Below are 57,671 nucleotides of genomic sequence, written 5' to 3'. Positions count from 1 at the left end.
CATCGTAAACAGCGTGAATACTAGTTAAAGCTAAATGAGCCTCTCCGGATTGATATTTAGCTACATGAAAATCAATGACTCTATTTATTTCCTCTTTACTCCACAACATATTTTCATAATCCAACACTTGTGGCTTTTCTTTTATACCGATATCACGGCATACATTTGTAATAAACGAACGGTCTACTAAATCGATTGAAATTTTATGTGGTTGAATACCTTGATGATATATGACAGAAAGAAGTGAAGATGCAACCGTTGTCTCATCTTGCTGTAAGTACGTACTTGGAATTCGTAATTGTTCTCTTATTTCTTTTGCCATATAATAAGGTAAGGCACCTGAGAAAAAGATAACATCACAAGGCTTTAAACGCTTTAATAGTTCAGAAGATTCTGCCGGATGAAGGTAAACATATGGATCAATTTCTATTTCTTCTAATTTATGAGCAATAGGGAAAAGATTCTCCATAAACTCCTTTGAACCGACAACTGCAATTTTTATTATCATTTTCTCTAACTCCTTATTATTAATTAACGACTATTTAACGTCAACTATATCAAATGTATAAAACTATTGTAAACAGGAAGGGGTTTCTATTCAATGAAAATTACAGCTATTCATCTTTACGCAATTCGTTTACCGCTTCGCGATCCGTTTGTTATTAGTTATGGTTCTTATTCTGATATGCCTTCTGTTATCGTCAAAATGGAAACAGATGAAGGCATTATCGGTTACGGTGAGGGCGTTGCTGATGATCACGTTACAGGCGAATCATGGGAAAGTACTTTCCATACTTTAAAACATACACTTGCTCCTGCGCTCATCGGGCAAAATCCAATGAATATTGAGAAAATACACGATATGATGGACAATACAATTTACGGTGTGCCTACTGCGAAGGCCGCGATTGATATTGCTTGTTTTGATATAATGGGCAAAAAACTAAATCAACCTGTATATCAATTAATTGGCGGACGCTACCATGAAGACTTCCCTGTCACTCACGTCTTAAGTATCGCCGATCCAGAAGACATGGCTGCTGAAGCTGCTTCCATGATTCAAAAAGGTTACCAATCTTTCAAAATGAAAGTCGGTACGAATGTAAAAGAAGATGTAAAACGTATTGAAGCGGTACGTGAACGTGTAGGAAGTGATATTGCGATTCGCGTTGATGTAAACCAAGGATGGAAAAATAGCGCCAACACATTAACGGCACTTCGTTCATTAGGTCATTTAAACATCGACTGGATTGAACAGCCTGTTGTCGCAGACGATATTGACGCAATGGCTCACATTCGTTCTAAAACAGACCTTCCGCTTATGATTGATGAAGGATTAAAAGGTTCTCGTGAAATGCGCCAAATCATTAAATTAGACGCGGCTGATAAAGTAAATATAAAACTAATGAAATGCGGCGGCATATATCCCGCTGTAAAACTCGCTCATCAAGCAGAAATGGCCGGCATTGAATGCCAAGTTGGATCCATGGTCGAATCATCCGTTGCCTCTTCCGCAGGATTCCATGTCGCTTTCTCGAAAAAAATCATTACGAGCGTTGAACTTACAGGTCCATTAAAGTTCACGAAAGACATCGGAAACTTACATTACGACGTACCATTTATTCGCTTAAACGAAAAGCCAGGACTCGGCATTGAAATAAATAAAGATACATTACAAGAACTAACCGTCTTTCAAGACGTTGTACGCTAAAGGAGGACTAACGCATGACTGTTCTATATGAAGGAACATTAAAACAAAACGAACAACCATTTCACGTTACATTACTATCAAGAAAGCACATCGAACAAATTTTATCATTACAAAACATTATAGTTGAAGCGTTGGAAGATAAAAGTCGTTTACAACCACTCTCACAAGAAGAATTTCAATATATTCTAGAAGGAAACGGCATGATGATTGGCGCTTTTATCGAAAATGAACTCATCGCATTTCGTGCTCTACTCGTCCCTCCTATCGACGATGAACATTTAGGACTCGATATCGGATTACACGAAAGCGAATTACAAAGCGTTATCTATCAAGAAATCTCAAACGTTCATCCGAACTGCCGAGGAAATGGGATGCAAAAAATATTAGCAAAAGTCATTATGGAAGAATTGCAAAAAGAAGATAGCAAATATGATTATGTATGTTGCACCGTTGCTCCTTTTAACATTCCAAGTTTGAAGGATAAGTTTGCGCAAGGGATGGAGATTGCTGCGCTGAAGGAGAAGTATGGTGGTAGTATGCGGTATGTTTTTGTGAAACAATTGCGCAGAGATAAAGAAAGAGATTGGACAGATGTTCAAAGTATTCTAATGAGTGATGCTAATGGACAGCTGGCTTTGCTTTCGGAGGGGTATCGTGGGTATGAGATAGAGAAAACAGCAGATACTTTCATTGTGAAGTTTGGGCGATAATCTATATGCTCGAAAAAAGGGGATGTCTGCTGTGACATCTCCTTTTACTTTCTCTTTATTGAACATATCGATTGCAACTCCAAATATATCAGCGATTTTCAAAATATATCGGCGCAACTCCAAATATATCAGCGATTTTCGAAATATATCGACTTACCGACAAAGATTGACAATAATCGCAACCTATACAAAGCGCAACATTAAACCGTCATCTTCCAACTAGATAACGCTAACCAGTTCTCCATTTCCTTATAATCAGGCATTATCTTCCCGACAAGGCGCCAAAAAGAACGATCATGATTTAAATGAACCATATGGCACATTTCATGAACAACTACATAGTCAATCACTCGCTGTGGTGCCATCGCTAGCTTCCAATTAAATGTTAATTGTAAATTCGAATCACAAGTTCCCCACGTACGACTACTATCTGTAATACGAATAGATCGCGGTTTTGTTTTAAAATTACTTTGATACGCTTTAATACTCTTCTCTACTAACGCTTTACACTGCTTATAATAAAATCGTTTTAAAGCTTGTTGTATTTTCTCATCCTTAAGCTCTTTCACATAAATATGTAGCTTATCCCCTTCAAACACTGCATTGTCTTGCTCCATACTTGTATCTTGAGAAATCTGTATCGGATACGTACTTCCTAAATACAGAAATTCCTCTCCTTGATTATAATCTTTTTCCTGTGGTCCAAGCACTCGCTCCTGCATTTCCTTACTTGTTCTCTGAATCCAATCCCACTTCTCCTCTAGCAACTGGACTAAGTATTCAACAGGTGTCCCTTTTGGAGCTTGCACTTCCACATTTCCGTACGAATCTACAAAAAGACGCACGGACTTTTTCTTCTTATAAGTTATATGAAAATTAATTGTCTCACCTAAATATGTATGTATCATTTCATCACCTAGCGTATTATTTTACAAATAAAAAAGAGTAGGATACGAACGTCCTACTCTACCTATTATATCATTTACTGCTTTAACAAACTCATTATCCTCTATACTTTACAGCTAATCCTTTAATGAAATTCCTTGCGTATCTATCGCCGCACTCTTTGTAATTCTTATGGCCTTTCTTTCTTAATAAGGCGCCTAATTCTCCTTTTGTCACCGTAACTCCTACGCTATCTAATATATCAAGCACATCCTCAGTCGTTAACGATAGTGCAATTTTCATTTTCTTTAGAAGAAGGTTATTGGCACTCTCCTTGCTCTGTACAGGTGCCGGTTGTCCTGGTTTCGGGTCTTGCTTTCCTCTTTTTAAAGTAATAAATCCATTTAAAAATGACTCTAACATCATCATGTCGCATGTTTTTACGTACTCATCTTCGATTACCTCAGCATCTTCAGGTTCATGCTGAGGTGCTCTCTTTATTTTTGTAAGCATATCAACTACGTCTTCTTTCGTTACATCCATACCACCAAGTTTAAAGATTTCTACCATATCTATATCTCTTATATCTAAAGCGTACCTTACTCTTTTTAATATATCGTTGTTGCTCATTGCCATTGTTTTGCCTCCTGAAATGTTGATTATAGTAATGCTTTTAGCATGTATAAATGAATGTCGTCAAGTTACTACTTTAACATTTTAGGGGGAGGTTTTGTAGTCTTAGGTGGATTAATGCTTTTGGGGATGATTTTAAAACAGCAACATATGTTGTTTAGGTACTTGACATTATCCATTTATACCCAATTAAATTATTTAATTGGGTATAAAAATGCTGAACGAAATTTCGGACATGAGGATCCAATGCTAACAGAATATACATATGGAGAGTCAGGAGCTAATACCGAAAAGCTCCTAAAAGTACAGAAGGGAGATTCACTATTAATTAACACACTTGAAAATGGACTAACCTAATATCGGTTAGTCCATTTCTTTTTATGCAACTCTAATTTAGTGGGCAACTCAAACATGAATGTTACGCAAAATTCAGGTGAAATATATTGATTATGTTTACTTAGGTTTTACTTTTTATTTGCGGTACGGTTCACCGTAACTAATCTACACGAGGTTATTGTTTATTATTTGCATAATTAAATTTAACAAAAAAAGTCGTGCCTTCCGATCCTGTTTGAATTTCTATTTTTGCATTATGACGGGCAGCAATGGCATAACATATACCTAGCCCCAATCCAGTTCCATTATCTTTGGTCGTGTAAAATGGAGTACCCAGTTTCTCTAATACTTCAGGTCTGATACCTTTTCCTTGATCACGCACTGCAAGCACCACACAATTTTGACCTTCCTTGTAGGTACTGATGGTTAGAACTTGCCCTGTGCTCATCGCTTCTAAGCCATTACGGTATAGGTTTATTAATAATTGCCGTATCTCATTACGATTTAAAAGTAATTCCGGAATGTCATTTGTATCGACTTGAATATATTTATTTTGATTATGCGTATCAATCTTTATTAAAGGAATCGTATCATGAATAATTAAATTTAAATCTAACATCTGCAAATCCGATTTCTTTGTATTACCCATTGAGAGAAATTCAGTAATAATAGAATTGGAGCGGTCAAGTTCTTCTATCATTAAATTAAAGTACTTATTATGTTTCTCATAAATGTTCTCTTCTTTTAATAACTGCAAAAACCCTCGTACTGTTGTCATTGGATTTCTAATCTCATGGCTAATACCTGCTGCCATTTGCCCTATTAAATCTATGTTTGATAACCTTTTCAATTCCTGCTCATATTGCTTTTTTTCCGTTATGTTTTTAAAAATACAACAAATACCATCATCATACGGGTATGCACTAACTTCGTACCAATATTCATCAGATATAGAAAGAAATTCGAAATGAACTGTAGTTCGCTCTGACATTGCACGATGAAATTCCTTATACATAACTGTGTCGACGCTACTCGGGAAAACCTCCCGTATATTCTTGCCTAATACATCTTTTGCTGTTTTTCTTTGTGGAAAATATTGATGCTTATTTACGTACGTAAATTCCCATTTATTATTCAAAGTAAAGAATCCATCCGTAATACTTTCGATCACACTTGTAACTTTTTCATTAGCAGCAGCTAGTTCTCTCGTTCGCTCTTCCACCATGCTTTCAAGTTGATCCATATATAACAAGTTTGAAAACGTAGGAGCTGTGGCATCAACGATAGATTTTGCCAATTGAATTTGGGAATTATCGTAATTATAAGATTTTCCCTCTTTACCAACGACAATTACCCCTAATACTTCTCCCATTGAAACCAATGGGATCATCAAAAGACCCTTACTATCTATATTTTTTGTTTGAATAACCTCTTGGATCTTGGCGTCATAGCTTTTTTCCATCCAATCCACTTCTGTCCAATTACAGTCCTTACTTAACTTCGTTGTTTTAATCGTTTTTTTGTCTAACGGGTCTAAAAGGTGGGCAGCCACGTTTTTACTCTCTAAAATCTGTCCTAAGTAAAAAAAACATTTATCAAAACTCTCCTGTATCGAGGAACACATTGATAAATCACGGGTAACATTTAGTAACAACTGCTTCTCGGCAATAAGGTTTTCCTTTTGTGTTAAATTATTTGCGTTTTGAATTGCGACCGCAGCCATATTTACATAAGCTTCAACACTTTGAATTTCTGAATCTGTTAAGTTCATTGGAGTTCCATAATCAAATAAAAAAACCAGACCAAATAACTCTTGCCCAAATGAGATAGGCAAGGCTAATAAGGACTTAATTTTGAACGCATCAACTGGTCTCGGATCCGGCCGATGATCCTTTGAGGTATCAGGGATATAGATCGTTTTTTTGGTTTCAATAACTTCTTTTGCCAGTAAGTCTATTTCAGGATCAATTACTTGCGTATCGAGCGTTACACCATTTATGGTCTCTGGTTTTCCTGCAAACCCTCTAAATGTTCCATCTTCCTGGGGTAAATAAATTCCAACAGCATTGCACCTAACAATCTCCTCTGATATCGCCATTGTTACACGCTGCAATACTTCACGTAGTTCTAATTTTGTATTTATTATTTTTGTTATATTCGCGAGCCTAGAATATCTCGCCTGATCACTTAACATTCATATGGCCTCCAATTATAGGCATAATAAAATAAACATGATAATATCAGTGAAAATCAAGATCAACCGGCCATTTCCGATTTTCTCCTGCATTCTTTTCTTCCCCCTGTTTTACATAGAATACCTCACTTACTTATGATACAGCTCACCTTAATTAAACTGAAACAAACGCTCATAAAATCGATACACCCCATCAGCTCTAACTTTCAAAAGTTACACTGTTTCACTATCTCCAGCCGTGTTAACACTTGCCTCAAACTTATCAAGCAACGCACGCACCTCATCAGTCGATTTCGTGCTCATCAATTGATTTCTTAGTTCAGCAGCTCCAGGGAATCCTTTTACATAAATTTTGAAAAAGCGATGAAGCCCTGTGATTGAACGTGGTAGTACTTCCGCATATTGATCTTGAAGATCAAGCTGTAGTCTTAGAAGATCAAGGTGTTCTTTACTGCTATGTTCTCTCGGCTCTTTTTCAAAAGCAAATGGATTTTTAAAGATTCCTCGTCCAATCATAACGCCATCAATACCGTATTTTTCAGCAAGTTCCATTCCAGTTTGACGATCAGGAATGTCTCCATTGATTGTTATTAACGTATTTGGTGCAATGCGGTCACGTAATTTTTTAATTTCCGGAATTAGTTCCCAGTGCGCATCTACTTGGCTCATTTCTTCTCTTGTACGTAAATGAATAGAAAGGTTTGCAATATCTTGTTTAAAAATATGCGTTAACCAATCTTCCCACTCACTTAACTCTTTAAAGCCAAGTCGCGTTTTTACGCTGACAGGTAATCCGCCCGCTTTTGCTGCTTGAATTAATTCTGCTGCAACGTCTGGACGTAGAATAAGGCCGCTACCTTTTCCTCTCGATGCTACATTCGGTACTGGGCATCCCATATTAATATCGATACCTTTAAATCCTAACTCTGCCATACCTATACTCATTTGACGAAAATATTCAGGATTATCTCCCCAAATATGTGCTACCATTGGTTGTTCATCTTCTGTAAAAATTAAACGGCCACGTACACTTTTCATACCTTCTGGATGGCAATAGCTATCCGAGTTTGTAAACTCTGTGAAGAATACATCCGGTCGGCCAGCTTCACTTACTACGTGACGAAAAACGACGTCTGTCACATCTTCCATTGGTGCAAGTACGAAAAATGGTCGTGGTAATTCACGCCAAAAATTATCTATCATTTCAAATTCAAATCCTCTCATTATGAATGCAATTTCAAACTCTCAATTTATAATTTGTGAAAATCAGCAATATTTATTTTAACTAAAATCGCTTATGAATGGTATTTTTGTAAACCAAAAAGCAGATGGTATAGATTTTTCCTATATCAACTGCTTTTCTATTATACCAACTTAAGCCAAGCCACACACTCCACATGAGTCGTATGCGGGAACATATCAACAGGCTGTACTTCCTGTGTTTTATATCCGCCTTCTTCTAGTACTTTTAAGTCGCGTGCTAATGTTGCTGGGTTACATGATACGTATACGACGCGCTTTGGTTTCATGTCGATGATTGTGTTTAATAGCGCTTCGTCACAACCTTTACGCGGTGGGTCTACGACCATTGTGTCGGCGATTACGCCTTCTTTGTACCATTTTGGAATGACTACTTCTGCTTCTCCTACGCCAAATTCAGCGTTTGTCATGTTGTTTAGTGCTGCGTTACGGTTTGCGTCTTCGATTGCTTCTGGGACGATTTCAACGCCGTACACTTTTTTCGCTTTTTGCGCTAGGAATAAAGAGATTGATCCGATTCCGCAATATGCATCAATTACTGTTTCGTTACCATCTAACTTTGCGTATTCTAGCGTTTTATCGTATAGCACTTTCGTTTGTTCTGGGTTTACTTGATAGAATGAACGTGCTGAAATCGCGAATTTAATGTCACCGATAAAGTCATAAATATATTCTGATCCGTACAGTACTGTCGTTGTATCACCGAAAATAACGTTTGTTCGTTTCGTATTTACGTTTTGAACGATTGATTTTACTTCTGGGAATTTCGCTGCAATTTCTTCAATGATTGCTTTTTTGTTTGGTAATTCTGCTGTACGTGTAATGAAGACAAGCATAATTTCCCCTGTTACTTGTCCGTAGCGAGCCATTACGTGGCGTAGTGTTCCTTTGTTACGCTCTTCATTGTATGCCGAGATACCATGTTTCTCACAAATACGTTTCACTTCTTGAATTAATGCATCGTTTTCTTCTGCCTGAATTAAGCATGATTCCATATTAATGATGTCATGCGTTCCTTGACGATAGAAGCCAGCTACAAGTCCGCCTTCACGTTCCCCAATCGGTACTTGTGCTTTATTACGGTATACCCATGGGTTTTTCATGCCAAGTACAGGATGAACAGGGACATCGCTTAACCCACCGATACGCTGCATAACGTCACGTACTTGTTTTTCTTTCGCTTGTAATTGTCCTTCATATGTTAAGTGCTGAAGCTGACAACCGCCGCACTGGTTGTATACTGGGCATTCTGCATCTTTACGATACGGGCTCTCTGTATGAAGTTTTATCAAACGACCAAACGCGAAGTTTTTCTTCACTTTAATAATTTTAATTTGTGCTTCTTCACCTGGTAGTCCGTTTTTAACGAAAATAGGATAACCCTTTACTTTCGCAACACCGGCACCATCGTGTGTTAAATCTTCAAATACTACATCTATAAACTCGTTTTTTTCAACTGGTGGCGTCATTTTTGTACTCATTTTCCGACCTCTCTTTTTCATAACACTGCGTTACATTTTATCATACTTATATGGTCTATTTCTATTGGAAGAAAAAAAGCTATTGACGATAGTTCTCTAGTAATGTTACGCTACTACTAATTTAATACGGACGATGTTACCTCATATATACTCGATAATATGGATCGAGAGTTTCTACCCGGCAACCTTAAATTGCTGGACTATGGGGAAAACTAATGAATATTAGCCTATGCGCAAAAAAGGACTCATATTGATTAGCTTTCTCTCATAGATGAAAGTGAATCCATATGGGTCTTTTTTTATTTTTACTTTTCTAAAAGGTCAGACATCTTACGTATGACATAAAACCTCTTTGTTTTATTTTTAGTAATATAACGAGCGTTTTATGTACAAACTTTATACGAACTTCTGAAAGGGGCAACTACATGCAATATGTAATGAGCATTATCGGTATTCTTGTCGTTTTAGGTTTATGTTTTGCTTTGTCAAACAACAAAAGTAAAATCAACTTCCGCGCAATTGCAATTATGATTGGTTTCCAAATTTTAATCGGTTGGTTTATGTTTGCTACAAAGGTTGGTCAACAAATCATTATTTTCATTAGTAAAGTTTTCAACAAACTAATTAAACTTGGTACGACAGGTGTCGATTTTCTCTTTAATGGGATTCAAAGAGATTTTGTCTTTTTCTTAAATGTATTATTAATTATCGTATTTTTCTCAGCACTACTTTCAATCTTTAGTTATTTAGGTGTTTTACCATTTATCGTTCGCGTTGTCGGCGGTGCAATTTCAAAAATTACTGGTTTACCACGCGTTGAATCATTCCACGCAGTAAATTCTGTATTCTTCGGTTCAAGTGAAGCGTTAATCGTTATTAAAAATGATTTACAGCATTTTAACAAAAACCGTATGTTTATCATTTGTTGTTCTGCGATGAGCTCCGTTTCTGCTTCTGTTACAGCATCATACGTAATGATGTTAGATGCGAAATATGTACTAGCTGCTCTTCCGCTAAACTTATTCTCAAGCTTAATCGTTTGTTCGTTATTAACACCAGTTGATACGAAAAAAGAAGACGAAGTGATTCAAAAATTTGATAGAACTCTATTCGGAGACAGTTTTATTGGCGCAATGATTAACGGTGCGCTTGACGGTTTAAAAGTAGCTGGGATCGTTGCTGCATTAATGATTGCTTTCATCGGTGTTATGGAAGTTGTGAACTACGTAATTAGCGCAGCTTCAGGTGCAATGGGACATGCTATTACGTTACAACAAATCTTCGGTTATATACTTGCTCCATTCGCATTCTTAATGGGTATTCCAACTCAAGATATTATCCCAGCTGGTGGTATTATGGGTACGAAGATTGTATTAAACGAGTTTGTAGCAATCCTTGATTTAAAAGAAACAGTTACAACATTAGCTCCACGTACAGTTGGGATCGTTACAGTATTCTTAATTAGCTTCGCAAGTATTAGCCAAATTGGTGCGATTGTTGGTACAATCCGTGCCCTTTCTGAAAAACAAGGAAGCGTCGTATCTAAATTTGGTTGGAAAATGCTATTCGCGTCAACACTTGCTTCTATTTTATCTGCGACAATCGCTGGATTGTTTATCTAATAAAAAACTCCACCTTACTTCTATTTTTCTAAATGAAGTTTGAGTGGAGTTTTTTACTATCTTCTATATGTAAACTACTCCCAAAAAAACGCAAGACTCCTTTCCGAATTATTCCAAAAATGTATTCCCCTATATATTCTATGATGATATGATGGACAAGGGTATAAGTGACTATAATTAAAACACAATAGAAGGATGATAGAATGAAAAAATATACATATATCGCTTTACTTTCCTCTGCTATTCTCGTAGGTTGTAACACTAGTAATGCTAGTGATAAACAAATAAACGAAACAACAGCGGAACAAGCAGTTGAACCAAAAAAAGCACAAGCAAAAACAGTAGAAATCCCTTTAACGCAAGGGGCTATCACATGGGATTCGTATGAATATAACGCACAAAACACCACGCTTTATACAAAAAACTTAAAAGATTCATTTAAACAAGTACGTTACAATATTTGGCGTACTGCCGATGGACCTGAAAGCAAACAAACTTTTACTTCACAAGAAAAAGATCGTGATTTTGCCCTCCCACTTCATTTAAAAACATTTCATTTAAAACGTGGAGAATTTCAAATTGAAACAGTAGGGATTAAAGAAGATAATACGGAAACAAATCTAGTAACATCTAAAATTACATTCCAGCAACATGTACCATTTTTGATGTATCATGCGATTGAAAAATACCCTGGACCAAGTGATGGTGATTACGGCTTATACGTACCGCCTGAACAATTCGAAAAACATATGCAGTATTTAAAAGATAACGGTTATACGATGCTCACATTTGAACGTTGGAATGATATAAACCGTGTTAATAAACCTATTTTTATAACAATGGATGATGGTCGAAAAAATAATATGAATGCTCTTCATGTTTTACAAAAATTAAAAGATGATACATTCCAACCTGCAGCAACTGAATTTCTTACTTCAAATGAGATAGACAAACCGAACCGTCTATCAACAGATGATATAAAACAAATGATAGATTCAGGTATTTTTTCTATTCAATCTCATACTGCAAATCATACAATGATGGCTCATTCAGGTAATTATGATGAGGAATTACGCGGTTCTAAAGAAAAAATCGAAACTCTTACCGGTAAAAAGATCATCGCTCTCGCCTACCCAGTAGGCTCTTATAATGACGCCGCTGTCGAAGAAACAAAAAAACATTATGAGTTCGCAGTAACTACTGATCACGGCAATCACATTACAAAAGGTACCCCAAACGAGCAACTCTTAATTAAACGCCATTTTGTAGGACCTGATATGTCCATGGAAAAATTCGCATCTCTTATAAAGTAAACCTTAAGATATTTTAAATCTTACTAAAAAACGAAAGAAGAGATCTGTTTACAGTCACTAACCTATCCCCCATCTAAAAATGATACGATAAACAAGGGTAATTCCCCACCGCTCTTACAGCGGTGGGGATTTTAAATATAAGTAATGCAACATACTACACAATAGAAGGTGATTTTATGAGAAAATACGCAGCAATTGCTTTATGTACGTCTGCTATTCTAGCAGGATGTAATACTAGCACTGTAAGTCCAGAACCTAAAAAAGAGAAAAAGGTTCAAGAAGTTAAAAAACAAGAGGAGACTGTGCAAGAACAAGGTAAAATTTCTTATAATCCGATTACACACGATTCTACAAACACAAGTATCCATATTACAGAAATAAAAGATTCTCTAACCGAAGTACAATATAAAATTTGGCGCACTGCGGATGGAAAGGAACATGCTAAATCTTTTTCTTCTAAAGAAAAGGAGAAACAATTTACACTTCCATTTGACATAAAAGAATTTGAAGGAAAACGCGGTGAGTTCCAAATTGAAGCAGCAGGAGTCAAGGAAGATGGAAAAATCATCTCACTCACAAAATCTGCTATTACTTTCGAGCAAAAGGTTCCCGTTCTTATGTACCATGCAATCGATGATTATCATGGACAAGGCATTAAAGATTTATTCGTATCACCCGCTAACTTTGAAGGCCAAATGAAATATTTAAAAGATAACGGTTATACATTATTAACGTTTGAACGCTGGGGCGATATTAATAAAGTCAACAAGCCAATTTTTGTTACATTTGACGATGGTATGAAAAATAATATGAATGCATTTCATATTTTGCAAAAACTAAAAGACGATACTTTCAAGCCGACAGCAACAGAATATATGATTGTTGATAATGTCGATGTTGAAGGCTCTCTCTCTACAAATGAAATAAAGGAAATGGTTGATTCCGGTATTTTCTCAGTGCAGTCTCATACAGCAACACATGCTGATTTACCGAAGATTACAAACTACGAAGAAGAATTAAAAGGATCGAAAGAAAAACTAGAAAAAATAACAGGTAAGCCCGTTATCGCAATTGCTTATCCATTCGGCCATGTAGATGATAAAGTCATTACAGAAACGAAGAAATATTATCAATTTGCGACGACAACAAAGCCTGGAAAGTTCATTACGAAAGGTGAACCGGATGAGTTGCTAAAAATGAAACGTGTTCGTATACACCATACAACTACAGTTGAACAGTTCGCTTCTTCCATTAAATAAATGTGAGAGCTCAATACATTTTGAGCTCTCTTTTTACTTTATATTTATATATATTTTTAGAATTTTCTTGTATTATATATAGTAAGAAATCTTTCAAACTAAAGGAGATTATACATATGTCATTTGAACAAACGTTAGAGAAGTATGCTGCCCTTGCAGTTAATGTTGGTGTTAATATTCAACCCGGACAAACTTTATCAATTAGCGCACCTCTTGAAGCTGTACAATTCGTACGCCTCGTTACAGAAAAAGCATATAAATCTGGTGCAAAACACGTATATGTTGATTGGAATGATGAGACGTTAACACGCTTAAAGTTCGATTTAGCTCCTGAAGAAGCATTCGCTGAATTCCCTTCTTGGAAAGCACATGCTCGTGAAGAATTAGCAAAAGAAGGCGCTGCATTTATGTCTATTTATGCAGAAAATCCTGATTTATTAAAAGGGGTAGAAGCAACACGTATCGCAACAGCCCATAAAGTAGCTGGAGAAGCGATGAAAGTATACCGTGATTATGTACAAGCCGATAAAGTAAGCTGGTGTGTAATTTCTGTTCCTACGAAAGAATGGGCTGCGAAAGTATTCCCTAACGTAGCACCAGAAGAACAAGAAGCAAAGCTATGGGATGCTATTTTCAAAGCTACTCGCGCTGATTTAGAAAATCCTGTAGAAGCATGGAAAGAACACGATGAAACATTACATACAAAAGTGGCTTACTTAAACGAAAAGCATTATAAAGCTCTTCACTATACAGGTCCTGGAACAGATTTAACAATTGAACTTCCAGAGAAGCATGTATGGGCTGGTGCTGGTAGCTTAAATGAAAAGAACGTACCATTTATGGCTAATATTCCAACTGAAGAAGTATTTACAATGCCACTTAAAACGGGGGTAAACGGCCAAGTTTCTAGCACAAAACCGTTAGTATTTGCAGGTAACATTATCGATAATTTCACGTTAACATTTGAAAACGGGCGTATCGTAGACTATAAAGCTGAATCTGGTGAGGAAGCTTTAAAACATTTAGTAGAAACAGATGAAGGTTCTCACTTCTTAGGAGAAGTCGCTTTAGTGCCTCATGACTCACCAATTTCAAACACAAATATTTTATTCTACAATACACTATTTGACGAAAATGCATCTTGCCACCTTGCGATTGGAAATGCTTACGCATTTAACTTAGTTGGTGGAAAAACAATGTCTAAAGAAGAACTTGCTGAAAACGGCGCAAACGCTAGTATCACACACAACGACTTCATGATCGGATCAGCTGAGCTTGATATCGACGGTATTACAGCTGATGGAAGACATGAGCCGATTTTCCGTAAAGGTAACTGGGCATTTTAAATTAACCAAAATAAAAACACATTGGATGATCCAATGTGTTTTTATTTGTTCGGCTTCAATTCAAATTTTATCGTTCTATTCTCACGTTTAAACTCCGGCCTGTATGTGGCGATATATGTATTTTCTTTATCTACATCAAATCGCATGATGTCTTGGATTTTTTCATCTGGTGCTACCTTTTTACTAATGAAGCTATCATATTTATATTCTTTAAACTTTGTACCTTTCTTATTTGTAATCTCAAATTCGTAAAATGCAAAAGGTATTTCTTTTTTACTATTATTTTTCACCCTGAAAACAATCCCTAAAATATCATCTTTCTTTTTATCTATGGTGTAATCTGGATACCCTAATTGGACTGAATCGAGAGTTACTTGCAAACCATCTACATCTACTGTCTCACCTTTTTTAACATACTTTTTCCTCCACATAAGACAACATTTCATATGTATCATAACAAAACCCTTTACACTTTCTTGTCATATTTTGTCGTATTAATTGCTAACTACACAAATAGAAAAAAGCTATCTTCTACACAAGATAGCTCTCATGATGCCGATGATACTTTAAGTCCAATTACACCTAAAACGATAAATAAAATACAACACGCTTGGAATAAGTTAATATGCTCTTTAAAGAAGTATATACTAATAATCGTAATAAGTAGTGTCCCTAGGCCAGACCAGATCGCATAAGCAATACTTAAGTGAATCTTTTTTACAACGATAGCAAAGATACTGAAACAAATACCATAACAAACGAAAATAAGTACACTTGGAACAAGCTTTGTTAAGCCATTCGATAATTTCATCGCAATCGTTCCAGCTACTTCAAAAATAATTGTAACAAGTAATAATAGCCAATATATCATACTGGAATCTCCTTCTCTGTTACCTTATAGAGATTCTAGTGTATTACTTATAATCCTAATGAAATGTATTTGATTTCTAAATATTCCTCGATGCCGAAATGACCGCCTTCACGCCCGATACCACTTTCTTTAAATCCACCGAACGGTGCTTGTGCAACTGACGGAAGACCATCATTTAAACCGATAATACCGTACTCTAGCGCTTCACTAATTTGGAACGCTTGGCTAATATCCTTCGTAAAAATATACGCAGCTAAACCGTATGGTGTATTGTTTGCACGTTCAATTACTTCTTTAACTGTTTTAAATTTCGCAACTGGTGCAACGGGTCCAAATGTTTCTTCAGTCATACAAAGCATTGTATCATTTGCCAATCCAATTACAGTCGGCTGAATGAAATGTCCATCTAGCTCTGTAACCTGTTGGCCTCCATATAAGAGTTCTCCACCTTTTTGAACTGCATCTTCAATATGTTCTTGTACTTTTAAAACTGCATTCTCATCAATAAGTGGTCCTACAGTAGTTTCCGCACCGAATCCGTCTCCGACTTTAAGTTGCCCTACTGCCTTTTGGAACTTCTCTACAAATACTTCGTATACTTCTTCTTGAACGAATACTCGGTTTGTACATATACACGTTTGTCCTGCATTACGGAATTTCGAACCAATAACGGCTTCTACCGCTTTATCTAAATCTGCATCATTCATTACGATAAATGGAGCGTGACCACCTAATTCTAATGAAACTTTTTTCATCGTTTGCGCAGCGCTAGTCATTAACTCTTTCCCAATTTCCGTTGATCCTGTAAAGGACACTTTTCGAACGCGCTCATCTTCCATCCACGTATCAGCAATTGCTTTTGCACTACCTGTTACAATGTTTATTACACCTTTTGGAATGTCCGCTTCGTGTGCTAATTCAGCTAACTTCAATGCAGTTAACGGTGTTTGACTTGCAGGCTTTACAACTGCTGTACAACCTGCTGCAAGCGCTGGAGCTACCTTTCTCGTAATCATAGCCGCTGGGAAGTTCCACGGTGTAATAGCTGCCATAACCCCAACTGGTTGCTTCATAACTAAAATACGTTTGTTCGGATGAGAAGCAGGAATCATTTCACCGTATACGCGCTTCCCTTCTTCTGCATACCATTCAACAAAGCTATTTGCATAATTCACTTCACCAAGCGCTTCTGCAAACGGCTTTCCTTGCTCCTTCGTCATAATCGCTGCGATTTCTTCTTTATTTTCATCAATAAGTGTGAACCACTTTTTTAATTTCGTTGCACGATCCGCGGCTGTTAATTTTGACCATGTTTTAAAAGCCTCATGCGCCGCATCAACAGCTTGCTTTGCCTCTGTTATCCCGCCCTTTGGTACAGTTGCAAATATTTCTTTCGTTGCTGGATTGTTTACTTCAATTTGCTCTTGCAGTGTAATCCACTCACCATTTATATACATCGCTTTTTTATCCAATGTTTTCTTCCTCCTCTATGAACTTCTTAATCTTCCTAGTGGCAGCAGATTGACTTATTTTTAGAAACTCTGCTACTTTATAGCTTGATCCACATGTTTTATACGCTTTTAAAATAATATTTCGTTCCACTTCTTCCAACATTTTATAGAGACTTTGACCTGACTGTTCAACTGTTGATTCCTGCATTGCTATTGGTAAATCCTCTATCGTAACGATATCGTCAGCAGTAATAACAATTCTTTCAATTACATTCTCTATTTCTCTATTGTTTCCTTCCCACGGGTATCCAACAAACATTTGTAACGTACTAGGTGCTAACTTTACATCACGTCCGTACTTTTTATTAAAGTGCTGTAAATAATGATAAACGAGTGGTAAAATGTCTTCTGTTCTTTCCCGAAGTGGCGGAATTGAAATCGGAATGACATTCAGACGATAATATAAATCTTTCCGAAATGTTCCTCGTTTCACCATCTCACTTAAATCTCTATTTGTTGCCGCTACAATTCGAACGTCCACCTTTTTTAATTCTCTTCCGCCTATAGGACGAAATGTTTTTTCTTGCAATACTTGCAGAAGCTTCGCTTGAATTTCAAGCGGCATTTCACCAATTTCATCTAAAAAAAGAGTCCCTTTATGTGCTGACTCTAATAATCCCTTTTTCCCTTCACGATTTGCACCTGTAAAAGACCCACCTGAATATCCAAAAAGCTCCGATTCAATTAAATTTGTTGGCAAAGCCGCACAATTAATTTCATAGAAACTTTCATTCTTCCGGTGACTTACTTCATGTAGATGACGTACTAAGCGGCTTTTTCCCACGCCTGTCTCACCTAAAACGAGAACAGTACTATCTACCACAGATACTTTTTTAATCGTTTCTATTATTTTTTGCATAGCAATGCTTTTAAAAATAAGTCCTTCATGTTCATATGTTTCTCTTAATTCTTTTTTGTATGTTTTTAACTGATTATCCATTTCCTCTACCTTTTGTCGTAATTGATAGAGTTCAGTAAGATCTCGAGAATAACTAATCACTCTTCTTAAATTTCCCTCATCATCAAAAACTGGCCTCGTCCGAACATGTAAATACTCTCCCGATTTCGTCGTTTGAACGAGTTCAATCGGTCTCTTTTTTTCAATTACTTCTAATGTTGCGGATGGATAAAAGATCCCATCCTTTTGTAGTTCCTTTACATGTTTACCTACTAACTCTTCAGCAGCTAGTTGATAGTGCCTTTCGCATGTACTATTTACACGTACAACGATTCCCTGCTCATCTGTAACAAAAATTTCGTCAAACGCATATTCAAATACATCTTTTAAATCCATTAACACTCGTTCCTTTTCTGCAACCATCCTAGCCACCCCTAACTTCAAATCCATCGATTCACTTCACTACCTTTATTATAAAGTGAATTTTCTGCATTTTATATAGAGTCAGCTAGAATGTTTGCGATTTATCATTCAGTTTTTATACACGGGCGATATTTGCTTGCTCATAACAAGCTTGTAATGATTCTTCAATAATCGTTAAACCTTCCTCAAGTTGCTCATCTGTAATAACCAATGGCATTAATACACGGACAACATTTCCATATGTCCCCGCAGATAATAAAAGTAATCCTCGTTTATTTGCTTCCGCACACAAATTAGCTGTTAATATTTTGTCAGGCACTTTCGTCTTACGATCTTGAACGATCTCAAATGCACACATTGCCCCTAATCCGCGCACATCACCGATGCAATTATATTTATTTTTCATCTCTTGGAATCGGTCCATTACGACTTTTCCTAATTCTATCGCTCTATCATTTAATTTTTCTTTTTCTATTACATCCAGAACCGCTAATGCAGCCGCACATCCTAATGGACTTCCTGCATACGTTCCACCAAGCTCTCCAGGTGCAGACTCATTCATAATTTCTTTACGTCCAATAACACCGCTTATCGGTACACCAGCTCCTAATGACTTAGACACTGTAATTAAATCTGGAACGACATCATAATGATCAATTGCAAAGTATTTTCCTGTACGGCTAAATCCAGTTTGAATTTCATCCGCTACAAATAAGATGCCATGTTCTGAACAAATATTGCGTACTTCTTGAACAAATTTCTTACTTGGGACGATAAATCCGCCTTCCCCTTGAACCGGCTCCATAACAACAGCTGCAATTGTTTCTGGTGCTACTTCTGATATAAAGAAGTTCTTAAACTCTTCAATGATAAAATCATCGTACTGCTCTTCCGTTAACCCCTCTGGACGACGGTATTCATATGGGAATGGCGCTTTATATACTTCTGGAGCAAATGGACCGAATCCAAATTTATATGGCTTTACTTTACTTGTCATCGTCATTGTCATCAATGTACGCCCGTGGAAACCTTTAGAAAACGCAATAATACCTGATCTTTTCGTATATTTACGGGCGATTTTCACTGCATTCTCTACGGCTTCAGCACCACTGTTTAAAAATAGTACTTGTTTATCAAAACTTCCTGGTGCTAATGCAGCAAGCTTTTCCGCTAATTCAATATATGGCTCATACATCATGACATTAAATCCCGTATGAATGTATTGATCTACTTGTTTATGAAGTGCTTCTTTAACAGCCGGATGACAATGCCCTACATTAATTGTCCCTATTGCCCCAGCAAAATCAATATACTGATTACCATCAACATCTGTTACAAGAGCTCCATTTGCAGATTGTACAAACGTTGATATGCCGTTACTTACTCCTTTTGGTACTATATTTTGGCGGCGCTCTAATAAAGTTGCTGCTTTTGGTCCTGGAATTTGTTCATTTACTTTAGCAAATTTTTTTGTGTTCATTGCGTACCCCATCCTTTTCTTTACATTGTTTTCTCTTTTTATTGCAAAATACATGCCAACTTTCCGTTCTAGTATTCATCCTATACTCTTTGTATCCAGGCATAAAAAATAAGTCTATAAAGACTCATCAAGAGTCTTTATAGACTTATTTCCCTTGCATACTAGACTTTCCTTGTTCCCAAATAAACTCACCTGAATGAGAAATAAACTCACCAACAGATTCTACGACTAAGTCCGCAAGTGGTTCTAAAGTTTTACGGTCTCCCGTACCAGATAGTACTCCAATAGCATAACAATCACCACCGTTTTTAGCTAAATATAGATCGGTTGGCGTATCTCCAACGACTGCCACCTCACATGCCTCTAAATGAAACCTTTCACAAAAGGATTCTATAATTCTTTTATCAGGTTTCTGTGCCGGAAACGTATCAGAAGCTACAATATAACCAAAAAAGGATTCTAATTGATATTGTTTTAAAAATAATTCTGTCGGCGCAAAATCATCAGCTGTAACAACACCTAAAATAAATCCTTTATCTTTTAAACTTTGTAAAATTCTTGGTAGATCTGCCGTCATTTTCATATAGGAACGATGCTCGTACATAAGCGAAAATAATTTTTCACTTACCCATTCATGCATCTCCTCTTCCTTAGATGATTTAATATACTTACAAAGCCCCTTTGCTACATCGAGGCTTGTTCCAGCCGCTAGTGCGCTACTTGGATGAACAAATACCCCATCCACACCAATCTCTTTTAATAAAGCTTGCTGCATTGACTCTGGTAATTGATATAAATTTATACATTCCGCTACAAGCTCTTCCGCTACTTTTATCCAAATTGAGTGAAAATCCATTAATGTCCCATCTTTATCAAATAGTATTGCTTTTACCTTCTCCATAGCATCCTACCTCTCATTTCTTATCCTCTTAAGTGTATCAATAAAATATGGATATAAAATAAACGAATTGTAAAAATACCATAAAAATCAAACTAACTTCCAATTTACAATTCTAATAAAAAAAGATGCCCTTACAGGGCATCCTCTTGATGTTCAGGAACAAATAATTCCAGACAATGATATATGTTTTCGAATTCCATCGGTGCATCCCCACCGTACTCACCATCTAAATTAATCATTAGTTTATCTGGTGAATGCACTTTAATTCGATTCGCTTGTGTGTATAGTACTTTCGGATTGTTAATATGTTCCCCACGTTGCGCTTGTGTTGCTGCTTTAATTAAATCAGCGATAGAACCTTTTTTCAGCACTAATAAGTCAAATAATCCATCGTTAATCGATGCATACGGTGCTACTTTTTCAAATCCACCAACTGAACGAGTATTTGTAATTAAAAACATCGTAATTTCTTCTTGTAATAACTTCCCATCATACTCGATTTCAACATATGTTGGATGTAATGATGGTAACATTTCTATTCCTTTTAAATAGTAAGCAAGTTGGCCTAATACTGTCTTTAGCTTGCTTGGTACTTCATATGTTAATTCTGTAATACGGCCGCCACCAGCAATATTAATGAAATATGTATCATTCGCTCTACCAAGATCTAAAGGAACTGTTTTCCCTTCACAAATAATATCGGCTGCCTCTTCTATAGCGCGAGGTACACCGATCGCACGTGCGAAGTCATTTGTCGTTCCAACTGGAATAATTCCAAACTTCGGACGATGCTCATGTCCTACTAAACCATTTACCACTTCGTTTAACGTACCGTCACCACCAGCGGCGATAACAACATCAAACTTACGATCCGCAGCTTGTCTCGCCGCTACAGTTGCATCTCCAGGACCAGTTGTCGCATGACAAGACGCTTCATATCCAGCTTGTTCTAATTTTTGTAATACTTCTGGTAAGCTCTTCTTAAATAGCTCACGCCCAGAAGTAGGGTTATAAATAATCCTTGCTCGTTTCATCATTTATTAGCACAGGAAATTCCTTATTCATTGAAAAAAAGAATACACCGAATTCTTATTCAGTATCCCTATGCCTACCTCCTCTCATCTTCCTATCCTTCTTTTATCCCGCTCAAACAGGCAGTAAGAACCCGATTGGTGAAGGCTAATAATCAACGGGGGATGAACACCCCCACTACTGATTAAAGTTTCACTTTATGTCTATCCATTCTTCCATAAAAATTTAAATATAACGAATAATAATTATCTATTATTTCATGAGATGAAAAAAAACCTCTATGTCTAGATTTATCATTATTCCCACCTTTTTGCAACTATCATACCATAGTTGCTATACAAACATTTTTTCACTTTTGACAGTTAATCAAACGTTTATTTAAATTATTTTTCACCATTTAAACAAACGTTTGATTAACTCAGAAAAAACACCCAAATAAGGGTGTTTTTTCTGTTTAATCTTTAAGAATCTATACTATTTTAGCGTTCAAAAATAAGAATCTCTCTCTTATTTTATCGCTTATTAATCTCTTCAAGTAAGATTTTGTTAACAAGCGGTGGGTTTGCTTGTCCTTTTGTCGCTTTCATAATTTGACCAACTAAGAAGCCAATTGCACGGTCTTTACCGTTTTTGAAGTCTTCAATAGATTGTTCATTATTATCAAGGATTTCTGTTACGACTTTACGAAGTGTACCTTCGTCAGAAATTTGAACAAGACCTTTCGCTTTAACGATTTCTTCTGGATCTCCACCTTTTTCAATTAACTCGTTAAATACTTTCTTCGCGATTTTAGAAGAAATTGTACCTTTTTCAATTAATTGAACCATTTTAGATAAACCAGCAGGCGTTAATGCAACATCTTTTAATTCTTTTTGTTGTTTGTTTAAGTATGCAAGTACTTCACCCATTAACCAGTTTGATGTTAATTTCGCATCTGCTCCATCTGCAATTGTTGCTTCAAAGAAATCAGACATCTCTTTCGTTAATGTTAATACGTGTGCATCATAAGCTGGTAATCCAATTTCAGCAACGTAGCGAGCTTTACGTGCATCTGGAAGTTCTGGAATAGAAGCACGCACTTCTTCTTTCCACGCATCATCGATATAAAGTTCAACTAAATCTGGCTCTGGGAAGTAACGGTAATCGTCAGATCCTTCTTTTATACGCATTAAGATTGTTTTCTTCGTTGCTTCATCATAACGACGTGTTTCTTGTTGGATGATACCACCAGATAACAATTCTTTTTCTTGACGCACTTGTTCGTGCTCAAGACCTTTTTGTACGTAAGTGAATGAGTTTAAGTTTTTCAGTTCTGCTTTTGTACCGAATTTCTCTTGTCCCACTGGACGAAGGGAAATATTCGCATCACAACGTAGAGAACCTTCTTCCATCTTACAATCAGATACGCCAGTGTATTGAATGATTGATTTCAACTTCTCTAAGTATGCGTATGCTTCTTCTGGCGTACGCATATCTGGCTCAGACACGATTTCGATTAAAGGCATACCTTGACGGTTATAGTCTACTAATGACCCGTCAGCTGTATGCGTTGATTTACCAGCATCTTCTTCTAAATGAAGACGTGTAATACCGATACGTTTCTTTTTGCCATCTACTTCGATTTCAATCCAACCATTTTCTCCAATTGGCTTATCAAACTGAGAGATTTGGTAAGCTTTCGGATTATCTGGATAGAAATAGTTTTTACGGTCGAACTTCGTTTCCGTTGCGATTTCGCAGTTTAATGCCATTGCAGCTTTCATTGCAAAGTTAACTGCTTCTTTATTTAAAGTTGGAAGTACCCCTGGGTATCCTAAGTCAATTACACTCGTTTGTGTATTTGGCTCTGCTCCGAATTCTGTTGGACTCGCAGAGAAAATTTTCGAATTTGTTTTTAACTCAACGTGAACCTCTAAACCAATAATTGTTTCTAAATTCATCTATGCTCGCCTCCTTACAGACTTGCTTTTTTTGTATGATAGTCTGTTGCTTGCTCAAACGCATGTGCAACGCGGTAAATTGTCGCTTCATCGAAGTGTTTACCAATGATTTGTAATCCAAGTGGCATACTATTAGCACCGAATCCACATGGAACAGAAATCGCTGGAACACCTGCTAAGTTTACTGGGATTGTTAAAATGTCGTTTGCATACATTGTCATTGGATCATCCACTTTTTCGCCCACTTTAAATGCTGGAGTTGGCGTTGTTGGTCCAATAATAACATCGTAGTTAGCAAATACATTTTCAAAGTCGTTTTTAATTAATGTACGTACTTGTTGTGCTTTTTTGTAATATGCATCATAGTAACCAGAGCTAAGTGCAAATGTACCAAGCATAATACGGCGTTTTACTTCGTCACCGAAACCTTCGCTACGTGTGTTTTTGTAAAGATCTAATAAGTTATTTACATTATCAGAACGAACACCGTAACGTACGCCATCAAAGCGTGAAAGGTTAGCAGATGCTTCAGAAGAAGATAATAAGTAATACGTTGCTAGAGCGTATTTAGAGTGTGGAAGAGATACTTCCTCCCAAGTTGCGCCCATACCTTCTAATACTTTTAAAGCAGCTAGTACTGACTCACGAGCTTCTTCGCCAACACCTTCGCCTAAGTATTCTTTCGGTACAGCAATGCGTAAACCTTTAACATCGCCTGTTAAACCAGCTAAGTAGTTTCCAACTTCAACATTTGCAGAAGTTGCATCCATGCGGTCAATACCTGAAATAGCTTGTAATAAGTATGCATTGTCTTCTACTGTACGTGTAATCGGTCCGATTTGGTCAAGTGAAGATGCGAATGCTACTAATCCGTAACGAGATACGCGTCCGTAAGTTGGTTTTAAACCTACAACACCGCAATATGCAGCTGGCTGACGAATAGAACCACCTGTATCAGAACCTAGAGAGAATAATACTTCTCCTGCTGCTACAGCTGCTGCAGAACCACCACTAGATCCGCCTGGAACGTAATCTAAGTTCCAGGGATTTTTTGTAGCGTAGAAACCTGAGTTTTCATTTGAAGAACCCATTGCGAACTCGTCCATATTTAATTTACCGATTGTAACTGTGTCAGCAGCTTTTAACTTTTGCACAACTGTCGCATCGTAAATTGGATCAAAGTTTGCTAACATTTTGCTCGCACAAGTAGTACGAAGACCGTTAGTTACAATGTTATCTTTTACACCGATTGGCATACCGAATAACAAACCATTATCTTCAGCGCCGATCTTAGCATCTAATTCTTTCGCTTTCGCGCGTGCATTTTCTTCATCTAATGTAAGAAAAGCTTTTACGTTATCTTCAACATCCGCAATACGTTTGTAAGATTCTTCTACTAAATCCGTAACGGAAATTTCTTTGTTGTTTAACTTCTTATGTAACTCTGATACAGAATGATCAAATAATGACATCGAAATTCCCCTCCTCTATTCTAATACTGCTGGAACACGGATTTGATTATCTTTGTGATCCGGTGCATTTTTTAATACTTCTTCTACTGGTAAACCTTTTTCTGGCACATCTTCACGCATAACATTTTTCATAGTTAATACATGAGTTGTTGGTTTTACATCTGTTGTATCTAATTCATTTAACTGTTCTGCAAATGTAACAATTGCATCTAGTTGTTTTTGAAATTTTTCTGCTTCTTGATCAGTAATTGCAAGACGTGCTAAATGTGCTACGTGCTTTACATTCTCAACGGAAATTCTTGACACGGCTAGGCCACCTCCATAATATATCGTTCAATCTACAATACTATTGATGATACCAAATTTTCAGTACTTCAAGCAAGTCAACACATGGCACTTACGGCATTTTTACATAAAAAAAGAAAGGCAAACGCCTTTCTTTACAATTTACTCTTTATCTAACGGTTTATTTTTTGGAAATCTCTCGTTATCTTCTTCATTATCACGAATTGTTTTTTGTAATACAAAACAAGACATCGTTAAAAATAACGTTCCAATTAAATAGTACCCTTTTACACTAAGCGTTTCATCTAACGTGTAAATCCCAATTAGCATCCCTGAAAGCGCACAAACAAATGAAGTCCATGCTAAAAACGTGAACGCTTGCGTATTTCTTCTTCTCATCATTATCCCCCTTGTTAGATGCACATCCATTATAGATAAATATATTTACCGTTATGGATTTTTATGTAAAATTATTTTTCTATTTATTAATCTATCATAAAAAAATGCCATTTTAAAGATTGTTTTCTTTCTAATCTGAAAAAATAATTAAAATTATTGACATTTATTTCTATTCTTCATAAAATAAAAATAAATATTACGAACCTCGAAATATACGGGAGTGGAATTAATTGTTGCAATATGAACATTTTTTAGACTTACTGCTAGATAACGCCAAGAAACTTTTCTATCCTGAAGAATGGGTAAGCCTTGATTTAACACTTTCAAAGACAGAAGTATTTTGTTTACTTTGGATGGAGCGAAATACAGATATTACAATGACAAAAATTGCTGACCTTCTTGATATACCGATGAGTACAACGACAGGTGTTGTAAATCGCCTTGTAAAAAAGGGGTATATTGAACGGTACCGTGATGAAAACGATCGACGTATTGTATTAATTCGTTTAACAGAAAACGGCGTAATGCTCGTTCAAGAAGTAAAACAAAATGCAGCCCATTACTTTAGCTTAATGACAGAAGCATTGTCAGAAGAAGAAAAAGCATTCTTACTACAAATCTTCCAAAAGATTATGAATCACATTGCTACGACACAGCAAAAAACAGAAGAAAAGGTTTCTACACCTAGAATGAAAAACATTCCGATTGAATAAAGTGAAACTTTAATCAGTGAGGGGTTTTCTCATCCCTCACTGATTATTAGTTGAACCAATCGGGCATTTACGGGCAGTTGACCTCCCACCTAATTTCTTTGCTCCAGCCGAATTTTTGGACGGAAGTCTTACTGCCCGTTAATGCGTGATAAAGCCCTAACTGGGTTTTTATTCGCTTAAATACTTCGATGTTCGTAATATTCGATAACCGAAATAAAGGGGATAGAATGATGAGAATTATTTTGTATACAGGTAAAGGCGGCGTAGGAAAAACTAGCATTTCAGCAGCAACAGCACTTCAAAGCGCAAAACAAGGATTAAAAACATTAGTAATGAGTACAGATCCTGCTCATAGTTTAGGAGATTCATTTGGTATAAAGCTATCTTCTGAGCCATTAGAAATTCGCGAAAACTTGTGGGCACAAGAGATTAATACGATTTATGAAATGGAAAAAGGCTGGGGAAAGTTACAGAAATACATTACCTTGTTATTCACTTCCAAAGCAGCTGATGATATTACAACAGAAGAATTAACTATGTTTCCTGGTATGGAAGATTTAATTAGCTTACTTCGCGTGCTCGATTATTATAAAAAAAACACATACGACGTTATCATCATTGATTGCGCTCCAACAGGAGAAACATTAGCAATGCTTAGTTTTCCAGACATGCTCGGCTGGTGGATGGAAAAATTATTTCCTATTAAAAGAAAAGTTTTAAAAGTCGTTCGTCCTGTAGCTCAACCACTTCTTGGTGTCCCCCTTCCAACCGATGATATTATGGACGAATTAACAAATACACTTGAACAGCTTGGAGAAATGAGAGATATTTTATCGAACCGAGAAATAACAAGTATCCGCATCGTTGTAAATCCCGAAAAAATGGTCATTAAAGAAGCTCAGCGTAGCTTTACGTATTTAAATTTATACGATTATAACGTAGATGCGATTATGATTAACCGCGTTATCCCTAACACTGTCACCGACCCTTATTTTCAAGCATGGAAAGATACGCAAAAAAAATATAAAACATTAATTCAAAATAGTTTTGATCCACTTCCTATTTACGAAGCTCCTATGTTTGAACAAGAAGTTGTTGGCTTACCTATGTTAGAGCGTGTAGGAGATGCTTTATTTAAATCAGATTCCTCTCCTACTGAAGTGAAATTCAATGGTCGCACACAATATGTGAAAAAAGATGGCGATGAATATATTTTCGTTCTGTCCATCCCCTTCTCAAACAAAAGTGAACTTTCATTAAATCAAAAAGGTGATGAGCTTATTATTCGAGCCGGCTCTGTTAAACGGAACATCACATTACCAAAAACATTAACACACCTTTCTATTCAAGGAGCCAAGTTTGAAGAGGATGTACTAAACATTCGATTTGGAGGTGTGGTGCATGCATGAGGAATTACTACGAAAAGTAATTCGGACAAAAGTAAGAGTCGGTATGCGTATATTAGAAGAGCTACCTACTCCAGTCCAGCAATCAGCTAAGCAAATGCTAAGTATTTTGCAAGAGGAGCTAGCTGCTTATCCGAAAGAACGAAAGCATCATGAAGATAATTTAAAAAGTATCATAATTGAATAATCATCTCTGTATAGAGGGCCTTTTTAGGCTTTCTATACTTTATTGGAGTGATATAAGTTGCTAAAAAAACATTCCACTATTACGCTTTGGATCATTCCTTTATTATTTTTCATTCATAACCTTGAAGAAGCTTTCCAAATGCCACAATATCTTGCTAATCAATTTTCAATTCATCTTATAACTAGCCAACAATTTTTCATTGCCATTTCCATATTAACAATCTTCGTCGTACTTATCGTCTTTCTATATCAACTAAACTTCTTGTCTTCTATACACTGGATTATTTTTATACAAGGAGCCATTTTCTTTAACGCTGTGCAACATATTATTTTGTTTTTGATTTATCGCTCCTATAATCCTGGCGTAATATCCTCAGTTTTCATTGTTATCTTTTCTATTTTCTTTTTTTCATCCAAAAAACAATTAATTCATAAAAAGCAATTCGTAATTACACTCATTTTCAGCTTACTTTCTTATCCCATTATAATTTGGATTACCTTACTATTCGCTAGCTGCTTTCAGTAATAAAAAAAGACCAGGAAAACTCCCGGTCCATCACTCTACTTAACAAACATTGGATTCTACGTTATACAAAATTGGAAGGTACAAAATTAGGGTTTTGTTTGTTAAGTAGATTATATGTTGAACGAACTAACAGCGGAGGGGTTCCTTCTGTTAGTTCATTAAACCCAATGATTATTTTACGATTTTTTCAAGCTCCTCAAGTGAAAGATCTACTGAAATTGAACCATCCTTTGTTTCTTTCTTAACTGCATCTGTTACTTCTTTTGAATGATATAATTCAATTACTTTTTTCAGTGTTGGATCATCTTTATCTTTCGTACGAGCTGCGAAAATATTAATATAAGGCTTCGCATTTTCATTCTTTGGATCTTCTAAGAAAATAGGATCCTTCGCTGGATCTAATCCAGCTTGACCAGCCACACCGTTATTAATAACTGAAGCTGCTACATCTTTTAATACACGAGGTGTTTGCTGTGCAATAACCGGTGTAATTTTTAACTTCTTCGGATTTTCAGCGATACCACTTGGATCCCCAAATAGACCAAAATCTTTTTTAAGTTTCAATAACCCCGCTGCATCAAGAAGTTTTAATGCACGTGCTTGGTTCGTTGGATCATTTGGAATAGCAATTTCTGAACCATCTGGGATTTCATTTGCTTTCTTATATTTTTCAGAGAATAAGCCCATTGGTGCAATTTGTGTTGTACCGACAGCTGTAATATCTAACTTATGCTCCTTTTTAAATTGCTCTAAGAAAGCAATATGCTGGAATGAGTTTAATTCAATATCTCCATCAGCTAACGCTTTATTTGGCGTTGTATAATCAGAGAACTCAACCAGTTTAATTTTAATCCCTTCTTTTTCAGCTTTTTTCTTCAAAATTTCCCAAACGTCTCCATCCGTTCCAGTTACACCGACGCGAACTACTTTCTCTTTCGCTCCTGCACCCGTGTCTCCACCTGAGCAGCCGCTTAGTGCTGAAATTCCTACAATCGCTGATAATGCAAATGCTAAAATTTTCTTCATTTTCTTTTCCCCTCTTCCTTTTTATGATCTGCGTAAAAAGACTTTCGCAAAGTAGTTCCCTAAATTTTGAGCTATCTGTACGAGAATAATAAGTAAAACGACCGTTACGAACATAACTGATGTATCAAAACGTTGATAACCATATGTCATTGCTAAGTCACCAAGACCACCACCACCGACAAGCCCAGCAACTGCAGAAAATTCAATTAAACCAACTGTCATAAACGTAACACCTAAGATCAATGGTGCTAACGCTTCTGGCACGAGAATTTCAAAAACAATTCTAAGTGGTGAAGCGCCCATCGCTTGTGCAGCTTCAATTACTCCTTTCGGAACTGAGACAAGATTTGTTTCAACCATTCTAGCAATACCAATAGATGCCACTAACGTCATTGGGAAGATTGCTGCCGCTGTTCCAATCGTCGTTCCAATCACGCTTCTTGTTAGTGGGCTTAAAGCTACTAAAAAGATAATGAATGGAACTGGACGAATTGTATTAATGATGACGTTAAGAATAGAAAAAACCCATTTATTTTCTAAAAAATTACCTTTTCTCGTTACATATAAAAGTAAACCTAGAGGTATACCGAGAATTGTAGCGAATATAAGGGTTACAATTACCATTAAGAGGGTGTCCCCCGTCGCATCTAATATACGAGGCCAAAATATACTCCAATCAACTCGCATGAGCTTCTACCTCCTTCAGCTTCACTTGCAGTCTTAGATGTTGTAATGCTTTTTGAATTTCCTTCTGTTCACCTTGCAATTCTACAAGAAGATTTCCAAATAGCACATTTTGAAGTTCAATAATATTTCCGTACAGTACATTTACATCGACGTTATAGTTTTTTGCGATATATGATAGTACCGGCTGTCCTGTCTCCTCACCAGTAAAAGTTAAGCGATAAATCTGACCACCATTTTGAATTTTCGCTAGAACACTTTCTGGCAAGTGGTCATTAATAACAGAACGTACAAAGTTTTGAGTTGTCTTTGTTTTTGGTTGTGTGAAAACATCAAACAGTTTTCCTTCTTCAATAACTTTTCCCTTCTCCATTACAGCTACACGGTGACAAATTTCTTTCACAACATGCATTTCATGTGTAATAAGAAGAATTGTTAAATTATATTCACGATTGACTTTCTTTAATAAGTTTAAAATCTCTGTCGTTGTTTCTGGATCTAAGGCTGATGTTGCCTCATCACATATAAGTATATCTGGTGATGTTGCAAGTGCCCTAGCAATCCCAACACGTTGCTTTTGTCCGCCTGATAACTGCTCCGGATAATAGTTTGCTTTATCTTCTAGCCCTACAAACTTCAGCAGTTCATTGACTCTTTCTTTTATTTCATTCTTTGGTACTTTCGCTAACTTTAATGGATAAGCAATATTCCCAAACACTGTTCTTGAATTAAATAAATTAAAACTTTGGAAAATCATCCCAATTCTTTGTCTAAGTTTCCGTAATTCTTTCGTTGATAATGATGTAATATCTTTATCATCTATTGAGATCGTTCCTGCAGTCGGTCTCTCTAACATGTTTACTAGGCGTAATAAAGTACTCTTTCCAGCACCACTAAATCCGATAATGCCAAAAATTTCGCCCTTCTCAACTGATAATGTTACATCCTCCACAGCATGAACAGATTGCCCACCTGATTCATATACTTTACTTACGTTATTAAAAGAAATCATTTTCTTCCCTCCTATATGCTGTAAAAACTAGAAGTAGAGCTTTCGAGGTAAAATAAAAAGTGCTCTCCTTCTTATCAGTAATAAAAGATAAGAAGGAGAGCACTTATATGTACTCGTTCACATCTTCTCATCTTCCAAGCCTATAAAGACTTGCTGGAGTTAGCACGGTATTAAAAAACCCGTTGCTGAGGTATCGTAGGGCCAGTCCCTCCACCTCTCTGGATAAGAATGTATCGATTTAATTGTCGTTTAATTAATTCTCATTATAGAACTCAGAATAGTGAGAGTCAATACATTTTTTAGAAAAATATTAATTATTTCTTTATTAGAATTTTCAAATAAAAATTCATAATAAAATAGTAATCTTGAAGGTTATGTAAAATTCTTCTCCCTCATATTTTTTAAAAGGATTATTTTTTCTATGAATTGAATACTATTATTTGAATATGAAATCAGAGGAAGGTGAATATATGAAAACAGCTCTATTACTCGTTGATATCCAAAATGATTATTTTCCAAATGGAAAGATGGAATTGCGCAATCCGGTAGAAGCAAGTGAGTATGCCAGTGAGCTACTAAAACACTTTAGAATGAACGACGAACCTATTTTTCATATCCAGCATGTAGCAATAAAAGATGATGCTACTTTTTTCCTACCTAATACAGAAGGTGTCCATATTCACGAGAATGTCCGTCCGCTTAGAGAAGAAACTGTTATACTCAAACATTATCCAAATAGCTTCCGAGAAACTAATCTTTTAGAACAATTACAACGTTTAGACATTGAACACATCGTCATATGCGGGATGATGACTCATATGTGTATTGATGCTACCGTAAGAGCTGCTTTTGATTTCGGCTTTCATTGTACCGTTATACACGATGCTTGTGCTACAAAAGATCTTTCTTTTAAGAATGCTACTATACCAGCTGTTTATATTCACAATACAATTTTGGCCAGTTTAAATGGAGTATATGCAAATGCAATGAGTACAGAGGAATTTTTGGTTACAAAAAAACACTCCATTCAGTGAGCAAAACCGAAAAGAGTGTTTCTTGTCAAACCATAGATTTTCTTTCAAATTGTATTATACAGGAAATTCTTAAAATGAATACTAAAAAATGTGACTAATAAATCAACTTTTCCCGTCACTTTATTTCTATTTACATGTTTGTCCCGCTATTAATAGGGTTTAGCTCGTCCTCTTCGCATAATAGTAATATATGGGATTCTAATTTAAAAAGGAGCTCTTCACATTCTGTGAAAAGCTCCTCTACTATTTCTTATAAAGTTTCAGAAGTAGTTTTTGCTTGCATGTGAAGTGCTAAGTAATCTGGGCCACCAGCTTTAGAGTCTGTACCAGACATGTTAAAGCCACCGAATGGTTGGTAACCTACGATTGCACCAGTACATCCACGGTTGAAGTATAAGTTACCTACATGGAAGTCTTCACGTGCTTTTTCAATATGGTCGCGGTTATTAGAAACAACTGCTCCTGTTAAACCGTATTCTGTATTGTTTGCAATTGCAAGTGCATGATCGAAGTCTTTTGCTTTACAGAATGCTACTACTGGTCCGAAGATTTCTTCTTTCATTAAGCGAGCATCTTCTGCAACATCAGCAACGATTGTTGGTTGGATGAACCAGCCTTTAGAATCGTCTCCTTCGCCACCTGCTAGGATTCTACCTTCTTCTTTACCAATTGCAACATAGCTCATTACTTTATCGAATGCAGCTTGGTCATTAACAGGACCCATATTTGTACCTAATACAGCTGGGTTATCAACTGTTAATTCTTTTGTTAATTCAACAGCACGATTTAATACGTGATCATATACATCTTCGTGGATTACAGCACGAGAACATGCAGAACATTTTTGTCCTGAGAATCCGAATGCTGATGCAACGATAGATTTAGCTGCTAATTCAAGATCTGCTTCTTTATCAACAACGATTGTATCTTTACCGCCCATTTCAGCGATAACACGTTTTAACCAGATTTGACCTGGATTTACTTTCGCTGCACGCTCATAAATGCGGATACCTACATCACGAGATCCAGTGAAGCTTACGAAACGTGTACGAGGATGATCTACTAAGTAGTCACCAACTTCAGAACCATTACCTGGCACGAAGTTTACTACGCCAGCTGGTAAGCCAGCTTCTTCTAATACTTCCATGAATTTCGCAGCTACTACAGGAGTTGTACTAGCTGGTTTTAGTAATACTGTGTTACCAGAAACTAAAGCAGCTGTTGTCATACCTGCCATAATTGCGAATGGGAAGTTCCAAGGAGAAATGATAACACCTACTCCTAATGGAATGTAAGAGAAACGATTATATTCAATTGGACGGCTTTCTACTGGAATACCGTCTTTCAATTTCAACATTTGACGAGCATAATATTCCATAAAGTCGATTGCTTCCGCTGTATCAGCATCTGCCTCATTCCATGGTTTACCTGCTTCTTTTACAAGGATAGCAGAGAACTCATGTTTTCTACGACGAACAATTGCTGCAGCACGGAATAAAATGTCTGCACGCATTTCTGGTTTTGACTTTCTCCAAGTTTGGAATGTTGCATCCGCTACTTGCATTGCTTTTTCAGCTAATTCACGGCTTGCTTTTGAAACACGACCAACAAGTTCCTCTTTATTTGCAGGGTTTACAGAAACAATTTTATCTTCTGTAGTGATTTTTTCTCCCCCAATAATTAATGGATAGTCTTGTCCAAGATAAGATTCTACTTTCTTTAAACCTTCTTCAAACGCTAATTTGTTAGCCTCTACTGAAAAATCTGTAAATGGCTCATGTTTGTATGCTACTACCATTCTTTTTAGCCTCCCCTTAGAAAAACGTTTACATTTTACAACATTATTCTACACGATAATTTAGATTTATTCAAATATTCCTAGACTTATATTTTAAAAATTAATAAATTTTTAAAATATAACAAAAAAAGAGATTCATACATGCGTATGAATCTACAAAATATGAGTATATTCCAAAACATTTTTTCCGATCAATAATATAGTAACTAATAAAAATAAAGTCCTTACATATCCAACGCCTTTTTGAACTGCAAACTTCGATCCAAAATAAGCACCTAAAATCATTGATAATCCCATAATAATACCGTATTCAAAATGAATTATATCTAAAAATAAAAAAGTAATTAAAGATACGATATTACTAACAAAGTTCAAAAGTTTTCCAGATGCCGCTGCTTGAATAAAATCCAAACCTATTAATAAAAATGCAAAAATTAAAAAGGATCCTGTCCCTGGTCCAAAAAAACCATCATAAAACCCTATCATTAAAATAACAAAGAAAAATATTAATGTTTTCCTTTTCGTCATCTTCTTATAGGTAGATACGCTTCCCCAATCCTTTTTTGCAATAATATAAATGGCAATAAACACCAACATTACAAGTACTAATGGACGTAAAATATCCGGTGGAATAAATTTTACCACTAAAGCACCTGCGACCGCTCCAATAATAGTTAACGGGATTAACTTTCCTACAATTTTAAAATCGACTTTTCCTGATCGAATAAAATAAATTGCACTCGTAAACGTCCCCATCGTTGCAGCTAATTTATTCGTTGCAATTGCCGAAGCTGGTGACAAACCGACAAACATTAGTGCAGGAAGCGAAATTAATCCTCCACCTCCAACAACTGAATCAATAAAAGCTGCTAAAAATCCGAATGCAATTAATAAAATAATGACTTGAAGACTTAGTTCGTCCATGACCTTTACCCCTTATCCCCTTATTTATAACATTTAAAATTATAACAAAATTCCTCAAGAAAAAAAGCTGTTCCTTTGTGGAACAGCTTTTATCTTTAATCTAAAATTTTTACGAGTGGCTCATCTTGCTTCGCTTCACGTATAATAATCGCTTCTGGACGTTCTACAGATTTAATTGTTACTTGTACTCTCATATAATTTGGGAAGTATTCCATAACAAGCCCTGCTACATATTGTGTAAAACCAATTATTTCCGCTTTTCCATTAAACTGGACAGGAATATCCAGCTTCATTTCTTTTAATTCCTCGTCTCTATACATACCAGTACCGATAACAGCGGAATAATCGCCTTGGAAATAATCGCTTAGTTTTGCTTTGAAGTTAGATACCCTTGCAAGATCTTCACGCTTATTGTCTGTTTTTGCTTGTTCAGACGGGAACAAATAGTATTTCTCGTTAATTTGTTTCCAATCTTCAACCGTTTCACTACCTTTTTCCACATTAGCATAAGAAACAAAGTTTCCTGGCACAAGTGCAGACTTTGGAGATTGACGATAAATCGCAAATGTAATCGGAACGTTTTTTATGTCGGGCTTTTTTTGGTGCATAACTTTCAAGATTTCTTGCGCCATTTTTTTCCCTTCAGCTAACATTTTTTCGTCCTCGATTTTAGCCTCACGCGGATAACCATGCTCTTCATTAAAATATTGAACAGAATTCATTGCTAAACCAACTACAATACCACCAAGTTCAACATCTTTATCGCCTTTTTTCACATAATAATTATGCTCTAAAATATTTGAAATATATATTGGATTTTTTTTATTTTTCACTTCTAGTGATTCTGATCCTTCGCCTAACGCTGGATTGAGCCCTATATTCGGAAATTTAACTGCATCTTTTTTTAATTTGCTCTCTAGTTCCTTTTGTTCGGCATCTGTACGCTTTCTTTTTACAAGCATTTTTACGGTTTGATCATCTAGAGTACTTCCACCTTTAAAGAAATAATCTTTCGTATTAAATGATTCTTTTGCAATACGCATTAATCCTGTTTCAAATTCATCTATATCAAGACGATTATTTAATCCCTGCACAACTAATCCACGTGCAGATCCTGCATCAAATGGAACAGTCGTCTTATAATATTCATCCGAAATAGCATACTTCGGAACGACTGCTTGCTCTTTTGCTTTCCCTGATTTCTCAGCCACTTTTTCATCTTTGTCGGCACCTGCGCTACAACCACTTACAAGTAGGCCAAGACTTAATACCGCTAATGCTATTTTTTTCATGGTAAGTTTGCACCTCTTACTTATTTAGCTCTTGTAAGAACCTCTCTTCATTCCAAACTTCAACATTGTGCTTCTCTGCTTGCGCTAATTTTGAGCCAGCAGCTTCACCAGCAACAACTAAATCCGTACTTTTACTAACACTTCCTGTTACTTTTCCACCTAATACCTCAATCTTCTTCTTCGCTTCACTGCGTCCCATCACTTCTAATTTCCCAGTTAAGACGACAGTTTTCCCTGCAAAGTAAGATTCAACATTTTGTAAATCTGCACTTTTTATGCCTTTGTATGTCATGTTCACGCCATACTCTTTAAACTGTTGTAATAGCTCTAATACATCTTCATTATCAAAATATGTCACAACGGATTGCGCCATTTTTTCACCAATTTCATTAATTGATTTTAGCTCCTCTTCCGTCGCTTTCACAAGTGCATCCATCGTTTCAAAATGCTCTGCAAATGTACGTGCTGCTTTCGCTCCGACATGGCGAATTCCAAGGCCAAATAATAATCGCTCTAACGAGTTTTCCTTCGAATTCTCAATTGCTTGTATTAAATTTGTTGCTGATTTTTCACCAAAACGCTCTAGCTGTAGTAATTGTTCTTTCGTCAATGCATATAAATCTGCAAACGTACGAATATAATCTGCATCAAAGAGCTGTGTGATGACACGCTCGCCAAGTCCGTCAATATTCATTGCATTTCTTGAAACGAAATGAATTAATCCCTCGCGAATTTGTGCAGGACAAGTTGGATTTATACAACGAAGTGCAACCTCTTCTTCTAAACGAACTAGTTCACTCTCACATGCCGGACAATGCGTTGGCATGCGGTATTCTTCTTCCTCACCATTACGCTTATCAAAAATAACGTTCACAACTTCAGGAATAATATCTCCAGCCTTTTTCACAACAACGTAGTCACCAATTCGAATGTCTTTTTCACGAATTAAATCCTCGTTATGTAAGGAAGCACGACGAACGATCGTACCAGCCACTCGTACTGGTTCTAACTCTGCAGTCGGTGTTACAACCCCTGTACGGCCAACACTTAATTCAATGCCCGTTAATCTCGTTACAACTTCTTCAGCCGGGAATTTATAAGCAATCGCCCATCTTGGACTCTTTGCAGTAGTTCCTAGGCTTTCTTGAAGAGCAACATCGTCTACTTTTATAACGATCCCATCAATCTCATAATCAAGATTCGGACGTTTTTCCTGCCATTCTTCTACATAAGCTATAACCTCTTCAATTGTTTCACATGTACGGCGATTTGGATTTGTCTTAAACCCCAGTTCACCTAAGAAATCAAGTGATTCGCTATGCGATGAAATTGTTTTTTCTTCTACATTTGCAAGACCATATACAAACATGGATAGGTTACGCTTTGCTGCAATTTTCGTATCAAGTTGACGTATTGAACCTGCTGCCGCATTACGCGGATTCGCAAATACATCTTCACCGTTTTGCTCTTTTTCTTCATTTAGTTTAACGAATGAACGCTTCGGCATATAAGCCTCGCCTCGCGCTTCTAACGTTACCTCTTCATTTAATCGAAGTGGAATTGCTTTAATCGTTTTCAAGTTTTGGGTAATATCTTCACCTGTTATACCATCACCACGTGTTGCACCTTGAATAAAGCGTCCTTTTTCATAATGAAGTGAAACAGCAAGTCCGTCAATTTTTAATTCGCATATATATCTTACATTCGCATCATCAATTCCTTGACGTACTCTTCGGTCAAAATCACGCAAATCTCCTTCGTTAAATGCATTCCCTAAACTTAACATCGGTGACTTATGCGTTACTTTTTCAAATATATCAAGAACAGTTCCCCCAACGCGCACGGAGGGAGAGTCTTCACTCATGAACTTTGGATTCTCTGCTTCTAATTTTATAAGCTCCTGCATATTACGGTCATACTCCGCATCAGAAACAGAAGGATTGTCTAATACGTGATATTGATAGTTAAATGTATTTAACAAATCACGTAGTTCTTCTATACGTTTTTTTGCTATCTCTTTTGACATATCCTCATTCCTTTCCTATTGTTTCGTCACAGGTGCAAATTTTGCTAATAAACGTTTAACACCAATCGGGCTTGGGAACGCGATATCTAATTCTTTTGAATCACCTTCGCCTTTTACACTTACAACTGTACCGACTCCCCATTTTTGGTGGGAAGCTTTATCGCCTACTGCCCAGCCAATTTGCTCGCCGCCTGTTGTCTTAACAGCGGGACGTACGAAAGCTGAACGAGAGCGTGTTGTTGTTGCCGCAGCTCCTGTCGTTCTTCCTTTTGCACTAAACGAAGTTTCACGCTTCGGCGCTGTTTCATTTAATGGTTCCACCAGCTCTGCCGGGATTTCTGTAATAAATCGAGATGCTGCATTCATACTTGTCCTACCAAATAAAGTACGCATTTGTGCATTCGATAAGTATAATTCTTCTTCTGCACGAGTAATACCTACATAAGCAAGACGACGCTCTTCTTGCATTTCATCTTCTTCCATAAGAGAACGCGTATGCGGGAATATTCCTTCCTCTAAACCAACGATAAAGACTACAGGGAACTCTAGCCCTTTTGCTGAGTGCATCGTCATTAAAATAACTTCTTCACCAGCAGTTGGATCTTCATCTACACGATCAATATCCGCGACAAGAGCTAAGTCTGTTAGGAATGCAACAAGGCTCTTATCTTCACTTTGAGATTCGAACGTTTGCGTAACAGATAAAAACTCATCTAAGTTTTCTAAACGGCCTTCTGCTTCTAAAGAACGCTCATTTTTCAACATCTCGCGATATCCTGTTTTTTCAATGACTTCTTCTACTAATTCTGTAACAGATAAGTACTCTTGCATATTTACCCAGTTGTGTAGTAAACTTGCGAATTCTTTTACTGCCTTTGTAATTTTTGCACTTACACCAACATGCTCAATTTCATCAAATATAGCCGTTAATGAAATTCCGTTTTGCACACCGTAATTAATAATTTTATCGATAGAAGTCGCACCAATCCCGCGCTTCGGCATGTTAATAATACGTGCGAAACTAATCTCATCATCAGGATTCCCAATTAAACGTAAGTACGCCAAAATGTCTTTAATTTCTTTACGGTCGTAGAACTTCGTACCGCCGACAATTTTATAAGGGATATTAGATTTCAGGAAAATCTCCTCAACCATACGAGACTGAGCATTCGTACGATATAATACTGCAAAGTCAGTATATTTTCGGTTCCCCATTTGAATATCATCACGAATTTTTTTCGCAACAAAATACGCTTCGTCCTTTTCAGTTGCAGCACGATAATACGAAATTTTGCTCCCAACTTGGTTGTCTGTCCATAATTTTTTCGGTTTACGATTCGTATTTTTTTCAATAACAGCATTGGCTGCATTTAAAATATTTTGTGACGAACGATAGTTTTGTTCTAACAGAATAACTTGCGCATTCTCATAGTCTTTTTCGAATGACAAAATGTTCGAAATATCCGCACCACGCCAGCGATAAATAGACTGGTCTGAGTCACCCACAACACAAAGGTTTTTAAAACGTGCTGCTAAATGTTTAACAAGAAGGTACTGCGCTTTGTTCGTATCTTGATACTCATCCACGTGAATATATTGGAACTTACGCTGATAAAACTCTAGTACTTCTGGAACACGTTCAAATAGCTGAATCGTTGTCATAATTAAATCATCAAAGTCTAATGAGTTATTTTTCAAAAGACGTTTTTGATATTCTGTATATACATCGCTCGTTAATTTTTCATATGGATCAGCGATTGTAATTTTTTTTGCATATTTATCTGCAGATAACAGTTCATTTTTCGCATTACTAATACCGGCTAAAATAGAGCGCGGCTCAAATTTCTTCGGATCAATATTACGCTCTTTCATAATTTTTTTGACTACAGTTAACTGATCGCCTGAATCTAAGATTGTAAAGTTACGATTAATACCAATACGATCGATATCACGTCGTAAAATACGTACACACATAGAGTGGAACGTAGAAATCCAAATATCTTCTGCTTCTGGTCCGACAAGTGTATCAATACGCTCGCGCATTTCACGAGCAGCCTTATTTGTAAAGGTAATAGCTAGTACATTCCATGGCGCTACACCTTTTTCACCAAGTAAATATGCAATACGATGTGTTAACACACGTGTTTTACCACTACCCGCTCCCGCCATTAATAGCAGCGGTCCATTCGTTGTTTGCACTGCTTTTTGTTGCTGTGGATTTAAACCATTTAATAACTTATCCGTCATACTCATATACGCCTGCACCTACTCTCCTTTTACTGCTTTAACTGTTTTTAACGCCGATTTTATATCATCATAAATAACATTTCCAACAACTACTGTATCGGCATACTGCGCTACTTCTTTCGCTTGTTCTGCATTAGAAATGCCACCGCCATAATATAACTTAGCTTGTTTCAATTCTGCTTTTACATTTTTAACAAGTTCAATATCTCCATACGTACCGCTATATTCTAAATAGAATATCGGTAAATGTAATAGCTTGTCTGCTAAACGCGCGTATGCAATAACGTCATCTTCTGTTAAATCACATTTTGCATCTGTAAGCTGGGCTACTTTCGCTTCAGGATTTAAAACACAATACCCTTCCATGAAAATTTCGTCCCAGTCCATAATATCCCCAAATTCTTTCAATGCCTCGTGATGAACACCTGTTACCCATTCTACTTTTCGGCTATTTAATACGCTTGGGATGTAATAAAAATCAAAGCCTGGTGTGATTGCTTCCACATCAGAAACCTCTAACACGCAAGGAACTGCATATCTACGAATGCTAACTAGCATGTGTAATACGTTATCAATTGTAACTCCATCACTTCCGCCTACAATAACAGCATCGGTTCCAGACTCACAAATCATTTCTAAATGTTCATCGCTTAACTCCTTATTTGGATCAAGCTTAAATACATGTTTCCATCCGGAAATATCGTACATGAAAACACCCTTTCTTTTCTCTAGTTATATCTATAGTTCTGTTTAAAATAACAGTTAGTTTTCATCTTGTTTTTTTTAAATAGCTATTAAATATTTTTCAAAAAGAAGGATTTCATTTTACCTTCTTTTTATGCATTCTTACATTATAACAAAAAAAGCTACTGACACACACGCCCATTCCAACATCTTTTTCAACGTCAAATGTTGGATTACATATCCCCAAAATCACACGGAATACTAATAAGAGAAGTAGTATTTACTATTTCAATTTTCATAAAAAGGAGTGTTTTTCTAATGAAGCAAAACATCGGGACAATAAACGCTCTAATTCGAATTACACTTGGGCTTGTCCTCTTCGGATGTAGTGCAACTAAACTTGTACGCAATCCGTGGTGCACTTGGTCTAACATTTTTCTATGGATTGGTGCAATGAAAGTTGCAGAGGGAATTGTTCGCTTCTGCCCTATTGTTGAAGCATGGAAATTTGGAAAATACATGAATATGGGCGCATTTAAAATGCCTGGCATGAATTTTACTGAAAAAGGACATGCTAAAGAAGAAGTGAATCAAACTTCCGCTCATGACAAGCCAAAGTCAAAGGGAAGTTATGATGCTTCTGACAAAGAGATTGAGTCAGCGATTGAAGAAATAATCCTGGCAAAACCGCTTTGAATCATTTGTCACGATGCAAGATGCTCTCAAAGGGACTTAGCTGCTGCAGTGGGCGGTTAAGTCCTCTTTATTTTACCACAAAACAGAACGTACATTCTTTTCCATCCCTAACACGTACATAAAAAATACCAAATAAAAAAATTCAGAAGATTAGGTATGAATCCCTTGCTTAAAATGATATAAAAATGATATCATTTTTATATCAGGAGGCGATCATATGAAAGAAAAACAAGTATTTTATGTAAATGGATTTCTGGGTGTTATTGGAATTTTAGCTTTAGCCGCTATCGGTGTATTTTGCCTTGTACAAGAAATGTTTGTAATAGCTATTTTAGCTCTTATATTAGCATCTGTTTTGGCTACAGGCATCGGTATCGTTCAACCGAATCAAGCGAAAGTTATTACGTTCTTCGGTAATTATTTAGGAACAATTCGTCAAAACGGTTTATTTTTAACAATTCCATTTGCATTCCGTCAAACTGTATCTTTACGTGTTGAAAACTTTAATAGTAAGAAATTAAAAGTAAATGATGTCGAAGGAAATCCAATTGAAATTGCAGCTGTTATCGTATATAAGGTGGTTGATTCTGCAAAAGCAATGTTTGGTGTTGAGCATTACGATCGATTCGTAGAAATCCAAAGTGAAACAGCAATCCGCCACGTGGCAACAAAATATCCTTATGATAATTTCCAGGATGAAACTTGTATTACGTTACGTGGAAATACTGAGGAAATTTCAGAAGAGCTAAAACGCGAATTAGAAGCGCGTCTTGAAATTGCTGGTGTAGAAGTATTAGAAACTCGTTTAACGCATTTAGCTTACGCAACAGAAATTGCCCATGCAATGCTACAACGTCAACAAGCAAAAGCAGTGTTAGCTGCTAGAAAAGAGATTGTTGAAGGTGCTGTGAAAATGGCCAAAGATTCAATCCATATGTTGGATGAAGAAGGCGTGCTGGAACTCGATGACGAGCGTAAAGCAAATATGGTAAACAACTTATTGGTTGCCATCGTTTCAGATAAAGGTGCGCAACCAGTTATTAATACAGGAAGCCTATACTAATAGGTTGTAAATAATTATGGCTAAAAAGAAAAGCTTTCCATTACGTATTGATCCTGAATTACACGCAGTCATCGAAAAATGGGCGAATGATGAGTTTCGTAGCGTCAATGCACACATCGAGTATTTACTTCGAGAAATGGCAAAGCAAAAAGGAAAATTGAAGAAAGATAAAGATGCATAAAAATCCCGCTGAGAAATCAGCGGGATTTTTTATACATTAGCTTCTCGTCATCTCATGCCCAATTGCACGATATCCTATATCACTTCGATAAAACAGACCATCACTTTCAATTTTACCGATTTCTTTATATACTTTATCTTTTGCTTCTTGTAAACTATTCGCCTTGCAAGCAACAAATAATACACGACCACCATTTGTTACAAAATCACCGTGTTTCATTACTGTCCCCGCATGGAAAACAATCACATCTTGCAATGCATCTAATCCGTTAATAACTTCACCTTTTTTATACGCTTCTGGATATCCTTTAGAAGCAAGTACAACACCGATAACAGCATCTTCTGACCATTGTAAAGTTAGTTCACTTTCATCTAACACAGCGTTGCATACATCAACTAAATCATTCTCTAAGCGAGGTAATACAACTTCCGTTTCAGGATCACCAAAGCGAGCATTAAATTCAATTACCTTTGGACCATCATTTGTTAAAATAAGCCCTGCATATAAAATACCTGTAAACGAACGATTTTCTTGGATCATCGCTTTAGCAGTTGGGTGTAATACTATTTCAATCGCCTCTTGAACTGCTGATTCTGGAATTTGTGGTACTGGAGAATATGCGCCCATTCCACCTGTATTAGGACCCTTATCGCCATCAAAAGCTCGTTTATGGTCTTGAGCAATTACCATCGGATGTACAGTTGTTCCATTTACAAATGCCATCAATGAAAATTCTTGTCCATCTAAAAACTCTTCAATAACGACCTTCTTACTTGCCACGCCGAATTTCACATCTTGTAGCATTTCTTTCACAGCTTGTAATGCCTCTTCAAGCGTCATTGCTACCGTTACACCTTTACCAGCAGCTAATCCATCAGCTTTAATAACAATTGGCGCACCAACTTTTTGAATGTACTTTACTGCTTCATCATAGTCTGTAAAAGTTTCGTATGCAGCAGTTGGTATATTATACTTTTTCATCAACTCTTTCGTAAAAGCTTTACTGCCTTCAATAACAGCAGCCGCTTTATTCGGACCAAATACGCGAAGTCCCTCTTCTTTAAAACGATCAACAATTCCATTCATAAGCGGAATTTCTGGCCCAACGAAAGTTAATTCAACATTATTCTCTTTGGCAAATAAAACTAATGCATCAAAATCATTTTCATCAATATCAACTGGTGTTGCAACATCTCGCATACCTTCATTACCTGGTGCTACATACACCTTCTCCACCTTTTCAGATTGTGCAAACTTCCAAGCTAAAGCATGCTCACGCCCACCGCGGCCAATTACTAAAACATTCATATTTCATCCCCCAATAATTAAATAGGTACAAACTAGAAGCTATGCTCCTAGTTTGCTTTTTCATATCAATAGAAGTTTAAAAGGGAGGATCGAGAGAACCGAGCAGGTCGAGGCGCATTTTCCAAGAGGACACGGAGTATAGTTTTCCTACATGAGTACCGCACTGGCATTGCAACGACGACATGCGAAGGTTATCTCGAACGGACCTTTTAGACATCCTCTATTAGTGTTTGAAATGACGTACGCCAGTGAACACCATCGTAATCCCATACTTATCTGCCACTTTAATAGAATCCTCATCACGAATTGATCCACCTGGTTGGATAATTGCTGTAATACCAGCTTTTGCTGCTTCTTCTACTGTATCTGGCATTGGGAAGAAAGCATCAGATGCAAGTGCGCTACCTTGTGCTTTTTCGCCAGCTTGTGTAATTGCAATTTTTGCAGAGCCTACACGGTTCATCTGTCCCGCGCCTACACCAACCGTCATGTTATCATTCGCTAAAACAATTGCATTTGATTTCACATGTTTTACAACTTTCCAAGCTAGTTTTAAATCTTTCCACTCTTGCTCTGATGGTTCACGTTTCGTTGGAATTGAAATTGTGTTCTCATTTAATGATAACGTATCTTCCTCTTGAACAAGAAGACCACCTTGTACAGAAGTTAGTTTTTTGCTTGCATTTGTCGCTTTTTCAATATTTACAGTTAGTAAGCGTAAGTTCTTCTTGCTTTGCAACACTTCTAAAGCTTCTTGCGAGAACGAAGGAGCGATAACAATTTCTAAGAAAATTTCGTGTAACTTTTCTGCTGTAGCTTTATCAATTTCACGATTTGCTGCAATAATACCGCCGAAGATTGATACTGGATCCGCTTCATAAGCACGAGTATATGCCTCGTGAATATCAGTTCCTACTCCAACGCCACATGGATTCATATGTTTTACCGCTACTACTGCTGGTTCTGTAAATTCTTTTACGATGCTAAGCGCTGCGTCTGCGTCATTAATATTGTTATAAGATAATTCCTTACCATGTAATTGTTCTGCATATGCAACAGAAGAAGTTGCAGCAAATGGTGCTTTATAGAAAGTAGCCTTTTGATGTGGGTTCTCTCCATAACGTAAGTCTTGCTTTTTCTCAAACGTCACAGTTAACGTTTCTGGACTTTCTTCACCCATTTGTTCTGTTAAGTAGTTAGAAATTAACGCATCATATGCCGCTGTATGACGGAATACTTTCGCTGCTAATTTACGTTTCGTCTCTTCTTTTACTTCGCCGTTCTCTTTCAGTTCTGCTAATACAACATCATAATCTACTGGATCTACGATTACCGATACAAATTTATGATTTTTCGCAGCAGAGCGAATCATTGTTGGGCCACCGATATCAATATTTTCAATTGCATCAGCAAATGTTACATCAGGCTTAGCGATTGTTTCTTTAAATGGGTATAAGTTAACAACAACAAAGTCAATTGGTTGAATGCCTAATTCATTCATTTGCGCTACATGTGTTTCATTATCACGAACTGCTAATAGACCACCATGAATATTTGGATGTAATGTTTTTACACGGCCATCCATAATTTCTGGGAAACCAGTTACTTCAGAAATACCGATTACTTGTAAACCATTTTCTTCTAGTAATTTTTTCGTACCACCTGTTGAAATAACTTCAATCCCTTGTTCTAGTAAACCTTTAACAAATTCTACTACTCCTGTTTTATCTGAAACACTTACTAATGCACGCTTTTTCATTTATCCTTCACCCCTGGTTGTATGTTAGTTAACAGTTGGTTCTTTCACAGACTGAACAATTTGATTCACTGTATTTACGTATAATTTATGTTCAACTTGTTGAATTTTCTTTTGTAAGCTTTCTCTCGTATCCCCTTCAGAAACAACTACTGCTTCTTGCGCAATAATTGGACCTGTATCCATACCTGCATCTACATAATGAATTGTTACTCCAGTTACTTTCACACCTGCTTCTAACGCTTGACCAACAGCATCTTTCCCCGGGAAACTCGGTAGTAGTGATGGATGAATGTTAATAATCTTCCCGCCATATGCTTCTAGTAAAGTTGGCCCAATTAAACGCATATATCCAGCTAAAATAACATAATCAATTTCATACTCTTCTAGCTTCTTTAATATTTCTTTTTCAAATGCTTCTTTTGACTCATATGCTTTCGCTGAAAAAGCGAAACATGGGATATGATGATAATGTGCCCGTCCAATAACGCGTGCTTCTGGTTTATCACATACTAATAAACTAATATCTGCATCCAATCTCTTTTCTTCTACCGCATTAACGAGAGATTGAAAGTTAGATCCGCTTCCAGAAGCAAAAACTGCTAATCTACTCATAGTGCTGTGCCCCCATTGAAGGTAACGCCATCCCCTTGTACAGTACGACCAATAATACGAGCTGTTTCTCCTTGCTCTTCAAGAAGACGAACAATATCTTTTGCATCTTCTTCCCTTACCGCTACTACCATACCAATACCCATGTTAAAAATATTGAACATTTCTTTCTCTTCTAGTTTCCCAACTTCTTGAAGCAAATTGAAAATCGGCTGAATTTCCCAAGATCCAAGTTCAATCTCAGCACCAATTCCTTCTGGCAACATACGTGGAATATTTTCAATGAATCCACCACCTGTAATATGAGCCATACCGTATACTTCATGTTTTTTCAATAGTTCTAAAATAGGTTTGACATAAATTTTCGTTGGTTTTAATAACTCCTCACCAAGAGGTAGTTCTAAGCGTCCATAAATGCGATCTAAAGATAGTTCTCCATCTTCTAGTAACACTTTTCGTACTAAAGAGTAACCATTACTATGAATACCGCTAGATGCTAAGCCAATTAATACGTGACCAGCTTCAATCTTTTCACCTGTTACAATTTTCTTTTTATCAACAATCCCAACTGTAAAACCAGCTAAATCGTATTCTTCCGTAGAATACATTCCTGGCATTTCAGCTGTTTCCCCACCAATTAATGCACAACCAGCTTGGCGACAGCCCTCTGATATACCTTTGACGATGTTTTCAATTTTACTAGGTTCAGCTTTACCACAAGCAATATAATCAAGGAAGAAAAGCGGCTCTGCCCCTTGGACAACAATATCATTTACACACATCGCTACTGCATCAATACCAATTGTGTCATGTTTATCTGCCATAAAAGCGAGCATCAATTTTGTTCCCACGCCATCTGTTCCAGATACTAATACAGGTTCTTCTAATGCAAATTTTGATAGATCAAACATACCTCCAAAACCGCCTAAACCGCCTAGTACTTCTTTTCTCATTGTTGTTTGTACGTGTTTTTTCATGCGAGATACCGCTTCATATCCAGCTTCAATATCTACTCCTGCTTGCTTATATGCATTCGCCATCGTTATTTACACCTCGTCTTTTAATTTCTCCCCATCCAGGGCGGCCGTTTTTAAGAAAGAAGCTAGCTTCTACATCAAAAGAAGTAGAAGCTTTTTTCACTTTCTTATTTCATACTTTCTAAAAGCTCTTGCTCATAATCATAAAGAGCTGTTGGATAGTCTCCATTGAAGTAAGCCATACATAGGCCGCCATATTTCCCTTCATATGGACGTCCAATTGCATCTACTAATCCATCTTCACTTAAAAATGTTAAAGAGTCCGCTCCGATCATTTCACGGATTTCTTCTACTGTATTATTTGCTGCAATTAATTCTTTTCTCGTTTGAATATCAATACCATAGAAACATGGATATTTTAGAGGCGGTGAAGCAATTCTTACATGAACCTCTGTCGCTCCAGCTTCACGAAGCATACGAACAATTCGTTTGCTTGTCGTTCCTCTTACGATAGAGTCGTCAATCATAACAACTCGTTTCCCCTCAACTACACCTCTTACTGCGGAAAGCTTCATCTTTACCCCTTGCTCTCGCAGTTCTTGAGAAGGTTGAATAAACGTACGTCCAACGTAACGATTTTTAATTAATCCTAACTCATATGGAATACCTGTCGCCTCAGCATAACCGATCGCAGCTGAAATACTAGAATCTGGTACACCAGTAACAACATCAGCTTCAATAGGAGCTTCTGCCGCTAAACGTTTTCCCATGTTTTTACGTGCTGCGTGGACATTAATACCAGCGATATTAGAATCCGGACGCGCAAAGTAAATGTACTCCATACTACAAATTGCATGATCTACTTCATTTGTAAAACGATCTACGTGAATTCCTTCATCATTGATGATAAGTAATTCACCCGGTTCTACATCACGAATGTATGTTGCACCTACTACATCGAAAGCACATGTTTCTGATGCTACAACGTAAGCATCACCCATCTTTCCAATTGAAAGAGGACGGAACCCATTCGGATCTAGCGCAACAATCATTTCATTCCCAGTTAGTAAAAGGTATGCAAACGCACCTTTCACTTTATTTAGTGCCTCTTTTACACTTTCAATTAAAGAATCTTTCGTACTACGCTTAATAAGATGTAAAAGTACTTCTGTATCTGAACTCGTTTGAAAAATACTTCCCTCTGCCTCTAATTCGCGGCGAAGCATTTTTGCATTAATTAAATTTCCGTTATGAGCTAATGCCATACTATGATCAGAAAAACGGAATAATAATGGTTGAACGTTAGCTACTTCACTTCCACCAGCCGTCGCGTATCGTACGTGTCCGATTGCTGATTTTCCGTTCAATCCTTCTAGCTCACCTCTTGAAAACACTTCCGATATTAAACCTAATCCCTTGTGACCGACGATTTTTTCCCCATTATTTACAACAATGCCTGCGCCCTCTTGCCCACGGTGCTGCAAACTGTGCAATCCGTAGTACGAAACTTGTGCCGCATTTTCATGCCCCCAAATTCCAAAGACGCCACATTCTTCATTTAACCCCTTTATTTCAGCAAGCATGGGATTGCCCCTTTCCAAGCCTGTCTCATTTCATCTACATTTGCTGTAAGTAATACTTCATTTTCTTCATTATGAATTGTTACCTCATTTGTATCTGTCACTGCTCCAACTTGAATTGCTTCGACGACTTTCTCGAACGCTTCTTTGTTTTCACGTTTTACAGTTAGAACGAAGCGAGATTGTGATTCCGCAAATAATACCGCCGTTGCTTCACCGTCTAATTTCACAGTAGCACCTAAACCATTAGCACCAATTGCACTTTCAGAAATTGCAACTGCTAAACCACCTTCAGCAACATCATGTGCCGATTGAACAAGGCCAGCTTGAATTGCTTCTAATACTTGTTTTTGGCGTTTTAATTCTACATCTAGATCGATACTTGGTGATTGACCGAAAATTTTGCCGTGGACCATTTTCTGTAATTCACTTCCACCAAATTCAGCTTTCGTCTCTCCAATTACGTACACTAAATCGCCAGCTTGCTTAAATTCTTGTGTTGTTACATGTTTTAAATCATGGACAAGGCCAACCATCCCAACAGTCGGTGTTGGATATACCGCTTCACCACTACGCTCGTTATACATCGATACGTTTCCGCCAATAACTGGCGTTTGTAATGTGCGACAAGCTTCACTCATACCATCTACCGATTTCTCAATTTGCCAGAAGATTTCCGGTTTTTCTGGGTTACCAAAGTTTAAGCAATCTGTAATTGCAAGTGGCTCTCCACCAGAACATACGATATTACGCGCTGCCTCTGCTACCGCAATTTTACCGCCCGTTTCTGGATCTAAGTAAATATAGCGAGAGTTACAATCTGTCGTCATTGCTAATCCTTTTTCTGTACCGCGTACACGTACAACCGCTGCATCTGAACCTGGTGTAACAACTGTGCTTGTGCGTACTTGATAATCATATTGATCATATACCCACTCTTTACTTGCAATTGTCGGTTGTTGTAGTAAAGCAAATAACGTTTCTTTATAATCTTCTACTTGCGGTGTTTCCACTTTCATCTGCTGGAACTCAGCAAAGTATGCTGCTTCTTTTGATGGTTTATGATAAATTGGCGCTTCTTCTGCAAGAGCATCTGCTGGTACTTCAGCTACCATTTCACCTTTATGGAATAAGCGAAGCATTTTGTCTTCCGTTACTTTCCCCATCGTAACTGCTGCAAGACCATACTTCTCAAATAAATCTACTATTTCTTGCTCTCTACCTTTTTTGATAACAATTAACATACGCTCTTGTGATTCAGATAGCATCATTTCATATGGTGTCATTCCCGTTTCACGCTGTGGTACATCATCTAAGTACATTTCAATACCCATACCTGCTTTACTTGCCATTTCTGCAGAAGATGAAGTTAAACCAGCAGCTCCCATATCTTGAATTCCAACAAGTGCATCAGACTGAATAAGTTCTAAACATGCTTCGATAAGAAGTTTCTCCATAAATGGATCTCCTACTTGAACTGCCGGACGTTTCGCTTCTGAGCTTTCAGATAGTTCTTCAGATGCAAATGTTGCACCGTGAATACCGTCACGACCAGTTGATGCTCCTACGTACATTACTGTATTGCCAGCACCGTGTGCTTGCCCTTTTTTAATATCCTCGTGGTTAATTAAACCTACGCACATTGCATTTACAAGTGGATTTCCTTCGTAACATGGATCGAATTGTACTTCGCCACCAACAGTAGGAATACCGATGCAGTTACCGTATCCTGCGATTCCTGCTACTACTTCTTCGAATAAATATTTCACACGTGGTGATTGTAGTTCACCGAAGCGAAGTGAGTTTAATAGAGCTACTGGACGTGCTCCCATAGAGAATACGTCACGGATAATACCACCAACGCCTGTTGCTGCTCCTTGATATGGTTCAATAGCAGAAGGATGGTTATGGCTTTCCATTTTAAATACAACCGCTTGATTATCACCGATATCTACAATTCCAGCGCCTTCTCCAGGGCCTTGCAGGACACGCTCACCTGTTGTTGGGAACTTGCGAAGAACTGGTTTTGAATTTTTATAACTACAATGTTCAGACCACATTACAGAGAATAAACCTGTTTCTGTATAATTCGGCAAACGGCCTAGAATCTTTTCAACCATGGCAAACTCTTCGTCTGTTAGCCCCATTTCCGCATATATACGCTCTTCTTTAATTTGTGTTGGATTTGGTTCAAGCATTAACGACATATGTTTCCCTCCACTGTTTTAAGATAGATTGAAAGACTTTTAACCCTTCAGCACCACCAAGCAATTCATCTACAGCACGCTCTGGGTGTGGCATCATACCAAGTACATTTCCCTTTTCATTTACAATACCAGCAATATCTGAAACGCTACCGTTCGGATTTTCTACATAACGGAATGCGATTTGATTATTCTTTTCTAATTGTTTAAGAGTTACTTCATCACAATAGTAATTCCCTTCACCATGTGCAATTGGAATATTGATTACTTCATCTTTTTCATATTGTGATGTAAACATCGTTTCGTTATTTTCAACACGTAACTGAACAGTGCGACACATAAATTTTAAGTTTTCGTTTCTTATTAGTGCTCCTGGTAGTAATCCTGATTCAACAAGAATCTGGAATCCATTACACACTCCTAAAATTGGTTTTCCTTGCTCAGCAGCTTTTTGCACTGCTTTCATTGCGTTAGCAAAGCGAGAAATAGCACCACAACGTAAATAGTCACCGTAAGAGAATCCACCAGGTAGTAAAATTGCATCATATTCATCTAAATTCTCTCTATCGTGCCAAACGTAATCTACTTCTTCACCAAGCTCATCTTTAATTGCATGGAACATATCGACATCACAGTTCGAACCCGGAAATACTATTACGGCAAATTTCACTGTGCGACAACCTCCTCAACTTCATAACGGAAGTCTTCCATTACAACGTTTGCTAATAATTTTTCACACATTTCCTTTACCTTTGCGTCAAGGTCAGATACAGATTTATCAATTGTTAGTTCCATGTACTTTCCGATTCGAACATCCTGTACTTCTGTAAATGAAAGACTATGAAGTGCCCCTTTTACTGCTGTTCCTTGTGGATCTAATACGCTTTCTCTTAACGTTACATATACCTTAACTTTATACATGTGAAATTCCCCCTAAACGTTTTAAAATCTCTTCATAAGCTTCTGTTAAATTTCCAAGATCGCGACGGAATACGTCTTTATCAAACTTTTCATTGCTCGTTTCATCCCATAAACGGCAAGTATCTGGTGAGATCTCATCCGCTAATATGATTTCTCCTTCTTCCGTTACACCAAACTCTAATTTAAAATCTACTAATCTTACACGACAGCTTGCGAAATGCTCAATCAATACTTGATTGATTTGTAGAGCCATATCTCGTAATACGCTTACTTGCTCTGGTGACGCAACATTTAATACACGAATATGATCTTCCGTTACAAGCGGATCTCCTAAATCATCATCTTTGAAGTAAAATTCTACGATTGGTTCTGCAAGTACAGTTCCCTCTTCCATTCCTAATCGCTTTGAAAGGCTTCCTGCAATTACATTTCTTGTGACAACTTCTAAAGGAATAATACTCACTTTTTTTACAAGTTGCTCTGTTTCAGATAACTTCTCAACAAAATGTGTTTTTATTCCTACTTCTTGTAACTTTCTGAACAATAAAGTTGTAATCTCATTGTTCAAACGACCTTTTCCTGTAATCGTCTCTTTTTTCTCCCCATTGAAAGCAGTCGCACTATCTTTGTACTCTACCCAAACCATATCTGCTGATTCTGTACGATAAATTCTTTTTGCCTTACCTTCATACAGCAATTCTAGCTTTTGCATTTCGCAAGCCCCCTGTAGTTTGAAAAATGTGAATAATATTTTTATAAAGAATGGCACAGAATGACTCTATTCTGTGCCATATAAAATTTTACGCTTCGTTTAATCCTAGGCGTTCAAAGATTGTATCAACATGTTGCATATGATGCTCATAGTTGAAGCATTCGTTAATTTCCTCTTGCGTTAATTTGCTCGTAATACGCTCATCAGCTTCTACAAGCTCTTTAAATTGTACTTGTGTTTCCCAAGCTTCCATCGCTTTAGGCTGTACGATATCATAAGCTTCTTCACGTACCATACCTTTGTCGATTAGTGTAAGCATTACGCGCTGAGAGTAAATTAAGCCGTATGTTCTTGTCATATTGCGTTTCATATTCTCCGGGTATACAGTTAAGTTTTTAACGATATTACCAAAGCGATTTAACATGTAATTTAATGCGATTGTAGCATCTGGTAGAATTACGCGTTCTGCTGAAGAGTGAGAAATGTCGCGCTCATGCCATAATGGAACATTCTCGTAAGCCGTCATCATATAACCGCGGATAACACGAGCTAAACCAGTCATATTTTCAGATCCAATTGGATTACGTTTATGTGGCATTGCAGAAGAACCTTTTTGACCTTTTGCGAAAGCCTCTTCAACTTCACGTGTTTCACTCTTTTGTAAACCACGAATCTCAACTGCCATCTTTTCAATAGATGTTGCGATTAGCGCAAGTGTTGACATGTAATGTGCATGACGATCACGTTGCAATGTTTGTGTTGAAATTGGTGCCGCTTCTAATCCTAAGTTTTCACAAACAAATTTTTCTACGAATGGATCAATGTTCGCGTATGTACCAACTGCACCAGATAATTTACCAACGCGAACTGTATCCGCAGCTTGTTTGAAACGCTCTACGTTACGTTTCATTTCTTCATACCAAAGACCAAGTTTTAAACCAAATGTCGTTGGCTCTGCATGAACACCGTGCGTTCTTCCCATCATAATCGTGTATTTATGCTCTTTCGCTTTGTTAGCTAAAATGCTAACGAAGTTTTCTAAGTCTTTTAACAAGATTTCATTTGCTTGTTTTAAGATGTAAGATAAAGCTGTATCTACTACGTCTGTAGATGTTAAACCGTAATGAACCCATTTGCGTTCTTCACCTAATGTTGGTGTTTCTGATACAGCACGAGTGAAAGCAACTACGTCATGACGTGTTTCTTTTTCAATTTCATAAATACGATCAATATCAAATGATGCATGCTCACGAATTTTTTTAACATCTTCTTTTGGAATATCGCCAAGCTCAGCCCATGCTTCACAAGCTAAAATCTCAACTTCTAACCATGCTTTAAATTTATTCTCTTCCGTCCAAATAGCACCCATTTCAGGGCGTGTATAACGATTAATCATCTTTTTCCCTCCAACAGTTGTTCTTGATGGTCCCAAATATGCAAACTCTTCGCTTTTTCTAGAGCGACTTCAATATTATCATTTAAAATATTAACATGCCCCATTTTTCGCTGCGCTTTTGCTTCTTCTTTTCCATACAAGTGTAAATAGCACCCGGTTAATCTATTCACTTGTCCTAGGACCCCTTCTATATGTTCGCCTAAAATGTTTACCATGACAACTGGTTTTAACAAATTTGTTTCTCCAAGAGGTAAATTACAGATTGCTCGAATATGTTGACCAAATTGACTCGTTTCACATGCATCCTGTGTATAGTGTCCTGAATTGTGAGGTCTTGGTGCTAATTCATTAATGTAAATCTCACCATTAGCTGTAGCAAACATCTCTACCGCTAGTGTTCCCACAAGTTCTAATTCATCCGCAAGTACCTTTGCATAAGCAATTGCTTTTTGAGAAAGTTCTTCTGTAATGCGAGCTGGAACGATAGATTCATGTAAAATGTTATTCACATGAATATTTTCCGCTACTGGAAACACTTTCGTTTCACCACTTACACTACGAATGACAATAGCTGATACTTCTTTTTCAAAAGGCACCCATTTTTCTAGAATGCATTCTGCTTCATTCGCAAGATTTCGTGCCTTCTCAACATCAGCTTCACTTCTTAAAACAACTTGCCCTTTCCCATCATATCCACCTGTCGTTGTTTTTAAGACGGAAGGATATGATAACTCAGCAATCGCTTTAGTAAGCTGCTCTTGATTTTGAACTAATCTATACGTCGCTACCGGTAACCCGGCTTTTTCAATTGCATTCTTTTCTGTAAAACGATTTTGCGTTTTATTTAACAACTGACTACCTTGTGGTAAGTAAGCATGTTTTTCAAGCCATTGTAAACATCTATAATCAATATTCTCAAATTCATATGTGACAACATCACTTATCTCTGCTAAATGCTGAATTGCTTTTAAATCGTCATATGGTGCAACAATTTCAACATCAGCAACTTGTGCACATGGTGAATGCCTTGTAGGATCTAAAACAGCAATTTTATATCCCATCTCCTTAGCTGCCAATGCCATCATTCTTCCAAGCTGGCCGCCTCCAATAATGCCGATTGTTTTTCCAGGTAAAATGATTCTCGTCATACTAGCTCACTACCTTCACGCACATCTTTTTCAATCGCTTCTCGTCTCAATTCCAATGCACCATGTATATCATCATGGAATGATCCAAGTATTTGTGCAGCAAGTAATCCAGCATTTGTTGAACCAGCTTTACCAATTGCAACAGTTGCAACTGGAACCCCTCCTGGCATTTGGACAATGGATAATAATGAATCTAATCCGTTTAACGCTTTTGATTGAACTGGAACGCCAATTACAGGAAGATTTGTCTTCGCTGCAACCATTCCTGGTAAATGCGCTGCTCCACCAGCTCCAGCAATAATAACTTTCAATCCACGTTCACGAGCCGTCTCTGCATATTCAAACATATAATCCGGAGTCCGATGAGCGGATACAACTTTTTTCTCATACGGTATATTTAATTCATCTAAAATGTCACAAGCAAATTTCATTGTTTCCCAGTCTGACGTACTTCCCATTATGACTCCAACTAGTGATTTCATATTAGAATCCCCCCGATTCAAATAAAAAAAGCCTGAAATAGAACAGTTTCTCTTTTACTATGAGAGAAAGCGCTCTACTCAGGCATACGTATCCCTTGTGAATAGAAAAATACCGAGTGACTTTCCCTCATAGTCTAACGAATAACGGTCGTTAGGTAGAGACTTGCAGGCCATATCCCCGCGATTATATGAGGTCTTATATATTATTGTTTCTATGGCTATATTAACAATATTTTATAAACAATGTCAATAAATAATCGAATGTTTTTTTACTAGTTACCAATAACGTTCGTGTTTTAGTTATATTCAAAAGAAGAATTGCAACTATATGCAAGAAGGAAAGGGAATTAGAATATATATTTCTAGAGATCTATTTTACGTACAATTGTTTATATGGTACTTCAGTACATTTTAATAAAAGTATATAAACTCTTATTCTCTATACATCAATAGAACTTATATTATAGCGATTTAATTTTTAGGGGGAGAATAACCGTGAAAAAAAATAACTATGCTATTATCTTATTTATTTTTCTCTATCGCAGTAATTGCTATAATGATTGAATACTTATTTATATCATCCCATTTTTTCTACTCTCATTTTTTAAAATATATACTTATAATAGAAATAATGTTTCCTGTTCTTAAGTATTATTTTAGGGCAGTCGGAAAATCAGGAACACAAAAAATCATTGCCATTATTTTAAACAGTCTCTATTTCATTCTTTTTTCATTTTTGGCGTTATTAAATTTATGGATTATGACATTTGGTAAATAAAAATAAACACAAAAAAGACGAGTCATTCTGACTCGTCTTAAGCTTGCTTGGCGACGTCCTACTCTCACAGGGACAAGGTCCCAACTACCATCGGCGCTAGAGAGCTTAACTTCCGTGTTCGGTATGGGAACGGGTGTGACCTCTCTGCCATCATCACCAAACTATGAAGGCATATTCCTTCAAAACTAGATAACATTTGCTACATATTATATGGTTAAGTCCTCGATCTATTAGTATTCGTCAGCTCCACATGTCACCATGCTTCCACCTCGAACCTATCAACCTGATCATCTTTCAGGGATCTTACTAGCTTACGCTATGGGAAATCTCATCTTGA

53 protein-coding genes, 2 rRNA genes, 1 pseudogene and 3 riboswitches (1 of these 59 running past the window's edge) are annotated in these 57,671 nt (G+C 36.9%); of the genes and pseudogenes, 16 read left to right on the top strand and 40 right to left on the bottom strand.

Translation table 11 applies throughout. The annotated features are described in order from the left end of the window. Positions 1 to 508: the beginning of a transcriptional regulator gene (locus tag JDS81_RS19740; protein WP_097953927.1), read on the bottom strand. The gene continues 764 nt to the left of window position 1, outside the view; the window shows 508 of its 1,272 coding nt (coding positions 1–508); it begins with the start codon at positions 506 to 508; its stop codon lies beyond the left edge, outside the window. Positions 509 to 601: 93 nt separating this feature from the next. Here JDS81_RS19740 and JDS81_RS19735 point away from each other — a divergent pair, with 93 nt between their 5' ends. Together JDS81_RS19735 and JDS81_RS19730 are read left to right on the top strand one after the other, a co-directional pair. Further along, positions 602 to 1,711 (top strand): mandelate racemase/muconate lactonizing enzyme family protein, encoded by a 1,110-nt coding sequence (locus JDS81_RS19735; protein ID WP_097953926.1) that lies wholly within the window; start codon positions 602 to 604, stop codon positions 1,709 to 1,711. Between the two features lie 14 nt (positions 1,712 to 1,725). Then, on the top strand, positions 1,726 to 2,421 hold the full coding sequence (locus JDS81_RS19730; RefSeq protein WP_097953925.1) for an N-acetyltransferase: 696 nt from the start codon (positions 1,726 to 1,728) through the stop codon (positions 2,419 to 2,421). 200 nt (positions 2,422 to 2,621) lie between these two features. On the opposite strand, the gene JDS81_RS19725 is transcribed toward JDS81_RS19730, so the two are convergent. Further along, on the bottom strand, positions 2,622 to 3,329 hold the full coding sequence (locus tag JDS81_RS19725) for a M48 family metallopeptidase (RefSeq protein WP_097953923.1): 708 nt from the start codon (positions 3,327 to 3,329) through the stop codon (positions 2,622 to 2,624). A gap of 94 nt (positions 3,330 to 3,423) precedes the next feature. Then, entirely contained in the window at positions 3,424 to 3,942 is a 519-nt protein-coding gene (locus JDS81_RS19720; protein ID WP_097895649.1) for a YehS family protein, read from the bottom strand. Between the two features lie 114 nt (positions 3,943 to 4,056). Here JDS81_RS19720 and JDS81_RS19715 point away from each other — a divergent pair, with 114 nt between their 5' ends. Continuing rightward, the gene (locus JDS81_RS19715) at positions 4,057 to 4,296 is read left to right on the top strand and encodes a hypothetical protein (protein WP_229203617.1); all 240 of its coding nucleotides are present in this window, start codon (positions 4,057 to 4,059) and stop codon (positions 4,294 to 4,296) included. 154 nt (positions 4,297 to 4,450) lie between these two features. Here the strand turns inward: JDS81_RS19715 and JDS81_RS19710 are convergent, their stop codons facing one another. The 3 genes from JDS81_RS19710 to rlmD all read right to left on the bottom strand — a co-directional run bounded on the left by JDS81_RS19710 (position 4,451) and on the right by rlmD (position 9,210). Next, complete coding sequence (locus JDS81_RS19710) at positions 4,451 to 6,469, bottom strand: GAF domain-containing sensor histidine kinase (protein WP_097953922.1); 2,019 nt, start codon at positions 6,467 to 6,469, stop codon at positions 4,451 to 4,453. 213 nt (positions 6,470 to 6,682) lie between these two features. Beyond that, on the bottom strand, positions 6,683 to 7,672 hold the full coding sequence (locus tag JDS81_RS19705; protein ID WP_000566715.1) for a tRNA dihydrouridine synthase: 990 nt from the start codon (positions 7,670 to 7,672) through the stop codon (positions 6,683 to 6,685). Between the two features lie 161 nt (positions 7,673 to 7,833). Continuing rightward, a complete protein-coding gene (gene rlmD / locus JDS81_RS19700) occupies positions 7,834 to 9,210 on the bottom strand; it encodes a 23S rRNA (uracil(1939)-C(5))-methyltransferase RlmD (protein ID WP_000105010.1) in 1,377 nt (458 codons plus the stop codon). Between the two features lie 121 nt (positions 9,211 to 9,331). Then, positions 9,332 to 9,433, top strand: a riboswitch (purine riboswitch). A 202-nt stretch (positions 9,434 to 9,635) separates the two neighbouring features. Here rlmD and JDS81_RS19695 point away from each other — a divergent pair. The 4 genes from JDS81_RS19695 (at position 9,636) to JDS81_RS19680 (ending at position 14,750) form a co-directional block, all read left to right on the top strand. Then, entirely contained in the window at positions 9,636 to 10,832 is a 1,197-nt protein-coding gene (locus JDS81_RS19695; RefSeq protein WP_001200495.1) for a NupC/NupG family nucleoside CNT transporter, read from the top strand. Positions 10,833 to 11,035: 203 nt separating this feature from the next. Beyond that, a complete protein-coding gene (locus tag JDS81_RS19690) occupies positions 11,036 to 12,145 on the top strand; it encodes a polysaccharide deacetylase family protein (protein ID WP_097953921.1) in 1,110 nt (369 codons plus the stop codon). Between the two features lie 176 nt (positions 12,146 to 12,321). Further along, positions 12,322 to 13,404, top strand: coding sequence for a polysaccharide deacetylase family protein (locus tag JDS81_RS19685; RefSeq protein WP_097953920.1), 1,083 nt, complete (start codon positions 12,322 to 12,324; stop codon positions 13,402 to 13,404). 116 nt (positions 13,405 to 13,520) lie between these two features. After that, on the top strand, positions 13,521 to 14,750 hold the full coding sequence (locus JDS81_RS19680; protein ID WP_097953919.1) for an aminopeptidase: 1,230 nt from the start codon (positions 13,521 to 13,523) through the stop codon (positions 14,748 to 14,750). A gap of 41 nt (positions 14,751 to 14,791) precedes the next feature. Here the strand turns inward: JDS81_RS19680 and JDS81_RS19675 are convergent. The 11 genes and pseudogenes from JDS81_RS19675 to JDS81_RS19625 all read right to left on the bottom strand — a co-directional run. Further along, a pseudogene (locus JDS81_RS19675) lies at positions 14,792 to 15,169 on the bottom strand (DUF4352 domain-containing protein); the annotation flags it as partial. A 128-nt stretch (positions 15,170 to 15,297) separates the two neighbouring features. Beyond that, entirely contained in the window at positions 15,298 to 15,621 is a 324-nt protein-coding gene (locus JDS81_RS19670; RefSeq protein ID WP_000641000.1) for a DMT family transporter, read from the bottom strand. A 47-nt stretch (positions 15,622 to 15,668) separates the two neighbouring features. Further along, positions 15,669 to 17,078, bottom strand: a complete 1,410-nt coding sequence (gene gabD / locus JDS81_RS19665) for an NADP-dependent succinate-semialdehyde dehydrogenase (protein ID WP_199688612.1) — start codon at positions 17,076 to 17,078, stop codon at positions 15,669 to 15,671. 7 nt (positions 17,079 to 17,085) lie between these two features. Beyond that, entirely contained in the window at positions 17,086 to 18,453 is a 1,368-nt protein-coding gene (locus tag JDS81_RS19660) for a sigma-54 interaction domain-containing protein (protein WP_000225129.1), read from the bottom strand. A gap of 115 nt (positions 18,454 to 18,568) precedes the next feature. Further along, positions 18,569 to 19,933, bottom strand: coding sequence for a 4-aminobutyrate--2-oxoglutarate transaminase (gabT, locus tag JDS81_RS19655; protein ID WP_088055848.1), 1,365 nt, complete (start codon positions 19,931 to 19,933; stop codon positions 18,569 to 18,571). Between the two features lie 145 nt (positions 19,934 to 20,078). Beyond that, a complete protein-coding gene (locus JDS81_RS19650; protein WP_097953918.1) occupies positions 20,079 to 20,834 on the bottom strand; it encodes an HAD family hydrolase in 756 nt (251 codons plus the stop codon). Positions 20,835 to 20,965: 131 nt separating this feature from the next. Next, on the bottom strand, positions 20,966 to 21,871 hold the full coding sequence (locus JDS81_RS19645; RefSeq protein ID WP_000977668.1) for a diacylglycerol kinase: 906 nt from the start codon (positions 21,869 to 21,871) through the stop codon (positions 20,966 to 20,968). A 507-nt stretch (positions 21,872 to 22,378) separates the two neighbouring features. Beyond that, positions 22,379 to 23,806, bottom strand: a complete 1,428-nt coding sequence (gene gatB, locus JDS81_RS19640) for an Asp-tRNA(Asn)/Glu-tRNA(Gln) amidotransferase subunit GatB (RefSeq protein ID WP_001047675.1) — start codon at positions 23,804 to 23,806, stop codon at positions 22,379 to 22,381. A gap of 14 nt (positions 23,807 to 23,820) precedes the next feature. Beyond that, the gene (gene gatA / locus JDS81_RS19635; protein WP_000051450.1) at positions 23,821 to 25,278 is read right to left on the bottom strand and encodes an Asp-tRNA(Asn)/Glu-tRNA(Gln) amidotransferase subunit GatA; all 1,458 of its coding nucleotides are present in this window, start codon (positions 25,276 to 25,278) and stop codon (positions 23,821 to 23,823) included. A gap of 15 nt (positions 25,279 to 25,293) precedes the next feature. Beyond that, positions 25,294 to 25,584 (bottom strand): Asp-tRNA(Asn)/Glu-tRNA(Gln) amidotransferase subunit GatC, encoded by a 291-nt coding sequence (gatC, locus tag JDS81_RS19630; RefSeq protein WP_000086999.1) that lies wholly within the window; start codon positions 25,582 to 25,584, stop codon positions 25,294 to 25,296. A gap of 141 nt (positions 25,585 to 25,725) precedes the next feature. After that, positions 25,726 to 25,962 (bottom strand): YiaA/YiaB family inner membrane protein, encoded by a 237-nt coding sequence (locus JDS81_RS19625; RefSeq protein WP_001254393.1) that lies wholly within the window; start codon positions 25,960 to 25,962, stop codon positions 25,726 to 25,728. Positions 25,963 to 26,192: 230 nt separating this feature from the next. On the opposite strand from JDS81_RS19625, the gene JDS81_RS19620 reads away from it, so the two are divergent. The 4 genes from JDS81_RS19620 (at position 26,193) to JDS81_RS19605 (ending at position 28,793) form a co-directional block, all read left to right on the top strand. Beyond that, complete coding sequence (locus JDS81_RS19620) at positions 26,193 to 26,675, top strand: MarR family winged helix-turn-helix transcriptional regulator (protein WP_097953917.1); 483 nt, start codon at positions 26,193 to 26,195, stop codon at positions 26,673 to 26,675. A gap of 227 nt (positions 26,676 to 26,902) precedes the next feature. After that, entirely contained in the window at positions 26,903 to 28,084 is a 1,182-nt protein-coding gene (locus JDS81_RS19615) for an ArsA family ATPase (protein ID WP_097953916.1), read from the top strand. Continuing rightward, the gene (locus tag JDS81_RS19610) at positions 28,077 to 28,268 is read left to right on the top strand and encodes a DUF3926 domain-containing protein (protein ID WP_097953915.1); all 192 of its coding nucleotides are present in this window, start codon (positions 28,077 to 28,079) and stop codon (positions 28,266 to 28,268) included. Before JDS81_RS19615 ends, JDS81_RS19610 begins: the two co-directional genes overlap by 8 nt. 57 nt (positions 28,269 to 28,325) lie before the next feature. Next, positions 28,326 to 28,793, top strand: coding sequence for an HXXEE domain-containing protein (locus JDS81_RS19605; RefSeq protein WP_015001211.1), 468 nt, complete (start codon positions 28,326 to 28,328; stop codon positions 28,791 to 28,793). A 171-nt stretch (positions 28,794 to 28,964) separates the two neighbouring features. Here JDS81_RS19605 and JDS81_RS19600 read toward each other — a convergent pair whose 3' ends face one another. Genes JDS81_RS19600 through JDS81_RS19590 form a run of 3 tightly spaced genes read right to left on the bottom strand, consistent with a single transcriptional unit; the run spans position 28,965 to position 31,515 of the window. Next, positions 28,965 to 29,819, bottom strand: coding sequence for a MetQ/NlpA family ABC transporter substrate-binding protein (locus tag JDS81_RS19600; protein WP_000721582.1), 855 nt, complete (start codon positions 29,817 to 29,819; stop codon positions 28,965 to 28,967). Positions 29,820 to 29,840: 21 nt separating this feature from the next. Further along, positions 29,841 to 30,506 carry a methionine ABC transporter permease gene (locus JDS81_RS19595; RefSeq protein ID WP_016107417.1) on the bottom strand — a complete coding sequence of 222 codons (666 nt, stop codon included), beginning with the start codon at positions 30,504 to 30,506 and terminating at the stop codon, positions 29,841 to 29,843. Further along, positions 30,496 to 31,515, bottom strand: a complete 1,020-nt coding sequence (locus tag JDS81_RS19590) for a methionine ABC transporter ATP-binding protein (protein ID WP_000622986.1) — start codon at positions 31,513 to 31,515, stop codon at positions 30,496 to 30,498. Before JDS81_RS19590 ends, JDS81_RS19595 begins: the two co-directional genes overlap by 11 nt. A 124-nt stretch (positions 31,516 to 31,639) precedes the next feature. Then, a riboswitch (SAM riboswitch) is annotated at positions 31,640 to 31,744 on the bottom strand. Between the two features lie 241 nt (positions 31,745 to 31,985). Between JDS81_RS19590 and JDS81_RS19585 the strand changes: the two genes are divergently transcribed. Beyond that, positions 31,986 to 32,549, top strand: coding sequence for a cysteine hydrolase family protein (locus tag JDS81_RS19585; protein WP_000844918.1), 564 nt, complete (start codon positions 31,986 to 31,988; stop codon positions 32,547 to 32,549). Positions 32,550 to 32,799: 250 nt separating this feature from the next. On the opposite strand, the gene pruA is transcribed toward JDS81_RS19585, so the two are convergent. The 6 genes from pruA to pcrB form a co-directional block, all read right to left on the bottom strand. Beyond that, complete coding sequence (gene pruA / locus JDS81_RS19580; protein ID WP_000259542.1) at positions 32,800 to 34,347, bottom strand: L-glutamate gamma-semialdehyde dehydrogenase; 1,548 nt, start codon at positions 34,345 to 34,347, stop codon at positions 32,800 to 32,802. Between the two features lie 153 nt (positions 34,348 to 34,500). Beyond that, positions 34,501 to 35,271, bottom strand: coding sequence for a TSUP family transporter (locus tag JDS81_RS19575; RefSeq protein WP_000343983.1), 771 nt, complete (start codon positions 35,269 to 35,271; stop codon positions 34,501 to 34,503). Between the two features lie 95 nt (positions 35,272 to 35,366). Continuing rightward, positions 35,367 to 36,563, bottom strand: a complete 1,197-nt coding sequence (locus tag JDS81_RS19570) for a CamS family sex pheromone protein (RefSeq protein ID WP_000717024.1) — start codon at positions 36,561 to 36,563, stop codon at positions 35,367 to 35,369. 16 nt (positions 36,564 to 36,579) lie between these two features. Further along, positions 36,580 to 38,589: an NAD-dependent DNA ligase LigA gene (ligA, locus tag JDS81_RS19565; RefSeq protein WP_097953914.1), complete on the bottom strand. Its 2,010-nt coding sequence runs from the start codon at positions 38,587 to 38,589 to the stop codon at positions 36,580 to 36,582. 15 nt (positions 38,590 to 38,604) lie between these two features. Next, positions 38,605 to 40,854, bottom strand: coding sequence for a DNA helicase PcrA (pcrA, locus tag JDS81_RS19560; protein WP_097953913.1), 2,250 nt, complete (start codon positions 40,852 to 40,854; stop codon positions 38,605 to 38,607). After that, the gene (gene pcrB / locus JDS81_RS19555; RefSeq protein ID WP_000272082.1) at positions 40,855 to 41,544 is read right to left on the bottom strand and encodes a heptaprenylglyceryl phosphate synthase; all 690 of its coding nucleotides are present in this window, start codon (positions 41,542 to 41,544) and stop codon (positions 40,855 to 40,857) included. It lies immediately after the preceding gene. Positions 41,545 to 41,838: 294 nt separating this feature from the next. Between pcrB and JDS81_RS19550 the strand changes: the two genes are divergently transcribed. The 3 genes from JDS81_RS19550 to JDS81_RS19540 all read left to right on the top strand — a co-directional run bounded on the left by JDS81_RS19550 (position 41,839) and on the right by JDS81_RS19540 (position 43,460). Next, on the top strand, positions 41,839 to 42,216 hold the full coding sequence (locus tag JDS81_RS19550) for a YgaP family membrane protein (protein ID WP_000812355.1): 378 nt from the start codon (positions 41,839 to 41,841) through the stop codon (positions 42,214 to 42,216). Between the two features lie 217 nt (positions 42,217 to 42,433). After that, the gene (locus tag JDS81_RS19545) at positions 42,434 to 43,279 is read left to right on the top strand and encodes an SPFH domain-containing protein (protein WP_097953912.1); all 846 of its coding nucleotides are present in this window, start codon (positions 42,434 to 42,436) and stop codon (positions 43,277 to 43,279) included. A gap of 16 nt (positions 43,280 to 43,295) precedes the next feature. Continuing rightward, the gene (locus tag JDS81_RS19540; RefSeq protein WP_001085171.1) at positions 43,296 to 43,460 is read left to right on the top strand and encodes a type II toxin-antitoxin system antitoxin; all 165 of its coding nucleotides are present in this window, start codon (positions 43,296 to 43,298) and stop codon (positions 43,458 to 43,460) included. Between the two features lie 36 nt (positions 43,461 to 43,496). On the opposite strand, the gene purD is transcribed toward JDS81_RS19540, so the two are convergent. The 12 genes from purD to purE form a co-directional block, all read right to left on the bottom strand. Further along, positions 43,497 to 44,768, bottom strand: coding sequence for a phosphoribosylamine--glycine ligase (gene purD, locus JDS81_RS19535; protein WP_097953911.1), 1,272 nt, complete (start codon positions 44,766 to 44,768; stop codon positions 43,497 to 43,499). 223 nt (positions 44,769 to 44,991) lie between these two features. Next, positions 44,992 to 46,527, bottom strand: a complete 1,536-nt coding sequence (gene purH, locus JDS81_RS19530; protein WP_097953910.1) for a bifunctional phosphoribosylaminoimidazolecarboxamide formyltransferase/IMP cyclohydrolase — start codon at positions 46,525 to 46,527, stop codon at positions 44,992 to 44,994. A 24-nt stretch (positions 46,528 to 46,551) separates the two neighbouring features. Further along, entirely contained in the window at positions 46,552 to 47,139 is a 588-nt protein-coding gene (gene purN / locus JDS81_RS19525; RefSeq protein ID WP_000088570.1) for a phosphoribosylglycinamide formyltransferase, read from the bottom strand. After that, positions 47,136 to 48,176: a phosphoribosylformylglycinamidine cyclo-ligase gene (gene purM, locus JDS81_RS19520; RefSeq protein WP_001262428.1), complete on the bottom strand. Its 1,041-nt coding sequence runs from the start codon at positions 48,174 to 48,176 to the stop codon at positions 47,136 to 47,138. Before purM ends, purN begins: the two co-directional genes overlap by 4 nt. A gap of 104 nt (positions 48,177 to 48,280) precedes the next feature. Then, entirely contained in the window at positions 48,281 to 49,696 is a 1,416-nt protein-coding gene (gene purF / locus JDS81_RS19515; protein WP_000879031.1) for an amidophosphoribosyltransferase, read from the bottom strand. After that, positions 49,681 to 51,900, bottom strand: a complete 2,220-nt coding sequence (gene purL / locus JDS81_RS19510) for a phosphoribosylformylglycinamidine synthase II (RefSeq protein ID WP_000055552.1) — start codon at positions 51,898 to 51,900, stop codon at positions 49,681 to 49,683. Before purL ends, purF begins: the two co-directional genes overlap by 16 nt. Continuing rightward, positions 51,884 to 52,567, bottom strand: a complete 684-nt coding sequence (gene purQ, locus JDS81_RS19505; RefSeq protein ID WP_000666770.1) for a phosphoribosylformylglycinamidine synthase subunit PurQ — start codon at positions 52,565 to 52,567, stop codon at positions 51,884 to 51,886. Before purQ ends, purL begins: the two co-directional genes overlap by 17 nt. Then, positions 52,564 to 52,818, bottom strand: a complete 255-nt coding sequence (gene purS / locus JDS81_RS19500) for a phosphoribosylformylglycinamidine synthase subunit PurS (RefSeq protein ID WP_000278820.1) — start codon at positions 52,816 to 52,818, stop codon at positions 52,564 to 52,566. The genes purQ and purS overlap by 4 nt, the downstream gene beginning before the upstream one ends. Next, positions 52,811 to 53,530, bottom strand: coding sequence for a phosphoribosylaminoimidazolesuccinocarboxamide synthase (gene purC / locus JDS81_RS19495; RefSeq protein ID WP_001170546.1), 720 nt, complete (start codon positions 53,528 to 53,530; stop codon positions 52,811 to 52,813). Before purC ends, purS begins: the two co-directional genes overlap by 8 nt. A gap of 88 nt (positions 53,531 to 53,618) precedes the next feature. Then, positions 53,619 to 54,926: an adenylosuccinate lyase gene (gene purB, locus JDS81_RS19490; protein ID WP_000610752.1), complete on the bottom strand. Its 1,308-nt coding sequence runs from the start codon at positions 54,924 to 54,926 to the stop codon at positions 53,619 to 53,621. Next, a complete protein-coding gene (gene purK, locus JDS81_RS19485) occupies positions 54,923 to 56,074 on the bottom strand; it encodes a 5-(carboxyamino)imidazole ribonucleotide synthase (RefSeq protein ID WP_097953909.1) in 1,152 nt (383 codons plus the stop codon). Before purK ends, purB begins: the two co-directional genes overlap by 4 nt. Further along, positions 56,071 to 56,556: a 5-(carboxyamino)imidazole ribonucleotide mutase gene (gene purE, locus JDS81_RS19480; protein ID WP_097953908.1), complete on the bottom strand. Its 486-nt coding sequence runs from the start codon at positions 56,554 to 56,556 to the stop codon at positions 56,071 to 56,073. The genes purK and purE overlap by 4 nt, the downstream gene beginning before the upstream one ends. Positions 56,557 to 56,666: 110 nt before the next feature. Continuing rightward, positions 56,667 to 56,768, bottom strand: a riboswitch (purine riboswitch). A 299-nt stretch (positions 56,769 to 57,067) separates the two neighbouring features. Here purE and JDS81_RS30485 point away from each other — a divergent pair. Beyond that, positions 57,068 to 57,334 carry a hypothetical protein gene (locus JDS81_RS30485; RefSeq protein WP_000927497.1) on the top strand — a complete coding sequence of 89 codons (267 nt, stop codon included), beginning with the start codon at positions 57,068 to 57,070 and terminating at the stop codon, positions 57,332 to 57,334. A gap of 45 nt (positions 57,335 to 57,379) precedes the next feature. Here the strand turns inward: JDS81_RS30485 and rrf are convergent. Together rrf and JDS81_RS19470 are read right to left on the bottom strand one after the other, a co-directional pair. After that, positions 57,380 to 57,495 (bottom strand): 5S ribosomal RNA (gene rrf / locus JDS81_RS19475). Between the two features lie 49 nt (positions 57,496 to 57,544). Next, positions 57,545 to 57,671: ribosomal RNA gene (locus JDS81_RS19470) — 23S ribosomal RNA — on the bottom strand; the annotation flags it as partial.

Origin of the sequence: Bacillus cereus group sp. N31 (assembly GCF_016483245.1) — a bacterium.
GTDB classification, from domain to species: Bacteria; Bacillota; Bacilli; order Bacillales; family Bacillaceae_G; genus Bacillus_A; species Bacillus_A toyonensis.
This window is presented reverse-complemented; position numbering and strand designations above follow the sequence as displayed.

Excerpts from the sequence above, each read along its gene's own strand:
- JDS81_RS19575 (WP_000343983.1), bottom strand. The coding sequence starts at position 35,271 with ATGGACGAACTAAGTCTTCAAGTCATTATTTTATTAATTGCATTCGGA.
- purH (WP_097953910.1), bottom strand. The coding sequence starts at position 46,527 with ATGAAAAAGCGTGCATTAGTAAGTGTTTCAGATAAAACAGGAGTAGTA.
- gabD (WP_199688612.1), bottom strand. The coding sequence starts at position 17,078 with ATGTATATAAATGGTGAGTGGATTACACTGCAAGAGCAAATTGAAGTA.
- gatB (WP_001047675.1), bottom strand. The coding sequence starts at position 23,806 with ATGAATTTAGAAACAATTATTGGTTTAGAGGTTCACGTTGAGTTAAAA.
- JDS81_RS19550 (WP_000812355.1), top strand. The coding sequence starts at position 41,839 with ATGAAGCAAAACATCGGGACAATAAACGCTCTAATTCGAATTACACTT.
- JDS81_RS19680 (WP_097953919.1), top strand. The coding sequence starts at position 13,521 with ATGTCATTTGAACAAACGTTAGAGAAGTATGCTGCCCTTGCAGTTAAT.
- JDS81_RS30485 (WP_000927497.1), top strand. The coding sequence starts at position 57,068 with ATGCTATTATCTTATTTATTTTTCTCTATCGCAGTAATTGCTATAATG.
- purN (WP_000088570.1), bottom strand. The coding sequence starts at position 47,139 with ATGAGTAGATTAGCAGTTTTTGCTTCTGGAAGCGGATCTAACTTTCAA.
- JDS81_RS19585 (WP_000844918.1), top strand. The coding sequence starts at position 31,986 with ATGAAAACAGCTCTATTACTCGTTGATATCCAAAATGATTATTTTCCA.
- JDS81_RS19610 (WP_097953915.1), top strand. The coding sequence starts at position 28,077 with ATGCATGAGGAATTACTACGAAAAGTAATTCGGACAAAAGTAAGAGTC.
- JDS81_RS19710 (WP_097953922.1), bottom strand. The coding sequence starts at position 6,469 with ATGTTAAGTGATCAGGCGAGATATTCTAGGCTCGCGAATATAACAAAA.
- JDS81_RS19595 (WP_016107417.1), bottom strand. The coding sequence starts at position 30,506 with ATGCGAGTTGATTGGAGTATATTTTGGCCTCGTATATTAGATGCGACG.
- JDS81_RS19720 (WP_097895649.1), bottom strand. The coding sequence starts at position 3,942 with ATGGCAATGAGCAACAACGATATATTAAAAAGAGTAAGGTACGCTTTA.
- purM (WP_001262428.1), bottom strand. The coding sequence starts at position 48,176 with ATGGCGAATGCATATAAGCAAGCAGGAGTAGATATTGAAGCTGGATAT.
- gatA (WP_000051450.1), bottom strand. The coding sequence starts at position 25,278 with ATGTCATTATTTGATCATTCTGTATCAGAGTTACATAAGAAGTTAAAC.
- ligA (WP_097953914.1), bottom strand. The coding sequence starts at position 38,589 with ATGTCAAAAGAGATAGCAAAAAAACGTATAGAAGAACTACGTGATTTG.
- purB (WP_000610752.1), bottom strand. The coding sequence starts at position 54,926 with ATGATTAATCGTTATACACGCCCTGAAATGGGTGCTATTTGGACGGAA.
- purD (WP_097953911.1), bottom strand. The coding sequence starts at position 44,768 with ATGAATGTTTTAGTAATTGGCCGCGGTGGGCGTGAGCATGCTTTAGCT.
- JDS81_RS19670 (WP_000641000.1), bottom strand. The coding sequence starts at position 15,621 with ATGATATATTGGCTATTATTACTTGTTACAATTATTTTTGAAGTAGCT.
- JDS81_RS19715 (WP_229203617.1), top strand. The coding sequence starts at position 4,057 with ATGCTTTTGGGGATGATTTTAAAACAGCAACATATGTTGTTTAGGTAC.
- purF (WP_000879031.1), bottom strand. The coding sequence starts at position 49,696 with ATGCTTGCTGAAATAAAGGGGTTAAATGAAGAATGTGGCGTCTTTGGA.
- purC (WP_001170546.1), bottom strand. The coding sequence starts at position 53,530 with ATGCAAAAGCTAGAATTGCTGTATGAAGGTAAGGCAAAAAGAATTTAT.
- JDS81_RS19645 (WP_000977668.1), bottom strand. The coding sequence starts at position 21,871 with ATGATGAAACGAGCAAGGATTATTTATAACCCTACTTCTGGGCGTGAG.
- JDS81_RS19625 (WP_001254393.1), bottom strand. The coding sequence starts at position 25,962 with ATGAGAAGAAGAAATACGCAAGCGTTCACGTTTTTAGCATGGACTTCA.
- JDS81_RS19545 (WP_097953912.1), top strand. The coding sequence starts at position 42,434 with ATGAAAGAAAAACAAGTATTTTATGTAAATGGATTTCTGGGTGTTATT.
- pcrB (WP_000272082.1), bottom strand. The coding sequence starts at position 41,544 with ATGTACGATATTTCCGGATGGAAACATGTATTTAAGCTTGATCCAAAT.
- JDS81_RS19615 (WP_097953916.1), top strand. The coding sequence starts at position 26,903 with ATGATGAGAATTATTTTGTATACAGGTAAAGGCGGCGTAGGAAAAACT.
- JDS81_RS19540 (WP_001085171.1), top strand. The coding sequence starts at position 43,296 with ATGGCTAAAAAGAAAAGCTTTCCATTACGTATTGATCCTGAATTACAC.
- purE (WP_097953908.1), bottom strand. The coding sequence starts at position 56,556 with ATGAAATCACTAGTTGGAGTCATAATGGGAAGTACGTCAGACTGGGAA.
- JDS81_RS19695 (WP_001200495.1), top strand. The coding sequence starts at position 9,636 with ATGCAATATGTAATGAGCATTATCGGTATTCTTGTCGTTTTAGGTTTA.
- JDS81_RS19600 (WP_000721582.1), bottom strand. The coding sequence starts at position 29,819 with ATGAAGAAAATTTTAGCATTTGCATTATCAGCGATTGTAGGAATTTCA.
- JDS81_RS19705 (WP_000566715.1), bottom strand. The coding sequence starts at position 7,672 with ATGATAGATAATTTTTGGCGTGAATTACCACGACCATTTTTCGTACTT.
- JDS81_RS19730 (WP_097953925.1), top strand. The coding sequence starts at position 1,726 with ATGACTGTTCTATATGAAGGAACATTAAAACAAAACGAACAACCATTT.
- JDS81_RS19660 (WP_000225129.1), bottom strand. The coding sequence starts at position 18,453 with ATGGTTGCAGAAAAGGAACGAGTGTTAATGGATTTAAAAGATGTATTT.
- JDS81_RS19735 (WP_097953926.1), top strand. The coding sequence starts at position 602 with ATGAAAATTACAGCTATTCATCTTTACGCAATTCGTTTACCGCTTCGC.
- JDS81_RS19650 (WP_097953918.1), bottom strand. The coding sequence starts at position 20,834 with ATGGAGAAGGTAAAAGCAATACTATTTGATAAAGATGGGACATTAATG.
- JDS81_RS19685 (WP_097953920.1), top strand. The coding sequence starts at position 12,322 with ATGAGAAAATACGCAGCAATTGCTTTATGTACGTCTGCTATTCTAGCA.
- pruA (WP_000259542.1), bottom strand. The coding sequence starts at position 34,347 with ATGGTAGTAGCATACAAACATGAGCCATTTACAGATTTTTCAGTAGAG.
- purK (WP_097953909.1), bottom strand. The coding sequence starts at position 56,074 with ATGACGAGAATCATTTTACCTGGAAAAACAATCGGCATTATTGGAGGC.
- JDS81_RS19725 (WP_097953923.1), bottom strand. The coding sequence starts at position 3,329 with ATGATACATACATATTTAGGTGAGACAATTAATTTTCATATAACTTAT.
- purS (WP_000278820.1), bottom strand. The coding sequence starts at position 52,818 with ATGTATAAAGTTAAGGTATATGTAACGTTAAGAGAAAGCGTATTAGAT.
- rlmD (WP_000105010.1), bottom strand. The coding sequence starts at position 9,210 with ATGAGTACAAAAATGACGCCACCAGTTGAAAAAAACGAGTTTATAGAT.
- gabT (WP_088055848.1), bottom strand. The coding sequence starts at position 19,933 with ATGAACACAAAAAAATTTGCTAAAGTAAATGAACAAATTCCAGGACCA.
- JDS81_RS19590 (WP_000622986.1), bottom strand. The coding sequence starts at position 31,515 with ATGATTTCTTTTAATAACGTAAGTAAAGTATATGAATCAGGTGGGCAA.
- purL (WP_000055552.1), bottom strand. The coding sequence starts at position 51,900 with ATGTCGTTAATGCTTGAACCAAATCCAACACAAATTAAAGAAGAGCGT.
- JDS81_RS19690 (WP_097953921.1), top strand. The coding sequence starts at position 11,036 with ATGAAAAAATATACATATATCGCTTTACTTTCCTCTGCTATTCTCGTA.
- JDS81_RS19570 (WP_000717024.1), bottom strand. The coding sequence starts at position 36,563 with ATGAAAAAAATAGCATTAGCGGTATTAAGTCTTGGCCTACTTGTAAGT.